Source organism: Helicovermis profundi (assembly GCF_033097505.1).
GTDB classification, from domain to species: domain Bacteria; phylum Bacillota; class Clostridia; order Peptostreptococcales; family Acidaminobacteraceae; genus Helicovermis; species Helicovermis profundi.
In genome coordinates, this window is the sequence record NZ_AP028654.1 from 2,133,842 (window position 1) to 2,191,512 (window position 57,671).

A 57,671-nucleotide genomic window follows, 5' to 3' on the forward strand; every position below is an offset into this window, starting at 1 on the left:
TCTAATATAAACGCTTCTAAAAAATTTAACATTAGGCAATTGATTGAAGAAACAACTTATCTTTTTTCAGAAGAAATTAGTAAATATTCTCACAAAGTAAACATCGAATGTAATAAAAATTTAATTGTTATAGGAGAAAGAAACCATTATAAAAAAATTTTTGAAAACTTAATATCTAACTCTTTGCAACACGGCTTTAAAAACTCTACTAATGGTATAATTAATATTTCTGTTTTCTTTGAAAATAATGAACTATCAATAAAATATAGTGATAATGGATGTGGTTTTGAATCTAAAGAAAATGCATTCGAACCTTTTTATACTACGAACAGAGGCTCAAATGTTGGCTTAGGACTATATAGTGTGTATAATATTGTTAATTTATTAAATGGAATTATAACATTAGATAATAATAGCATCGGAACTAAATTTAATATCACCATTCCTTTAACACATAACAATTAAAAATATATTAATAATATTATTAACAAAAGCTCTTTACTAGAATAACGAGAATTTTAAGTCCATTCCTCACCACTGCAAAGAGCTTTATAATTTTTCTTACATTTATTCTAAATCCGTCTTTCTAATCATATATATCACTACTAGTAGAACTAAACTTGAAATTATAGCTATCATTTTAAATGCAAATGACAATCCAAACAAATCTCCTATTTTCCCGCTCAAAGGAAAAATCACTATCATAAACGCACTAAATACCATGCTTTGTAGAGATAATATCGTCGCTCTTTGTTCACTTGGAATCAATTTATTTATATAATCACCCATAGAAACAAAAAGTAAGCTATCAACCAAGGAAAGAATAATAAAAGAATATATTTCAATTCCATTTATACTCATTCCCCAAAATGCCACAATTGCCACTAGAGACATCATAGTTAACATATTTTTTAGATTGAATCGTCTCTCAAGTCTATAAGTCTGACTTGCACTTAAGGCTGCAATAACTGCACCTATACCTAGCACAATTCCAATTTCAAACTCTGTTTTTCCTATACCCTTTAATTTGTTTTGCAAATAGAAAAATTCTGTAGCATAGAAGGTAGAAAAAAGTTCAAGTAAGATAATTATCTTTAGTAATTTTTTATCATTTTTAACTACTAGAAAACTCTTCTTTATTTGAAGGACAAATGTGTCAACAACTCTTTTGCTTCTATCTGGTTTTCCAATACTTGGTTCAACAAAACTAAAACTACTTACTACACTTAACAAAGCAAGAATAAATGTGATTTTATAAACAAATCCATATGATAAAGTTGCGATATAACCTCCTAAAAGTAATGCAACCATACTTGTAACTTGAAAAACAAATTCATTATTTCCTCTTATTTTCATATATATATTTTCTTTACATAATTCCTTTAAACTATCATAAATTAACGCTTCACCCGCTCCAGATTCCAAATTATTTCCTAGAGCAGTAAAGAAGAAACTAAAAGCAAAAGAGAGTACATTTTCGCCTAATATCATAAGCAAAATTGCAAACGAAAAACATACTCTTCCAAGTATTCTGCTTGTTTTTCTACCATAAATATCCGCTACCATTCCAGTAGGAATTTCCATTGAAAATGATGAAATATGGTATATTGTTTCCATCAAACCTATTTCAAAAAGTGAAAGTCCTTTAGACGCTAAATATAGCATCCAAAATCCACGTGTTAAATCGAAATTACTAACAAAAGTAAAAATATAATCCTTATAAATATTACTTAGTAACCTATTATTATTTTTCATTTTTTATCTCCTAATAGTATATTTTTGCAAAAATAAAAATCCTCTATAATTTTATAGAGAATTTATCTAAAGTTACGAAAATACATTTTTAACATATTTTAACTATCTTTAGATAATTCCTCCCTATTGATAGCTAATTCATGCACTATAGCAGATAATGAAGCTGGTAATCTATTTATAATAATATTTGTAAAAATTAAATTCTTCATAATCAATTGTATAAGATTAATTACTTATACTTCCCCTTTATAATAAGATAACAAAAACTAAGGGACTTTTCAACACTAAATAAGGAATTACATAATTATATCTTCTGTTTTTATTAAAAATAAAATATTTAATTATAATTTCTCTTAGCAAAAGGGATATACGTTTATCGTATATCCCTTTTGCTTAACTCTTATTTTTTTCTCATATTTTTAAATTCTTGAACCGAATAGACAAATATTTTTTTTATGAACTTAATTGAAATTTTTATATAAGTTATAATTATTTGTCGATTAATATATATAAAGAAAATAATCAATGTATTAACAAGGATTTCAAAACTTACAATCCATATTTTATATTCTTTGTAAAGAGCTTTAGAAAAAAGATTGATAACAGCTATATATCTATCAATAATATTATTAGGAGGCGATGGAAGTTCAATCATCTCAATAAATTTATCTTGAGTATTTATTTTTATTTTTAAAAAATGATAGTAACTATTTTTTGTTAAAAGTTCAGCTCCTGCTCCACCACTTATAATATACCTTACGTCTCCCTTTACATAATTAAAATAACTATGAATATGTGATAAAAACACTGTATCAACTTTGTATTTGCTCATAAGATTTTCAAATTTCAGCGCCTCTTTTTTATCATGAAATCCATGCGCAAAATTTTTAGCACTACTATAATCATTAATTATATTTTTAATAAAATTTTTATCTTTTAATTCATTATCACCAATATCTTCAACATTACTCCTAGGATCAATAGGTGGTATATGAGATACAACAAATATTCTCTTTCCAAACGCTTTTTTTAAGTCATATTCAAGCCACTTATACTGATCTTTTGGAATCGCTTCTTTATTTTCCCAACCTCTTGAACTATCTAAAAACACAAAATGAATATCACCATAATCAAAAGAATAATATGGTGGTCCAAATAATTTTGTATAAATCTTTCTTCCATTTTCTCTTATATCATGGTTTCCTAAAGTAGTATACAAGGGCACTTTAAAATTTAATATAGTTTCATAAAAAAGTCTGTATTTATTTGGTTCTCCACCATAAACTAAATCACCATTATCTATAACAAAAAGAGGATTTATTGCATTTATTTGATCAATCATTTTTAAAAATGTATCATATCCATTTCTATTATCTCCAAGTATAACTATTTCTGAATTTTCATCCGTTTTTTTAGGAACAATCTTTATTATTTGAGAAGTATATTTATTTAAATCAATAACAAATTGAACATTATTGGTATCTATTATACTTTTTAGAAAATTTCTTTCACTCAAAATATCAACTTTCAAAGAGTTAATATTTTCAATTATAAGATAGGTTTTATTTGTATATTTTTCGCTTTTACTTACACTTACCACCGGATTTGGAGAAAGTGCTCGAAGTATGATATTTGTATTTCCTTTTTTGTCTTTAATAGTACCTTTAACGAATCCACCATGTATTTTTACAGTGATTCCATTAAAATTATACTCCGAATTTAAATTATATGGATTGAAGTTTAATGGAATTTCTTTAAAGCTCTCATCAATTTTAAAGTTATTGTAACCAAAATATATAAAACTTAAAAATACAAAAAAAATCAAACTTAAAAATACAATTATCTTCTTTTTCAATTCATCACCTCTAGTAAACTAATAAAACTAATCTAATTTTTTCATATATAGTTTATCAGTACCCAGAATATGCTTAATTAACCATTCTACAAGGGTATTATAAATCTTAAAGGCTATTTCTCTAACTTCTTTACCCGAATCAAAAGTACCAACAAGATCTTTCACATTTTCTACGAATTCTTGATGAGCTTTTCTATGAGTTTCATTGTTTTCATAGTTTTTTTCATCAAAAACTTTTTCTTCGCTTTCAAAATGATAAACAGTATAATCTAAAATTTCTGCAAAAATTTGATTTACTTCATCAAACAAAGTATCTTCATCAAGATCTTTATCCTTTATCAAGGCTTCAACTTTGTTTATAAGCCTAATTAGTTCCATATGTTGTTCATCAAAATCTTTGTAACCCACCGAGTACGAATCTTTCCATTTAATCATTTTTCATTCCTCCATCAATTATTATTTATTACTTATTTGTAATTATACCATAATTTTTTTTCTTAAAACTAAATACTATTTTAACAATTTCAAATTAAAGGTAAGTATTTACTCCAAACTTTTCATATAAAAACTTTACTACGCAAAAAAAAATTATTATTTAATTTACTATTGACATTATTATCAAATACCTTTATTATCTATAACAATACAATATTTAACGCGATGATAAGGAATGTTTAATTGTTTTAGTTTTAGAGAGTCAACGTACGGTGCAAGTTGATACTAAATATATTTTTCTCTAGCCTTTGAGCAGTACTTATGAACAATAATTTTTATTATTTATTAGTTTGTACCGATTAGCTTCGATAAAAGCATAGTTTTCTAACTATTAAGTGGGTATATTATTATACAATTAAAGTGGTACCGCGGGTTATCTCGTCTTTAAACATTATGTTTAAGGGCGTTTTTTTATTCTTACTTTGCAAATTTTAAGAATATTCTGTATTTCTTTATTGCTTTTATTCATTTACATAAACAAAACATTTTTATACAAATATATTATTTTGGGAGGCAATATGAAAAATCATATTAAAATTTTTGATACTACATTAAGAGACGGAGAACAATCTCCTGGCTGTTCAATGAACACTAAAGAAAAATTAGAACTTGCAAAACAACTTGAAAAACTTGGCGTTGATGTTATTGAAGCTGGTTTTCCTGCAGCTTCAAACGGAGATTTTGAAGCTGTAAAACTTATTGCAAACACTCTAAATACTTCAACCGTAGCAGGCCTTTCAAGGGCACTCAAAAGCGATATAGATAGAACATGGGAAGCTATCAAAGATGCTAAGAAACCCAGAATTCATACCTTTATAGCTACATCTGATCTTCATATGGAATATAAATTAAAAAAATCAAAAGAAGAAGTTCTTAAAATTGCAGTAGATATGGTGTCACACGCTAAAAATTACTGTGAAGATATTGAGTTTTCTGCTGAAGATGCTTCAAGAAGTGATTGGGATTTTCTGTGCCAAGTATTTGAAAGCGTTATTAAAGCAGGTGCTACGGTTCTTAATATCCCAGATACAGTTGGTTATACTGTACCTAGCGAGTACTATGATTTAATCTCTTATGTAAAAAATAATGTTAAAGGAATTGAAAATGTAGATATATCTGTTCATTGTCATAATGATCTTGGAATGGGAACTGCTAATAGTTTATCTGCAATTAAAGCAGGTGCTAATCAAATAGAATGCACAATTAACGGAATTGGCGAAAGAGCTGGAAATACTGCTCTTGAAGAAGTTGTTATGGCTATTAATACACGAAAAGATTTTTTCAATAATTACACTAATGTTAATTCCACTTATTTAACTGCTACAAGCAAACTACTTACTTCTATAACCGGAATCCATGTACAACCAAATAAAGCTATAGTTGGAGAAAACGCTTTTTCACACGAAGCAGGAATCCACCAACATGGTGTTTTGAACAACAAGGAAACTTATGAAATAATGACACCAGAATCAGTTGGATTAAATAAAAATAAAATGGTACTTGGTAAACATTCAGGTAGACATATTTTTGAAGATTATTTGATAAAATCCGGATATTCACTTTCTAAAAATGAACTAAATGCTGCATTTGTAAAATTTAAAGATTTAGCAGACAAAAAGAAAAAAGTTTATGCTAGAGATATTGACGCAATCGTCAGGGAAGAATCTATTAAAATTATTGATACTTTTTATTTAGAAGATTTTAGCATAAGTACCGGAAAAACATCTACATCTTCTGCAATAATAACCCTAAAAAGAGGAGATGACGTAGTTAAAGAAGTTGCTATGGGAGATGGTCCAATTGATGCTGCATATAATGCAATTCTTAAAATAGTCAATTTAAAATTAAATTTAGAAGACTACACAATCAATTCAATTACCGAAGGAAGAGATGCCCAAGGAGAAGCAGTGGTTAAACTTAAACACAATGAAAAAATATATACAGGTCGTGCGATTAATACTGATATAATAGCATCTAGTATTGAAGCATATCTTAATTCTATAAATAAAATATATAACGATATAGAAAATTTACAGTAAACTTGTTTAGCTAAGCCAAATTCTGGAATTAGTTAAAGAATTTACTCTGCATAATCTAAAATACAAATTATAATTCAAAAAAAATCTAGGTTTATTTTTATACTAATATATTCTTAAAAGTATAAATTAAACCTAGAAAATTATTTAATTATTATAGTATTAGATCTCAAAATTTGAAACTAATGTATAAAGCTCATCAGCCATCTTACTTGTCTCTTCTGCAGAAGTTGCCATTGTTTCCATCGCAGCTGCTTGCTCCTGGGCTCCGGCTGAAATTTCTTGTGTATTATTTGAAGTCGCCTCAGCCATACTTGAAACTTTATTAACTAATCCTTTCATCTCAAAAGCAAGTTCATCTTCATCTTTCATGCTTTCACCAATAATTTTAACTTGATTGAATATATCCTCAATAGAATTTATTATTTTTGTAAACATACCATCTACTTCTTTAACAGAAGAAACCCCATTATCAACAGATGATTTTGTTAAATCAATTGACTCAATAGCATCACTAACTTGTTGAAGTATTTTACTTATAAGACTTTGTATATCAAGAGATTCATTACTAGTTTGCTCCGCTAGTTTCTTAATTTCCTCAGCTACAACTGCAAAACCTTTTCCATGTTCACCAGCCCTTGCTGCTTCTATCGATGCATTAAGTGCAAGTAAATTGATATTTGAGGCAATTTCACTAATCGTTACACTTATTCCACTAACCTCTTTAGTAGCTTCATCAAGTACACTTAACACTTCAACAGTATTATCTGTTTGAGTGCTTATTTCAGCAATAGAATTAACAGTATCTTTAACTAGGACTTTCCCTTTTTCTGCTAGCTCTAAAGATTCTTCAGAATTCTTAGCTGAATTAATAGAAACTTTAGTATTTTCATCAATATTTGTAAATAATACATCAAAAGAATTATTAATATTAGAAATTTCTTTAGTTTGATTTATTGAATCTTCAGAAATATTTTCAATTTTAACAGTTATTTCTTCAGTTGCCGAGCTTGTTTCTTCTGCTGAAGTTGAAAGTTCCTCTGCCGTATTAAGTAGCGTATCAGCCGAACTTCTTATTTTTTCAATAATTCCACTTTGCATTTCCATCATCTTATTAAATGTATCAGACAATCTTTTAATTTCATCTTTACTTTTTACATTAGATCTAACAGTTAAATCACCATCACCCGCTGCAATCATTTTTTTAGAAAGCTCATCTATAGGTTTTATTAAACCAAATTTAGTAAAAACAAATGAGAATAATAGTGAAATTAAAAATGTAATAACGGCAATAACAATAGTTGTATTTTTAATTTTTATAGCAGATGACATATAATCATTATAGTTTGCAGTTGTTGCAAGCGACCATTTTCCAACGCCTGAATAAGATACATATTTTTTAACTCCATTAAAAGTATACATACCTTGACCATTTTCACCTTTAATCATTTTATTTCCAATTATTGTGAGTTCATTGCTTGTAGTTTTAAGAATATTTAATTTGTTTTCTTTTGAAGCGTCAGGATAACTTATAACAAATCCTTCTTTATTAATCAAGTAGCCGTAGCCTTCTTTACCCATTTTAATTCCTGAAACAATTTCTTTAACATTTTCAAAGGGAACTGTTCCAACCAAATAACCTAACACTTTGCCATTTTTCTTAACTGGAGTAGCTGCAGCAAAAATAACTTTTCCTGTTTCTTTATTTACAATAACATCACTAAAACTCGTTTTACTAGTAGTTTTAGATTCTTTAAAATACTCTCTATCACTAATATTTACTTTAATATTTGTAGAAGTATTTGATACAATCGCATTACCCTTTGTATCAACCAGTACAAACATTTCAATTAAATCTTTATTTCCGCTTTGAACAACTTCTAAGTAATTTTTGACTCTATTTTTATTTATAGACGTATTATCTGATAAAAGCTCTGCAATTTGTGTGTCTAATGCAACAACTTCCATAGTATTACCCAAAAAATCCATTTTATTTTCTATCATTTCTTTATGCATTTCTGTCATTTCTTTGGCAACTGATTTTGCAGCAGATTCCATATTAGTAGAAACTAAAAAATATGAGCCTCCTCCTATAAGCAAAACAGGTATAAGTATCATAACCACTGCCATTATCATCATCTTTTTCATTAACTTCATTAAAGACCCTCCCTTTAATACTACTTAGTTATTCATATAACATATATACCAACCGCTTTTATAACTAAACAAGTTTTAAAGCAATTTTGTGTTTTGTTTTAAATAAAAATAGTATTTTCGACATTTTTCGACATTTTTCGACATTTTTTTCACTTTGGCTTTATTTTTTAAAGAACACACAAGTTAGATTTTACTATAATAAAATCGCTTTGTAAACACATTTTACAAGTAATTTTATAATATTACTTCATTTATAATAATTAATAAATTTTATTGAATTGGTGTTATTATTACTTTATAATGGATATATATATTACATACATACAACAAAGGAGGTATTATGTTAAATTCAATCAATAAAAAAATCGCATTACTATTATTACTCGTTTTCTCTATATTCTTACTAACTATGGGACAATTACTTTATACATTTGGCTCACTAAGTGATGATGGTGTTTCTATCAACTTAGCAGGCTCACAGAGAATGAGAACAATGCTTCTTAGTAATTATTCTTTAATGTATAGAGACGCAATTAACGGGTCACTTAAATTTAACAAAGATGATATTAAGAAAACTTTACTTAAAGAACTTGACACCTATAAGAAAGTAAACAATGCACTAATTAATGGCGATAGTTCATTAAATATTTCAAAAAATACTAATAGAGATATTATAAAGTCAATTAATGACATAAAAAAAGATATTGACAGTTATTCTACTTGTGTAAGTAACGTAGCAAATGGTACTGATATCGATAAAAACGCCGAATTTATTGCTTCACATTCACTTGAAATTAAAACAAAATTCAATTCAATCGTTACTATGTATCAGAACCAATATGATTCTAAAATTGATAATTTTAAAATTATGCTCTATATTTATTTAGTTATTGGCATTATTATTCTTTTAATTAGCTTAAGAATAGCTAAAAAAATAATAGCTAACCCTATTAAAGAAATTGCTGATAAGCTTGGCCAAATAGCGTCTGGCGGCGGTGATTTAACTAAGGAAATTGAAAATAAAAATAATGATGAAATTGGAATACTTGCAAATAATTTTAATTCTTTCCTTAGCAACATTAGAAATATGGTCGCAACAATCGATTCAACATCAAAAGACATCTTTGAGTCTATTGATGTCCTTGCATCTTCTACTGATGAAGTTGCAAATACTTCAGAAAAACTTTCAACTGTAACAACTGAAATTGCAATAGGTGCAACTGAACAAGCTCAAGAAGTTTCAGTAACTGCTGAAAATGTTGGAGACTTAGGAAATGAAATTAATGGAATTAGAGACTTATCTTTAAATATGAAAGAATACTCTGAAGAAATTACAAACCTAAATGACAACAATAAAAAGAATATGAATATGCTTTATACTCATAATCAAGAAAATTTATCTGCCGCTACTGATATTTATACATCTATCGAAAAATTATATGAAAATGCTATTAATATAAGCACAATAACAGAAGTTATAACAAATATTGCAAGTCAAACCAACTTGCTTGCATTAAATGCTTCTATAGAAGCTGCAAGAGCTGGTGAACATGGGAAGGGGTTTGCAGTTGTTGCAAATGAAGTAAGTAATTTAGCTGATCAATCTGAAGAGTCTACAAATCAAATTACAGATTTAATTTCAGCGATTCAAACAGATGTAAATAATACAAAATCACTTATGGAAAAAATAATGAAATTAACTAAAGAGCAATCTGAAGCAGTAGACATTACAAAAAAAGATTTCGAGGTTATTACAAGTTCTTTAGAAGGAATTGTTATTAAAATTGACAATGTAACAGATAAAGTTGAAATTGTTGATGAAAATAAAAATAAAATAATCGAAGCTATTGAAAACATATCAGCAGTTTCAGAAGAAACTGCAGCATCAACAGAAGAAGTTGCAGCCTTTTCAGATGAATTTAATGTTTCTGTTAGTGAAATTAACGATATTACAAGTACCCTTAAAAACGCAAGCAGTGACCTTTCTAAATTAATCGGACAATTTAAATATTAAACACATGCTAAAAAACCCAATAAAACAAGGACGCTATTATGTTAAAGGCGTCCTCGTTTATTGGGTTTTTTTTAAAATAACAATGTTCTTAATACTACATACATCTATGAATTTCTAATATATCATGTTATAGTATCTTTCTATTTGATTTTCTAGCTCCAATATACTAATAGTTCTCGATTTTTTTATTGTCTCTTTTCCTTCAATAAACAGAATAACTGTTGGAATTACATAAAAATTATACTTACTCACTAAAGACGGCAAGGTATCTGTTTCCGCTCTAAAACTTTTTATTTCTTTAAATTTTCCAATCATCTTTTCTATTTTAGGGTAAAGATCTTTACACATATTACAATCTTTTGATGTAAAATAACCAAGTACAATAGTTTCATTTTTAATAAGATCTTCAATTTCATTAATATTTTCTAATTGCTTCATAATTTTTTTCTCCTACAATAATGTTTTTCCCTTTTTTAGATACATTAGTTCTACTAGCATATTTCTATTTTCATTAAAATTCCAATTCAAATATATTTCATCTACTAGAATTAATTCGTCTTTTAATAATTGTACTCCAAATATTGATGGACTTAATCCGTACCTTTTTGTATATTCTAAAATAATTTTTTCTGCATTTAATAAATCATACATAAACTTATCTTCAAGTAAATCTTGCCAAATAAAGTAATTTGAATTTTCTTTACCAATATACTTAATAACTTTAACTAAATGTGCTAAAGCTTCACTTGTTTTTTTCATAAGAGCACTTTGAATTTCAATTGTAATAGGCACATTTTGTTTAACTAAGAAATCTAAGTATGAATAATAAAATATTTGAGAAAAAATTGGCGCTACTAAAATAATATCAAATTTAGTAAATTCTAATTCGTGTGGAATATCAAATTCAATTCCTTCTATGATTTTTACAATCTCTCTCTGACTTAAATTAGACAAATCTATATTTATAAAATCTAGTGACAAATAATCCATTTGAACAAATCTTATATTTGTGTTTTCATCATATTTTTTATTAGACATGCTTTTAATATCAATATCTGTTGCCAATATATTATTATTAAATTTGCTTATACATTCAAGTGGTATATCATTTCCATTACCAAATCCTAAAACAACGACTTCAGATTTTTTCTTTGGGATATTAGCACATACAAATGTTTCGATTGATTTTAAATAAGCATTCCATCTATCTCCATATTCAGAAGTAGATTGATTATATTTTTCAAAAAATTTCTTCATAAAATCCTCACAAATAGTTAAAACGTTACTAAATTATAGCATAAAAACAGTTTTTATAATATAAATTTCAAAAATAAAAGAGCGGCTTCCCGCTCTTAATAAATACTATAATATATTTTCTTATTTTCTTATTTTCTTAATTTTTTAAGACAAACTTCAGCTGCTTTAATAAGTGGATATGCAACTGGTGAAGCAGTTAACACAGGTTGAGTACCTATTTGTGAAGTTAATAAATCAATTACTGTCATTTTATTTTGAATTACAAATCCAATAGCATTTATAAGTTCTCCTGTACTTTTACCTCCCGAAATAGCTCCCCCTAAAATAATTCCACTTTCTCTTGATACAACCAATTTAACCATTTGCTTATGTGCGTCTGAAATATTTCCAGGATGTCTATCCATACCTGTAAAACTTCCAGCTATATAATCTATACCTTCCATTTTAGCTAAAGATTCAGTAATACCAGCTACAGCAAAAGCATTATCACCTAAAGCAGTTGAGTAAATACCAATTGTACCAGCAAATGATTTTAGTACAGCTAAATTATAAAGGTTAATTCCAGCAATTCTTCCCTCAGCCGATGCTGTTGAAGCTAGCATAATACCACTTAATTTTCCTGTTATAAAATCTCTTTTTTCTGAGCAATCACCCGCAGCAAATATACTTGGATCGCTAGTTCTTCTATATTGATCAGTTTCAATGAATCCCATTTGATTTATTCTTAAACCAGTTTCTTCCGCTAATTTTGCGTTTGGTCTATAGCCCATTGAAACAATTACTGCATCTGCTTCAAGTTTTTCTCCATTATCAAGTAAAACACCATTAACAACACCATTTTCACCAAGGATTTCAGCAACGCCAAGCCCTGTAAAAAGTTTAATACCTCTCTCCGTTAACTGGTCTTCAACTTCTAGTACTACTTCTTCGTCAAAAGTGGCACCAAGAACATGAGGTAATTTTTCAACTAAAGAAATTTCTAAACCAGATTTATTTAATTCATCTGACATTTCAACACCAATAAAACCTGCACCTATTACAACCATCTTCTTAAATTCTTTTAATTTACTTTGAAACGAATCTAAATACAATTTATTTTTAGGAACAGTAAATACGTTTTCTAAATCTCTACCTTTAAGCCACATAGGTAGTGCCGGATTTGATCCAGTAGCAAAAACTAATTTATCATACTTATATTTCTCACCAGAGGCTGTACTAACAATTTTATCTTCTTTATTCACTACAGTTACTTCATCAATCACAATATTTACGCCAAGTCCTAATAATCCTTTATCCGGAATAGCATTTTTGCTTGTACTTCCTGTAGTTCCAAAAACATATGGAATACCACAAGGAATCATAACAATTTCTTCTTTTCTAATTAATGTAACATCTTTACTAGGATTTGTTGATTTTGCAGTTAATGCTGCCACAATACCTGCAGCTGAACCACCAATAACAATTATATCTGTCTTCTTCATATCTACACTTCCCTTTCAATTAATAGTTTTCCTATGTTTAAAGTTTATCAAAAAAACATTACAAAGTAAATAAAATATTAACAAATTTTTAAAAATATTATCATTTACATCCTTGTGTACCCTTTGAAAACACATAAAACTTTATGTTGATTATCATTATCAATAGTTATTTTTTTAACGTTAGTAATTTCTTTTACAAGAACAAAAAAACAAAGAAGTAGAATAAACATAAAATTATCTTTATATTCATTCTACTTTTCATCATTTTTTTATCAATTACCAATCTAGTACTTTGATATATATACTAGTCTTCGTCATCATCTTCTGTAGAGTTAGGCATCGTTATTTCTATTGCATTACCAGGAACTTTTTCATCTTCATAATAAGCAGTTACACTAACAAAATATTTTGATCCAGCTTCAAATTTTCCTCCAAAGTCTCCTCCATTATAATATTTTGTTATATCAAATTCAGCTTCTCTTTCATCTAAATCTGTAATCCAATAAAGATATCCATCATTTGGGTATTTAGGAGCTGAATTGTATTTCGAAACAACTACTTTATATCCTTTTAAATTAATTTTAGAAACCTTACTCCACTTAACTTTTACTTTCTTTTCGTCAACTTTTACTGTAACTGTAGGAACTTTACTTATAATACTATCTTCATCTTCGTTTGACGATATGTTTTCATCTATTGAAATAGCCGATGACGTTGTAGAAGAAGTTCCAGAAGTATCATCTAAAATTATTTTTTCTTCATCAAAAGTTATTTTTTCCTCATCGATTACTTTTAGTAGCAAAGCTGCTGCTTCAGCTCTTGTAAGCGATTTCTGCGGTCTAAACTCTAAAGTACCATCTGAAAGAAGCAATCCATTCATAAGTTTTTTTTCTACTGCAACAGCTACATAGGGTTTAAGATTTTTAGAAATCTTATTCTTGTCTGTAAACTGATCAAGAACTGTATAATCAGGATTATCAATATTATATTTTAAGCCTTTTACAAGAGCTACTGCCATATCCTCTCTAACCGCACTTTCAAGTGGTTTAAATAATATTTTTTCACCTAATTTATAACCGGTTAAATACGGTTTTGCAGCTTCAATATATACATTACCCCAATAATTTGACTTTACGTCATCAAACGATGACCATTTTGATTTTACAATTGGTATTTTTAAAGTTCTTACCATCATTGTAGAAAATTCAACCCTATTAACTTGATTTTGTGGTCTAAAAGTATTATCATCATATCCATTTATAATACCTTTTCTAATCATCGATTCTACAGCTCCATAATACCAATCACTTTCCTTTATATCTTTTGGTTTTTTTCTATCCGCGAATGATAATGAACCAAACAATAAAATAAAAACCAGTGTAAAAACTGCTATAGATATTCCCGTTTTTTTAGTAAACATATTTCCTCCTCTAATTAATAATATTTTTTACTATAGAAATATTATAGCCAAAAAAAACTTTTATTAATCAAAATCAGCATTATTATATTAAAACTGTAATTATGTCGTAATAGTTTTTAATATTTCATTTCTATTACAAACGCCATCACTCTACGAGTGATGGCGTTTTTTTTATTCTTTAATATCTATTTTTTCAATTCCAGTACTTCTTTAAGAGCAGATAAAAACTGATTTGTTTGTTCCATAGTTCCTGAACTTATTCTAATGAAATTATCTTCTCCCCATAAAAATCCAGGTCTAATAATCATTCCTCTTTTCATAAGCTCTTCAAATACAAACCTAGAATCTATTCCCATATCAGCAAAAATAAAATTAGTATTTGTTTTTACATAATAAAGATTTCTCTCTTCAAAGAATTTTTGCATTTTTCCCAAAGATTCATAATTTAAATCAACAGTATTTTTTATATGATCTGCATCATCTAATGAAGCAATTGCTGCTTTTTGTGCAACCTTATTTGAATTAAATACGCCTTTTATCTTCATTATCTCTGTAATAATTTCTGGTGATGATATCAAATATCCAACTCTAAGTCCCGCAAGTCCTGCAACTTTTGAAAAAGTTCTAAGAATAATTGTATTCGGTCTTTTCTTTAAAATATCAAGCCCATCATTATACTCGGCATTTCTAATAGCATATTCATAATAAGCTTCATCTAGCACAAGTACTACATGTTCTGGTATATTTGAAACTAAATATTCCACTTCATCTTTCGTCATTATATTTCCTGTTGGATTATTAGGATTACAAACATATACAATTTTTGTTTTATCTGTAATAGCATTAATAAATCCTTTAAAGTCATGCTTAAATTCTTTATCTAGTGGAAGTGAGACTACTTTTCCACCCATCATACTAACTGAAATATCATAAAGCGCAAAAGAAGGATTAGCCATAATAGCTTCATCACCTTCACTAATTAAAGCCTGAGCTATTAAAAATAATAATTGCTCGCCTCCATTACCAATAACTAAATTTTCTTTATTAATTCCATAATAATCTGCTAATTTAATTCTTAAATCATCAGCAATCCCATCCGGATAAATATTAACACTAAGTGCTTCTTTTTTTATTGCTTCAATAGCAAGAGGTGAAGGTCCTAGAGGATTTTCATTTGAAGCAAGTTTTACTATTTTAGTTAATCCGTATTCTTTCATAACTTCTTCAATTGGCTTTCCCGGGACATAAACTTTTAATTTTTCAAGTTCTTTTCTAAATTTCAAATATTTTTCCATATTTCCCCCATTGATTATATTTATTTTAAAAATACAAAAGTGCTTAGTTTTTCGAATAAGGCTTTCGTAAATTTACGACTAATACATATATTACTATCTTACTTAGTATGAATTATACATAATTTATTATTTAATTACAATGCAACGAGCTATATAAATTTAATTATAAGCTTAATAATACTACCAATAATATTATTCAGTATACTCTCGATCTTCTTCTTCGCCTAAAAGTACTCTTAACGCTCCATAGGCTAAAGATTCTAATTCATTTTCACCAGGCACAATAACAACAGGAGCTATAAATTTAACTCTTTCTTTTATAAGTGATGTAAATTTTTTTGAATGTGCAATCCCGCCTGTAATAACTATCCTATCAATATCACCATAATTTACTACAGATAACTCGCCAATAGCTTTCGAAATCTGATATGCCATTGCTTCATAAACTACAAGTGCTTCCTTATCGCCATTAGAAATTTTAGCTTCAACATCTCTTAAATCAACAGTATTCAAGTAGGAAACTAAACCACCTTTACCTCTTATTTTTTTCTTAACAAGAGATTTTTCTTCTTTATAACACAGTTCCATAAAACTCTTTAATGGAATTCGTCCACTTCTTTCAGGCGAAAACGGTCCTTCATCATCTGAAACTATATCCGCCAACTTTCCTTTTTTATGAATTCCAACTGTTATTCCACCGCCAAGATGAGCTGTAATAATATTACATTCTTTATAGGGCTTATTTAATTCTTTAGATACCTTAATAGCAACCGCCCTCATATTAAGAGCATGAGATAAACTTTTTCTTTCAATTCCTTTTATACCTGAAATTCTAGCAACATCTTCTAATTCGTCCACTGCAACTGAATCATAAATATATGATGGGATATTTAAATTCTCAGCTATATCAAAAGCAATAATTCCTCCCAAATTTGATGCATGTTCTACAACAGGGTTATTTTTTAATCTATCCACCATTTTTTTATTTACTTTATATGCTCCAGACTTAACTGGTGGCAGAAGACCACCACGACCAACAACAGCCGTTAAATTATTTATATCAAATTTTGCTTCATCTAAAAATTTAATAATCTCTTTCTTTCTCATATCATATTGATCAGCAATTTTATTGTACTTGCTTATTTGACTCGCACTATGATCAATGGTTGTTTTTACAATTTCAGTTTTATTTTCATATAAAGCAACCTTTGTTGAAGTAGATCCTGGATTTATTGCTAAAATATAGTTTTTCATTTATTTTCCTCCCTTTAGTTTATTATCATATAATTCAAAACCTCTATTAAATGCTTTAATATTAATATCAATAAATTTTTCTTTTACATTATTTTTTATAATCTCATCCCAATCAATTCCATCAAGATTCATTCCTTTAATTAATGAACCTAACATAATTGTATTTAAAACTTTAAAATTACCTAACTTTACAGCTTCATCTAATGCATCATAAAAAACAAATTTTTCTAGTCGCTTTGATAATTCTTCAATAATACCATCAGGATATTTTTTATTACCACTTAAAATTGGAGCAGATGGTATTTCATAAGTATTCATTACAACTATACCATCTTCTTTTAAAAATTTTATCCATCTATAAGTTTCCATTTTTTCAAATGAAATTATAACATCTACCTTTCCTTCTTCAAGTACCGGCGAATGTATTTTTTTCCCAAATCTAACCTGTGTAGAAACGCTTCCTCCTCTTTGACTCATTCCATGTATTTCAGCCATTTTAACGTCATATCCAAATTCAAGCAAACCACTTGAAAGAATCTTACTTGCTAAAATTGTACCTTGACCTCCAACACCTACTAAAAGTATATTAGTTGTTTTCATATTATTTTACCACCTTTCTAATTGCACTAACTGGACACGTTTGCATACATACTTCACAACCAACACAAGTATTAGGATCAATTTTTACTTTCTTAATCTCACTATTAAATTCAAGCGAAGGACAGCCCGTTCCAATACATTTTCTGCATCCGATGCATTTTTCTTCATCTACTTGACAACTATCCTTAATAAGACCAAATTCTTTGATATCTTCAGTTGAATATTTTTTTAGAGCACAAGGCCATCTAGTAATAATAACTGCAGCTTCATTATAATCAAGCGCTCTATTTACAGCCTCTTCAGTGGCAGTAAGGTCTAAGGGATTAACAACTTCTATATGTTTTACACCTATTGCCTTACAAACGTCTTCAATTGATATAATATTTGTACTTGAACCATCTAGAGTATATCCAGTTCCAGGATTCTCTTGATGACCTGTCATTCCTGTTATTCTATTATCTAATATACATGTAACTACTTTACTTTTATTATAAACAACATCAATTAAACTATTAATACCAGTGTGGAAAAACGTTGAATCGCCAAGAACTGCAACGGTTCTTTTGGATATTCCAAATTTAGTGAACACCTTCTGAGCGCCGTGACCCATACTTACGCTTGCACCCATGCAAAGAATGGTATCAACAGCATTAAGCGGTGCAATAGCACCCAAACCATAGCAACCTATATCACCAGTTACCATAATATCACTACGCTTTTTAAGAGCATAGAAAAATCCTCTGTGTGGGCAACCAGAACAAAGGGTCGGCGGCCTCATAGGAATTTCTATATCATTAAAAGTATTACTATTATCTATTTTTTCAAAAAAAACTTTTCTGAGTATCGTAGGTGATAATTCACCAAGTCTTGGAACAATTTCCTTACCTATGCATTTTATACCATCTGCTTTTATTTGCTCTTCCATAAATGGTTCAAGTTCTTCAATTACATAAAGCTGATCAACTTCATCTGCAAATTTTCTAATTTTTTCTATTGGAAGCGGATTAGTAAATCCTATTTTTAAATAGGACGCATTTTCTTCAAAAACTTCTTTTGCATATTCATATGCAGCACCTGCGCTAATAATTCCAATTTTTTTATTATAATATTCACAATAGTTTAAACTTGAATCATTTGATATTTTTTCAAGTTCTTTAAGAGCATTATCCACTTTAACATGCATAAGTCTTGCATACGAAGGAATCGAAATATTTTTTCTTTCATTTTTAACATATTCTTTAATTTTAACACTTTTTCTTTCTCCAAAATTAACAATACTTTTTGAATGACAAACTCTTGTGGTCATTCTTATCATAACTGGCGTGTCATACTCTTCACTGATATCAAGTGCATAACCAATCATGTCTTTACATTCAGCGCTATCACTTGGCTCCAACATTGGTAGTTTACCAAATTTAGCATAGTACCTATTATCTTGTTCATTCTGCGATGAATGCATTCCCGGTTCATCAGCAGAAATTATTACAGCACCTCCGTTAACCCCAGTAAAAGAGAATGTCATTAACGGATCTGCTGCAACATTTAATCCAACATGCTTCATTGATGCAATAACTCTAGCGCCCGCATACGAAGCACCAATAACTGCCTCAAGTGCAACTTTCTCGTTTGGAGCCCATTCTGCAATTATATCCTCACTATAATTAGCAATATTTTCTAAAATTTCCGTACTTGGTGTTCCTGGATATGCACTTGCATAAGAAATACCATATTCATATGCGCCTCTTGCAATAGCTTCATTTCCAGTAAGCAATTTTTTCATAATTTCACAACCTTTCATATTATTGTTCAATAAAAATAATTATACATTTTATATATTTTCTAATCAAAATAAAAAAATGAACATTCTATGTACAACATAAATATAAAGCAAAATTTATGCCACATTAATATTGAATATACTATCCTAAAATAGATCAAATACAATTAATTTATACCGTAAAAACAAAACAACTGTATTAATTGAGAACAATTAATACAGTTGTAAACTGTTATACAATCATTTTTTTTGATTTAACTTCTAAAATATGTTTAATTCCTTTTTCAGTTATCACGGTTCCAGCTCTTCCAGACTTAATTTCAACAATTTCATTATGCCTTAATTCTAGAAGAATATCTCTCACTCTTGATTCTCCAACAAAAATATTGTTTTCCTTTAATTTATCACTTATATATTTTCGTCCGATACCTCTGTGCGCTTTATATGCTTCATAAAGTAGACTTAAAATGTACTCTTCAATAGATAATTCGTCAAAATACCCATATTCTTTAAACGGTGCTTTAATTTCAGCTTCATCTTCACATTCAAAAGGAATATCACTTTTTTCAACTTTTTTAATACTCATATTTTTAAAATATTCGATAAAATTTCTTAACTCCCTAACATTTCCCAAATAATTGTAATCATATAAAGCTTTTTTAGCTTCTTCAGAAAAATCTATAATTATTTTAAACTCTTTTTTAAAATAATCAATAAGCGGAAAAATATCCTCTTTTCTATTTCTTAAAGGAGATATTTTAAGAGGAAGAACATTTAATCTATAATACAAATCTTTTCTAAACAAATTTTCTTTCATCATTTTAAATAAATCTTTGTTGGTAGCTGAAATTATTCTAATGTTTACATTTATTAATGTGTCTCCACCTATTTTCATAATTTCTTTTTCTTGGAGAACTCTTAGTAATCTTATTTGTAAATTATAAGGCATTTCTTCAATTTCATCTAAAAAAAGAGTACCGCCATCAGCAAGTTCAATTAGACCTACTTTGCCACCACGTCTCGCGCCCGTAAAAGCGCCTTCTTCATAGCCAAACAACTCACTTTCAAGAAGTGTTTCAGGAAACGCACCACAATTAATAGCAACAAATTGCTTGTTTTTCCTATCAGAATAATCATGTATCGAGTGAGCAAAGAGTTCTTTACCAGTTCCGCTCTCACCGAAAATCAAAACAGAAGAAACAGATTTAGACATACGTTTTGCGATTTCAATTGAATTTACTATATCTATACTACCACCAATAATATCTCTAAATTTGTATTTAGCAACATGTCCTTTACCAATCATTTGTTTTCTAAGCAAGTACTGCTGCTTTTCAAGTTCACTATATTTTCTAAGAATGATAATAGCACCATAAAATTTTGATAAATGAAATAATAGTTTCATAGATAAGACAATATCAATATCATTAATTCTAATAAGTTTATCAGAAATATCATTTTGAAGCTCCATATGTTTTAGAATATCAATTTCAGGAATAACACTTTTTATATTATAACCGATAATATCATCATCATTTAAATCGATAAGTTTTGATACGTCATCATTTACATATGATATTTTACCTTCACAATTTATATTAATAATACCTAACTTTATTATATTTAATATCGTTTTAAGTTGACTTTCATAATCGTTTACAACCGAAATTATATTTGAAAGGCCAAACTCTTTCGTAACAAATTCAACGTATTCTCTTTGTAAACTCATTTGTTTGAGTTTATTATCAAGACCTAATTTATAGCCTACATCTAAAATCGTATCAATATCAAGTAAAGTTGAATCGCATTTTACATTAACTGCATTACTTGCCTTTATTTTTTCATCTCCAAATATCAAAATATATCCATTAAAATAATTATTATTTTTTAATAACAAATATGGTTTTAATATAAGATGCCTAATTCCTACTCGCTCTAAAATACTAATAAGTTCATCGTCCTTATCGTTATCATCTAATACATATACTTCTTTGTTCGTATTTAAATTATTGATTATATCAAAAGTGTTTTTAGTAATAGTTCTATTAATAATTAAAATATCTGAATCAATATCCACCTTATTTCTTATAGCATTATATATATCTAAAGAAGATACCAAAATAACGTCTGCATCAAAGTAATTCAAATTTTCAATTTCTGAAACTAATTCACTTTCAAAAAAATAATTATCTCCAAAATAATTATCAAGTTGTTTCTTATAATTTTTTGCTATATTCATATTTTTAGCTAAAACAAGTAATTTCTTCATCTATTCACCTAATTTTTATCGCATTTGATTTACAAACTAAAACACACATTCTACACCCTATACATCTAGTTTCATCAATTATTATATTTGTCCGTCTCTCAATAGCAAATACCGGACAAGAATCTATACAAAGATCACAATTCGCACATTTAGTATTATCAATCACAAACTTCATTTTTTCACCTACAATATTATATTTTTAATTGCTTCACCCTCAATAAAAACACCATTTAAAAAACGATTATAATAAACAATTTCAAAATCTGCTTCCTTAAATGTTTTTAAAGTATCTCTATTAAGGTGACACCCATTTGCAACTTTTTTCCACAAAGGTGTCATAAAATTCAGAATAGGTTTTAAGCTATCTTTATCACTTTGAACATGCTCAATAAAATATATTTTTCCATTTTCTTTTAAGACTCTTCTTATCTCACTTAGTCCTTTTAGTGGATTTTCCACTGAACAAAACACCAATGTAATTATTATTGTATCAAATGAATTTGATTCAAAAGGTAAGTCTTCAACCGAATTGTTAAATATAAACATTTTGCTATTTTCTTTTATTTTATTAATAAAATCTACATTAAATTTAAGATCCACAAAAGACAGTTTAGATATGCTGTTCATATCATAGTATTTAATGTTTACTCCTGTTCCAGGTCCAACTTCTAAAACATTGCCATAAGCTCTTGCGCAATGTTTTTTCCTTGTTTCTCTTATGCCTTTTCTCTCAAAAGGCTCCATAAATGTATCATATATTTTCGTAGAAAAATTACTCATAATACCTCTTTCCAAAGTTTATTCTTTTAAACTTTCAATAATTTCTATCAATTTTTCTTCCACTTTATTATTTGAAACTTGACATGTACCAGCATTAAAATGTCCTCCACCTTCATATTTAAGCATAAGCTCTCCAATATTAGCATCTGACGTTTTATTAAAAATTGATTTACCAACAGTAAATACAGTGTTTTGTTTTTTTAACCCCCAAATAACTTGAATAGAAATATTCACTTGAGGAAAAAGTGCATACTTTAAAAATCTATTACCAGGATAAATCAATTCTTGTTCTCTTAAATCCACAACCAAAACATTGTTATAAACTTTAGAATTATTTTTCATTTGAATTTTAAACTTTCCGTCATATCCAAAATACAATTCTATTCTTTCTTTGACATCAGGAATTTCAAGTATTTCTTCTATTGAGTGGTCTTTACAATAATCAATAAGTTCCATCATTAAATCATAATTTGAAATCCTAAAATTTCTAAACCTTCCAAGACCTGTACGGGCATCCATCAGAAAATTAAGAAGTTCCCAACCTTTTGGAAAAAGTACATCTTCTTTCGTAAATTTTGCTGAATCTGCTTTATCTACAGCTAGCATCATTTCATCCCATTTTCTTGGAAAAACTTCTTTTCCCCCATAATATTCATAGACAACTCTAGCAGCAGAAGGCGCATCAGGGTCAATTATATAATTATCTTTTTTTCCTTTATTTCTAATTGTTTCACTTAAATGATGATCAAATGCTAGCCCAACTCCGTCTACATATGGTAAATTAGTTGTAATATCATTTTCATCCACTTTTATTATTCCATCTTGCATATCTTTAGGATGAACAAATTTAACCTCTTTTATCAAATCCATTTTTTTTAGAAGTACTGCACATACCAAACCATCAAAATCACTTCTAGTTATAAGTCTATACTTTTTATTCATCTAATCCCTCCATACAATTCTATTTTTGCCTTCATTTTTTGCTTTATATAAATTTTCATCAGCGTCTGAAATCAAATTATTATTATTTTCTACTTTATATTCTGCTATACCGCCACTTATAGTTACTTTATGATTAATTCCATCAAAATTAAAGGCTTCAATAGCTTTTCTTAGTTTATCAGCAACAATAAATGCCGATTCCTTATCCGTTTCAGGCAAAACTACTATGAATTCTTCTCCTCCATATCTCCCAACTAAATCAATTTTTCTAATATGCTCTTTTATAATTTGCGCGATATTATATAATACATCATCACCTGTTAAATGGCCATACATATCATTCACTTTCTTAAAATTATCAATATCCATCATTATAATTGATAATTTAGAATTATACCTTATAGTTCTTTCTTTTTCTTTAATTAAAAAATCTACTGCATATTTATGATTATATATATCAGTTAAACCATCTGTATTAGCCATTTTTGCTAGTATTTCATTTTTTTCCTCTAAATCTTCTATTAGAAAATATGATTTGATTTGATTTAATAACCTAGCTATAAAAACATTAGTATCAAACGGTTTCAATATATAATCATCTGCTCCTAAAAATAATATATTAGAAATTGTTTTATAATTACTAATATTAGAAATCAAAATTATTATAGCTTTAGGATTATTCTTTTTAAACTCTAACATCAAATCCTCACCTGATATATTTGGAAGTATTAAATCAACCAAGTAAATAGAATATTCTTTGTTACATTCTAAGATATCAAGTGGGTCTGAATAATAGTCAACATCTTTAAATCCATATGGCTCTAATATATTTTTTATTATCTTCAAGCTTAAATAACTATCATCTACAACTGCAATTGGAAGTTCTTTTGCTCTATTATCTATTTTACTCTCTCTATTTAATGTACCAATATAGTTTCTGATTTTATCAATAGAAATATCATTTTTTATTATATAATCCACAACACCTAAATTAAAAAGTTTCTCACGAACTGCAATATCATCTGTTGAAGTAAATACCAAAATAGGTATATCTGAAAACTCCGAATTGTTTAACTCAGTTATTATTTCCTCTCCGTCTTTACCATCAATTTCCAGTGCAGTAACAATAAGGTCTATTTTATTTACTTGTAATATTTTATATGCATCGCTGAGATTTATCGCTCCAAAAATTACGAACTCCGAATTAAGTTCTTTTACAATATCTCTAAAGGTTTCTTTAAAAAAATTACTACTCTCTATATGCAAAATATTCATTATTTTCACCTCTCGTAAATATCTTTATTTATCTACTTAAATGCTAGCATTATTAGAAATAATACTATTAATATTATATACACAAACCGCCACTTTTAAACATTTTTCTAGGACTTCGAAATCTTTATAAAAAAAATAAGCTAATATAAGCTTATTTTTTGTAAATATCAACTAATGTTTTAGTTTTGGGATCATAAACAAGGTAACATGATTTATTTGCAAATTTCGCAACATCTAGTCCATATAATGGAGTTAAAGATATTTTTTTAGATATCAATTTTATTTTAGGAAGACGAGCAAAATTATTGATATTTTTTAAATCAATTAACTCTTTTACAATAACTAAATCTTTTTTTTCAACATTTTTTGATATTCTATAATCTTTATAAATAGAATTTAGAAAGATTAAGAAAGATACAGAAATAAGTATAATGTAAAATACTTTTAAATTTTCTGGACTTTCATTTAATTTTGCATATCCAAAATATAAAATAGCAAGTAACATTGCCAATTGAATAAAATAAGAACTCTTCTTAAATTTAAGATGAACTCTCATATTTTGATTAATTATTTTTTCTCTCACTTTAAACCGCCTTATAAAAATATATTAGTAACAAAAAACTATTACTAATATATTTTATCAAAACTATGCCAGTATTACTATATATTTTTTAAGATGATTTATCCGATGACTTAGAGTTCTTTATTCCCCACTTCTTTAAAAAGCGGGGAATAAAGAACTCTAAAAAGGCCCTTGATTATGTTTTCTAAGATTCAGTGGAGTAAAAACTCCCTCTGAACCCAAGAAATTCATTTATTCATATAGTCTTCGTTAATTTCGATAGCTTTTACAGGACATTTATTGGCAGTTTTCTCTAACTTATCAAAATCATTCGTAATTCCTATAACTTCAGCTTTACCATTTTTCATTGAAAAAACTTCAGGCATATTTTTAACACAAACTTTGCATCCTACACACGCGTCTTTATTTATAAGAGCAATATTATCTCCAAATTCTTTGTATTCTGATGTTAAAAAAACTTCTTCTTTAGTCACAATTTTATTCATTAAATAGCCCATAATAAGAATAGCAATTACCGTAAATATCCACCTTAATGCCATAAATTTTAAACTTAAAAACTTTGCTTCATTTACAAGCATAGGAACTTTAATAACTGCCCATGCACTAAGTATTATAACAGCATTTGATATACTGGCACCTTTTTTTAACAATAATTTTACTAGTGGAAAAGCTGCATATATTGGTCCAGCAGATATACTACCTAAAATAACAGAAAATATTCCTCCAATAAATCCCGATTTTTCTCCTAGTCTATCATAAATAATTTTTTTAGGTACCCATGCATCAACAACCATTGTAAGTACAAAAATTAAGGGAATAATCTCAAATAATTCTTTTAAATAATAAAAAGTATTTTTAACAGCTGCATTTGCCTTCTCAGGATAAAAAATAAACAACACTAAATACACTAACAAAACAAAAATTGCAGTTTTGTTCTTCTTAAGCTTTTTTAAATTAATTTTATTCATTATATCAATCCTCCAACAACAATAGCTATTAATATTGCAAAAATAAAACTAAGTAAATTTCTATATAATGTAAACTTAAATCCAAATTCTTTTTTTTCTAAAGAAAAGGTTACAACACCTACCATAGTAAGAGTAGTAAGAAATGCAACAATTGGAACAATACTAGCCCCAGAATTCACTAGTGACCCTGCTAATGGAAATGCTACAAAGGCCGGAATTAAAGTTATACTACCAAGTAATGCTGCACTAACTACAGAAAACATTAAATTGTCTCCACCAAGTAAATTTTGTATGGTAGTTGGTGGAATTAAAGTAAGAATTAGACCAATCAAAAATAGAATTGCAATTATTTCCCCCATCATATTTTTCATCATATTTCTTGAAAGCTTCATAGATTTTACTGTTCTAGTTTTATCTTTTAAAATCGAGATTACTAGAATAATCACACCAATAATCCAATAATTAAAACTCATATAATACCTCCTTAGTAATATATATTTTTCTTTTCTTTTATTTATATTAATTATATACTATATAAAGAATACTAAGTGTTACTTCAGTAACTAGATAGGAGAAAAAATGAAATATATTAAAAAAATAAGTAAACTGAATTTTTTTAAGACAATAAAAAAAGATGATCTGGAAATTATGATATCTAACAATTCAATTTTTATAAAAAAATACGATAAAAACGAAATAATACATCTTCAAAGTGAATTATGCTCCTCAATGGACATTGTCATTGAAGGTAAAGTTATAGTACAAAATATAGATGAGAATGGAAATATTATTACAATAAGTAACTTTGAGAAAAACGAACTTTTCGGTGCACACCTTCTTTTTTCTTCACAAAATTTCTATCCAATGACAATCATCGCTCAAGAAGAAACTACTATACTTAAAATAGAAAAATCTAAAATACTTGATTTATGTCAAAATAACAAAATTTTTTTAATTGAATATTTAAATCAAATTTCTGATAGATCAAACACCTTAGCTAGTGTAATCAATAGAGTTACAAGAAAATCAATTAGAGCTTGTATAATTGATTTTTTAAAATTCGAAAAAAACTTACAAGACTCAAACAAAATAATACTTAATATATCAAAAAAAGAGCTATCTGAAAAATTTGGTATACAAAGAACTTCGCTTTCTAGAGAGCTTAGTAAAATGAAAAAAGATGGATTAATTGATTTTGATAAAAATTCAATAACAATAATAAATCTAGAAAATATCTAAATATCACTTTTAACTAGAAATTTTCAAAGGAGTCTTTATGAAAAAAAAATTAGTATTAATTACAATAATTATTACAATTGCTACATCAATTTTTGGACTTAATTATTACAGATCAAAAACAAAAATAGTAAATTCGTTTTCCACCTTACAGATTAATACATACGAAAACTCGAAAAATATCTTTACAATAAACAATACTGACCTTCTCTACAAAGTATTATGTGATTCAATAAATAAATCAGTTACTTATACTAAACCAATCAAATATAATAAAGAAATTATATTTGAATTTATAGATAAAAATAAAACTAAGAAAAATTTAAACTTTTATTCTGATATAGATAAAAAAGAATTATATTTTTTATATAATAATAAACAATATATAATTCCAAGAGAATACTCAAAACTACTTCTAAACTATGATGAATTTAGTGATTTATACCCTAATAATATCAATCCTAGCATAATAATTCACAGCGCTAAAAGTTCAATAGTACCGCATTCAGCTAAAAGTAATTTGTTCTATAAAAAAATTAATAGTAAATGGTACAAAATCAGTAATATCAATACTTCAACAAACTTAGATAGCAATATTATTATGGATCCTGTATTAAACTTAATAGAATCCGAAAATTTGAAAATAAATATTTCGCCGAAACCTAGTCATTTTGAAGTATATACTAATAATGAACAACAAAAATTAAATGAAAATATTTACATACCTTTAAAAATTGAAAGCACCATAAATTATACAATTAAAGCTATATGGGAAAAAAACACAGATAGTGATTTTTACGGGGAGAAAGATTGGACTTTTAAAGTGAATGTTGATTTAAAACCAAAACTTGAAGTGATAAATTCAACAGAAAAACAAGGTGATTTTTTTATAATTAAAATGCTAAATTTGAATTATAACGAAACACCTATACTAGAGCAGAATATTATTGATAATATTAAATACTGGAAAATTGATGATGCGTGGTATTCAATTATTCCATTAAATTATTGGGTAAAAAAAGGAACATATAAAGTAAAATTTTCTATAAAAAAAAATAATAATGTAATTCCTATTTCGAACAAAACCCTTGATATTCTTAATAAGAAATTTGATAAGCAATACTTAACAATTGATAAAACTGTTGCTTCGTCAACAAAAAATCCCGAAGCCTATAGCCAGTACGCAAAAATTTTCTCACCTTCAAGAGAGAAGAGCATAAATAAAAAACTTTGGCAAGGAAAATTCATTTGGCCATGCGTTGGTAGAATTTCAACCGAATTTGGAATGATGCGCTATGTAAATGGAACATTAACTTCATATAGACATTCAGGGATAGATATTGCAGTTCCAAGAGGTACTCCAGTTCTTGCGACTAATTCTGGTAAAATTGTATTAAGTCAAAAGCTTATAATGACTGGAAATACCGTTGTAATAGACCACGGACTTGGTATTTTTAGTGTTTATTTTCATATGGATTCACTAAATTATAATAAAAATGAAATGGTGAAAAAAGGGGAAATAATCGGCACAGTTGGTACAACAGGTTTTTCAACAGGACCTCATCTCCATTTTACTACATCCTACTATAAGACTAACTTAGATCCAAATACTTTTTTAAATTGGGATGGAAAATTATAGTAAAACAAATAAAGAGTTATCTAGTATTAATTCATTTGATTTAAAATCAAATTCTAAAAATACTAAATAACTCTTTAACAGTTTTTAATATGCTGTGGCTAATCTATTAATTTATTTTTCCACACAAATTTTTCCGTCCTTAAAAACTACTTTTATTAAATTTCCCTTTATAACTTCTTTTTTTATAAACAATTCTGCAATTTCATCTTCAATATATTTTTGAATTGTTCGTCTAAGAGGTCTTGCTCCATATTTTTCATCATAACCTTCTTTAATAAGGAATTCTTTCGAAGCACTATCCACACTTAAACTCATACCTTTTTCTTTAACTTCTTCTTCAACTTCTTCAATGAGTAAATCAGCGATTAGTTCTAGCTCTTTCCTACTTAAATGATTAAATACGACTACATCATCTACGCGATTCAAAAATTCTGGTCTAAAATACTGATTTAAAGCTGATAATACTTTTTTTTCAAGCTTTTCGTAATTATTACTTTCAAATCCAATTCCATTCGCTTTTATATCCGTTCCTGCATTAGATGTCATAATTATAACCGCATTTTCAAAGAATACAGTCCTTCCTTGACCATCAGTCAGTCTTCCATCTTCAAGTATTTGTAGTAATACATTAAATACATCAGAATGAGCTTTTTCAATTTCATCTAAAAGAATTACCGAATAAGGTCTTCTTCTTATTTTTTCAGTTAATTGTCCACCATTTTCGTAACCAACATATCCTGGAGGTGATCCAATTAATTTTGATATAGTATGTTTTTCTGAGTACTCACTCATATCCATCCTAATAAGAGCGTCTTCTGATCCAAAAAGTTCATTTGCTAAAGTTCTGGCAAGTTCAGTTTTTCCTACTCCAGTAGGACCAACAAAGATAAAAGAAGACGGTTTCTTTTTCTTTCTAAAACCAGACCTATTTCTTCTAATTGCTTTTGATAAAGCACTAACTGCTTTATTTTGTCCAATAACTCTTTTATGAAGCCTATTTTCTAAATCAATGAGTTTTATGGATTCTTCTTCTGTAAGTTTTCCAACAGGAATTTTAGTCCATGCCTCAATAACGTAAGCAACATCTTCTGTTGTAAGTTCAAGATGTTCATTAATCATTTTACATTCATTTAATTTTTCCTGAAGATGAATTTCGTGTACTTTTAACTCAGCAGCTCTCTCAAACTCTTCGTGTAAAGAAGCAATTTCTTTTTCTTCAGCAATTTTTTTTATTTCATTTTTCAAATTCTCATATTCTACTAATGAAGTGTTTTTCAAATTCAATCTTGAACCAGCTTCATCTATAACGTCAATAGCCTTATCTGGCAAAAATCTATCTGTTATATATTTTTCTGACATTCTAACAGCTTCTTCAATTACAATGTCACTTATTTTAACTTTATGAAAATCTTCATAATATGATTTTATTCCTTTTAATATCTCAATAGACTCTTCAATTGTTGGTTCATCAACCATAACAGGCTGAAATCTTCTTTCTAAAGCTGCATCTTTTTCTATATGTTTTCTATATTCATCAATAGTTGTAGCTCCAATTATTTGTACTTCACCTTTTGCAAGAGCTGGTTTTAATATATTTGCAGCATTCATAACACCACCATGTACTTCTCCAGCACCCATAATATTATGAACTTCGTCTATTACTAAAATTACATTCCCATGAATCTTTGCCTCTTTAATAATCGCATTCATTCTACCTTCAAATTGACCTCTAAACTGTGTTCCAGCTACAATTGAAGTCATATCAAGCAAATAAACTTCAGTATTTAGTAGTTTAATAGGTACTTTTTTTTCTACTATCCTTAGAGCTAATCCTTCCGCAATTGCTGTTTTACCAACCCCTGGTTCACCAATTAAAACAGGATTATTTTTACTTCTCCTATTTAGTATTTGAATAACTCTATCAATTTCTTTTTTTCTTCCAATAACTTTATCGATTTTATTTTCCCTAGCTTTATCAATTAAATTTGAACCAAACTTCTCTAAATTTTTAAGTTTCTTCTTTTTAGCTTTTTTAATTTTTTCATCTCTTGTATCTTCTTTTACATCTTCAATTTTTTCTTTTGTTTCTTTTTGCATTTCTTTTTTATCTAATATTTCAAAATCATCTCCACCCATTGCTAAATTCATCATTTGAGAAAGTGGATCCTCATCTGAATCCGACAAATTCATATCTTCAAATATCTTACTCATTTGACTAGAAATATTTTCAAGATCGTCAGGATCTACTTTCATCTGTTTCATCATTTCATCCATAATAGGTATCCCCATTTTTTTTGCACAATCAAAACATAATGGTTTACTTATTTTTTTACCATCTTCAATTACAGTAGTATAAACTACCGCTATATTTTTCTTACATACAGAACATTTTTCCATAAAATCACCTCAGTTTGATACTTAATTTTTATTAAGGCAAATACAAACACGCATAACCTTTTCCATATAATACAATATATCATATATTTATTAACTAAATATGAATATATAACAAACTCCTATCAAATACAGTATATACTTTCTCAAAAACCAAAAGAATCAGCATAAGCTGATTCTTCTGTTAAAAGATTTCTACATATAATACCATTAAACACAAAAGAGATGTTCCCCCAAACAAAACCTTCGTTTTATTAGCTTTTTTTCATTTAGAAAAAACAACATTTTATTAAAACAATTTATTTGCGTTGAAATATTTTGTTTTAATTTAAAAATGTTTTCTTTTCTTAATATATTGTACAACTAAAATACAAAATAATCAAGAGAAAAAAATACTATATATAAAATGCTTCAGCGTCAAGATCAGCCGCGAGGCGCATTTTATATATAGTATTTTTTTTACCTTTTAACTGCAATGTGCTTCAGCGTCAGGAGTACCCACTAGATGCGTTTTATTTATAGTATTTTTTACCTTTTAACTGCAATGTATTTCAGCGTCAGGATCGGTCGCGAGGCGCATTTTATATATAGTATTTTTTTTACCTTTTAATGCAATGTACTTCAGCGTCAGGATCAGCCACGAGGCGCATTTTATATATAGTATTTTTTTTACCTTTTATCTGCAATGTGCTTCAGCGTCAGAATTAGCCACTAGGCGCATTTTATTTTTAGTATTTTTTTACCTTTTAAATGCAATATACTTCAGCGTCAGGATCGGCCGCTAGGCGCATTTTATTTATTAGTATCCTAATGTTTTATTTACGATTATTACTTTTATTCTATCTTTATTTGCTTGTTTTTTTATTACTACGTAATCGTTGCATATTCTGTCTTTACTTGAGCAATCGACGCAGTATCCAGTTTTAGCACATGGTGTATTTCTACTTAACCTTTTTGCATTAGCTGGAGCTGATATTTCTTTATTTCTTTTTATTGCGTCGTCTAGGTTTTTAACTAATTTATTTATTCCGACTACAACAATTACTTTTTTGGGGCCATATATCATAGCTGCAACTCTATTTCCATTTCCATCAACATTATAAAGCTCACCATTTTCAGTAATGGCATTACTACTTGAAAAATACACATCAGTGTCAAAACTTTCAAAGTATATTTTTTTAATATCTTCCCCAGTTAATCCTTCTTTATATCTATCTAAAAAATTAATATTTTTATGTCTTAAATAGTCAATCACTCCTGTTTCAAATAAAGTCATTGAACCACCAAGTGATACCTTCATATTATCTTTAATAAAACTATCTATTTTATTAATTAATTCAGTTTCATCTCGAACAAAAAAAGCATCCATATTATTTTTTCTAAAATTATCAATCGTTTTTTCAATTTTCTTAGAATTTAACCATTCAATATTTTTACTCATATACAGCTCCTTTTTTTCGATTCCTTAGTTTTCTAGCTTCATAACTAGTAAAACTCACTATGAAACCAATGAATTCACTTTCCTGAAAGCATTTCTATTATTTCTTCATTTGTAGGTTTCAACTCTTCTGGAATTTCCTTTCTACAAGATAAAAGACCAAAATTATATTCATCAACTTTTTCTAATTGTTCAACTGAATAGTCTACATCTTTATATCCTAAGGATTCAACTAATTTCATTATAAATTCAGAATGAGCTATTAAATCATCATTACAAATATGAAAAATACCAGTATATTTATTATCAACAACATATCTTATTTGTTTTGCTAAAGAAATATCCAATGTATTATTTATAAATAAATTATTATATACAATAATTTTTTTCCCATTTTCAAGTGAATCTTTTAAATCTTTCATTCTAGGAGAAGTTTCTCCCCAAACAATTGGTAATCTAAAAATAGTTAATTTATCACCTAAAATATTTTTCAATTCTCTTTCGCAGTCAATTTTAAATTTACCATATTTTGTTTCAGATTTTGGAATATCAATTTCATAATGTGGTCTATCTTTTAAATTATCAAAAACATTTGCAGTTGAAATAAAATAATATTTTCCACCATTCTCTTGAATATAATTTGCAGATATTGAATGAAATTCTATTTGTTCTCTATAATTACCCCTAATTGAGGAAATTATTATATCTGGTTTAATTTCATTTAATAATTCTTTTAATCCCTCTGAATCTTTTAAATCAACTTTATACTTGTTATCATCATTAATTTTACCACTTTTATATGTTCCATATACGTAATAGTCGTTTTTAAACTCATTACATAGTGCATTTCCTACTAAACCAGTTGACCCTAAAATCAACATCCTTTTCATAAGAACCTCCCAAAATTATATGCTATAACTTACATACTTATTCAAACATTTTTTTGTTAAAATATCAACACTTATTTTAATAATAATAAAAATATAAATTAATAATTATACTATTAAATTTTCAGAAAATACTGTCTAATTAATTTCATTTATACTATAATATTTTTATAAGAAAATATATCAAAAGCGAGTGATTACTTTGAATGTTAAACGATACTCTAGAAAAGAAATGAAAATTTTTATAACCAATATAATTGGCGAAAAGTGTGAAGTTATGCCTATTGGCAATCACGAACTAAATCGTCACTTAGTTTATAGAATAAATACAACAAATAATTCATTCGTTTTTAAATTTTATTATAAAAAAGAAGTCGCTGAAAATGAAATTCTTGCCTTAAGAGAAACTAAATTTATTGACATTCCTACACCTTCTATAATCGAAACTGGATTTATCGAAGATGATAGAGAATGGCTTTTAATGAATCGTATAGAAGGATTCCCCTTAGCTAAATTTGCAAAATTTATCAATCATAATAATTTAAAAGATATTTACTATGATATGGGCAAATTTTTAGCTAGGCTCCATAAACATTCTTCTTCTAAAGACTGTAGGTATTTTAAAGATACCACTAATTTAACAACTCAAACTTCTTGCAAAGCTTATTTTGAAAAACAAAATAATGATTTTATTGAAAATATCATAACTAATAATCTTAATTCTAATATTATTAGTAGTGCCATTAATTATTATTATGCAAATTTGGATATACTCGATATTAAATCTAATTATAGTTTCTGCCATAATGATTATGATGGTCGAAATGTATTAATCGCTAAAACAAATGGCACATGGAAGATTTCAGCTATTCTTGATTTTGAAAGAAGTATGTATATGGATCGTACAATCGATTTTTGCTTTATGTACATAAATCAATTTCATTTTGACAAAACATACGAAAATTCATTTTTTCAAGGCTACAAATCAGTTTATTCCCTGCCTACTAATTTTAAAAAACATTTTGAATTTTTTCTTCTAATTCAGTGTCTAAGACTTTTTTCATGGTCTAAAGATATAGTTCCTATGCTACATAAAACAAGCTATGATATCATTAAGGATATTCTTAACAATAACGTAAAAATAGATAATAATTAAATACCTCCAATAAAAAAGCAATAAAACAATTTATCTTAATTTAATATTGTTTTACTGCCTTTTTTCTATTTTATATTCTTTATTGAATATTTTATTAATTCACTTAATGAATTAACATAATTTCCAAATTCATTATCATACCAACCAAATATTTTAGCATGAGTAACAGGAAGTTCAATTTTTCCTGCAACCCCACTTTCAAAAAGCATAGAATTTGGTAGTGATAAAAATCCAGTTTTTGTATGTGTTTCATATCCTTCAATTACTACTGAAGCTCTTTTCCCTTTAAAATCAGACGAAACATTTTGAATACTCGAAAATTCAAGCAACTTGTGATTAGAATTTTCGCTAGCAGATTTATAGATATCATTTAAATATTCATTGTTAATAACAGGATTTCCACTTGTATCTAGAGAAGTCTTAAATGTTAAATTTAGTGTAACTAATGAAACTGTATTGCTTGGAATACGTACAGAATCCGCCATAAATCCGATTTTTTTAATTTCTGGAAGTACATACTCAAGTGCTTTTGCCGCACCAGTAGACGTAATAATAATGTTATTAAACACAGATCTATTTCTTCTTAAATCAACACTTCCGCTCTTAGGAAGAGAATCTAAAATTGTTTGATTATTAGTAGCTGCATGAATCGTACTCATTGAAGCTGTAATGATTTTAGAAGTTTCAATATTATCTAAAAGCGGTTTCATCATATGTGAAAGCGCAGTAGTAGTACAGCTTGCAGATGAAATGATTTTATGTTTATCAAAGTCTATGTCCGTATGATTAATTCCAAAAACAGTCATCGTAGTATCTATTGGAAACTTCTCTTTTGTTTTAAATGGTGCGCTACAAATTACTAATTCAGCTCCTGAATCAAGATGTCCCCTTATAGATCCTTTTGGTTCACTAGAATTTTTACTTGGATCAAGAAAAACGCCCGTACAATCTACAACAAGCTTAACTTTGTATTTTTTCCAGTTTATATCTTTAGGATTTCTATCAGTCACTAAAATTCGTATGAGCTTATCGTTAATTTTAAATGAAAATTCATCAATTTTTTCTAAATTTACAGTTTTGCCTGAATATCCATATAGAAATCTATCTAAAAAACCATACGTCGAATCTGTCATAATAAAATTAATAAAGGCATCAATTGAATTGCCAGTTTTCCTTCCAATATTAACGACAAATTCTTCAAATTCTTCATTCATTAAATTGTTCCAAAGTACTAATTTACCTATTCTACCCATTCCATTAATACCAAGTTTATTCACAATGCACCTCCGCTTTTACTGGGACTTCTTTAGTCCCTAGACGATATTGTACACTATATTTAATTAATATGCTACACTATTTTACTAAATAATTATTTTTGTATATAACTAATAAAGAGTAGCCGTAGCTACTCTTTATTAGTTATATTAATTTGTTATTTAATTTTTGATTTAATCACATTAATTAATTCTTCGAGCTTATCAATATCACCTTTTGATTGATTTAAAGCTTGCTCGACTTGTATTAATAGTTCATTCAATGAGGCATCACTAATTACACTAGTAGTCGTATCTGTATTGGTATAATCTGTCTGTGAACTTGAGCTATCAAACTTGTTAATACTAAACATACTATCTATTGCTTTTTCTAAAGTATCTTCCATAACTATTTTTTCTTTATATGCAATAATAACTCTTTTAAGTTCAGGTAAATTATTTGAGTTATCTGCTTGTAAATATATCGGTTCAATATATAACAAAGAATTGTTTATTGGTATAACCAAAATATTGCCTCTTAGTACAGATGAACCTTGTTGACCCCATAAAGTTAATTGTGGTGAAATCTCTGAATTTTGATCAATTCTAGATTCAATCATCATAGGTCCTTGAACATTCTTATCTTTTGGAAATCTATACATTACAATCTTTCCATAATTATCGCCGTCATTCCTTGCTATCAAAAGTGAATTCATATTAGCTTTTTCTTTTGGCGTAAACGGGATCGATAAAAGAAATTCAAGTTTTTTACTATCAGGAAGTTTAAACATCAAATAATTTGATTCAACATCTTGAACTTCGCTCATATATTTTTCTGTTGCAATATCCCATACATCTTCACCATTATAAAAAACAGTTGGGTTATTTACATGATAAGATTTATAAACTCTAGCTTGAAGTTCAAATAAATCTTGTGGATATTTTACATGAGCAAACAAATACTTATCCATTTCAGATTTGTCTTTAAATGAATTCTTAAATATTTTTGAATACGTCTTAATAAGCGGATCATTTTTATCAAATACATATAGATTAACTTCACCAGAATACGCATCAACTACCGCCTTAACTGAATTCCTAATGTAATTTGCTCTTCCAAATTTAGTAACATAAGGTTGGGAATAAGGATGCATTGTACTTGTAGTATAACCATCAGCTATCCAGTACAATTTTCCATCTTCTTTATTTATAACTAAATATGGATTTTCATCATATTGAATAAAAGGTGTTAATGTTTTAAGTCTATCTACTATATTTCTATGAATAATAATCTTTGAGTCTTTTGTAATATTATTAGATAAAAGCATTTTCAAACTATTCTCTTCGATTGAAAATAACAACTTGTTTATTCCAGCAAGTGGTATTCCTCTATCACTATTAAATATGGTTCTTTTATTATCAGAACCACTTGGATAATCAAATTCTTCTTCTCCAGTCTTAACTACAATATAATCATTATTGAGTTCTCCAAAATAAAGTTCTGGTCTTTCAATTTTTAAATCTGTATTGGTAGTTGGAGGTAAATTTTTAACCAATAGTTCGGGCTGACCGTTTTGAGTAATCTTATTTACTGGAGATACAACCGCACCATATCCATGCGTATAGATAAGATGTTTATTGAGCCAAGTTTGAGCTTTTTCGTCTAAACTATTTTGCTCCATCTCTCTTGCAGATATAAATACTTCAGTATATTTTCCATCAATCTGATACCTATCAATATCAATATCATTAAATTTGTAATAAAGTCTAATTCCTTGAATTTGATTGTAAGTTTGTTTAAGTGGTCTATAATCATTAATTCTAATATTATCAACGATTTCACTATTTTCTTCGATATCTTTTTTTGTCAAATCTTGATCAACAGGAAATTCTTTTTCCACAACTTTATCTAAATTATATGCTCTTTGAGTATTTTCAATATTATACTCTAAAAATTTTGTTTCTTTTGAAATTTCATCAGGTTCTACAACAAATTTTTGTATAAACATAGCACTACCACCAGTTATTAAGGTTACTGCTAAGAATAATACTGGACCAACTAAAGAAAGTTTTAAGCTCCTTCTTTTAAATCCTATATAAATTCCTACTGATGATACTAGGGCAATCACCATTTGAATTCTATAACTAACAAGTGTAACATTTATATCAGTATAACTTGCACCATATGCGACTCCTCTTGATGAAAACAAAAGTTCATAAGTCTTTAAATAATAGCTAAGTGCAAATAACACAAATATCATAGAACCAATAACAGTAACTTTAGTAATCATATAAGAATATACTTTTTTATTAGCAATTGAAGAAAAACTAACATTATTTCTAGGATTTAAGTACACTATATTATCCTTCGAAGGCGGGTAAAATCTTATAAGTATTAAATATGCCATAACTGTAGTTACAAGAAGCCAAAATGCTAACATAAAAACTGCATCAAGTACACTTCTCATAAGTGGATATGTGTAGATATAAAATGAAACATCATTGTGGAAAATTGGATCTTGGTAACCAAAGTTAAATTTATTTAGTTGCATCAAAATTTTCATCCACAGTAAACTTGTAAAGTTTAAAGAATACATAAATCCAAAAACAATTGAAAATACTAATGAAATAAGTTTATTTCTCTTAAATTCATTCTCTAAAGGTTTTTCAACAAAATGAAAATAATTCTTTACTAATGATTTTAGATAAATAAAAACAACTAAAGATATAAGAAAAAATACTGGTATGAAAATCTTAACTTTTGTAAAGAGTTGTACTGTAAATAACTCTTTGTAATTAACTGAAGAAAACCACAAATAATTCGTAATCAATCCAATTATCGGCTTAGTAAATGACACAAAAATAAATAATACTAAAAATATTAGTGTAAATATAACTTTAACTCTTTTCGAACTCTCCATAAATTCACCTCTTTTTATAATAGACTGTAAATAACTTAAATTCATTATCTTACTTTATTAATACCCTTTTATATTATTCTATTCATTTTTTTTTAAACCTTTATATTTTACATCATATTATTAATAAATTTATCAATTAATTGTACATTGGAGATTATTATCAAGATTTTAGGGAATATACTATATATAGAGTAAAAGGCGGTGAAAATATGAGTAATATTCTTTTAATTGACAAGACACCTTCATCATATAGGATTAAAGAAATAGCACATAAATTAAATATTGGCATATATGAAGCTTCTAATTATATGCAAGCACTTAATAAAGCAAATTCATTAATAGAAACGCTAGATTTAGTTATTATTGACGTTTTACTAGAAAAAGATAATGGTTTTGAATTAATAGAAACCTTAAAAAAAGAACATCCATTTCTTCCAATTATCATTCTAACTTCTCTAAATACAAAAAAAAGTTTTGTTCGTGGAATTAAACTCGGCGTGAGTGATTACATCTTAAAACCATTTGATGATGAAACTCTTATAAACAGACTGAAAAAAAATATGTCACATAAAAACCATATAAAAACACCAGAAAGAAAAATTGATTTTAATTCTTATTTAGAAACCGAATTATTAAAGTCCTCAAAGGGAAATTATCCTCTAAGCATTGGACTATTTACTTTTTACAACAATATTAGTGGTTTAGAAGAAAATTTAGAAGAATACTACAAAGCACAAAATATTATTTATAAAAAATTTGAAAAATTGTTTTTTGAAACAGATTTTTTTACACCCTATGGATCAAAATATTTTCTTGTAGTTTTACCATTTTGTAAATTTGAAAATGTAAAAATTGTAAAGCAAAAAATTATTGAATATGGAAGCTCTTTATTAAAAGAACTTGGAATGAATTCATACGCAATTTCAACGTCATTTGTAACTACTCCAAATGATGGAACTAAAAAAAATCATCTAATCGATAAATTAACCAATCAACTCAATAGTAATACAACAAATAAAACAAATAATTAAATTGTACTCAAAACTTTATTTTTTATGTTATAATATTCTCACTAACTTATTTTAGTCTTTATATCTCTGAGATATAAAGCTTTTTTTTAGGCAATTTTATATTAGGAGTAACTATGAATAGATTAATAAACATAAAAATAATAAAAACAATAATCATTATTGCACTTCCAGCAATAATTGAAATGGCTCTAAATACACTTCTTGGTATCGCTGATACTTTAATGATAAGTAGACTTATTAATAAAGATGCACTCGTAGCAGCAGGATATTCTAACCAAGTTTTCTTTGCATTAATTTTTATTTTCACATCATTTAATACTGGTGCAATAGCAATGATTTCTAGAAATTATGGTGAGAAAAATTTCAAAAGGCTTCGAAAAGTAGCTTCTGAAACTCTTACATTGAATTTAATTATTGGATTAATTATTACAATAATTTCTTTGTTTTTCGCAAAGAACATTTTTTCAATATATGATTTAACTTCTACTGTTAAAGATAGTTTATTAGTATATTTTAAAATTGTTTCATTTAGCCTTGTTCCTATGTTTCTATCATTTTCATTTTCTGCAACTCTAAGAGGATCAGGTGATACTAAAACACCTATGAAAATAACTGCCATTGCAAATATAATAAATATTTTTGGAAATTATTTTTTAATAACTGGTTTTGGAATTTTTCCCGAACTCGGAATAGCAGGTGCTGCAATTTCAACTACTGTTTCCCGTTTTATAGGATTATTCATATATATATTTATATTATTCAATAATAAAAAAACAGTACATATTAACATAAAAAACATGCTTTTGACAAATGATGTTTTAAGACCACTACTAAATCTAAGCATTCCTGGTGCTCTAGAACAATTCTTTATGCAAACTGCATTTATTGTTGTAGGAATAATTACTGCGAAACTTAATACATCTTCAGAAGCTTTATTTAGAATCCTTATTAATATTGAATCTATTAGTTTTATGCCTGCAGTCGGCATATCAATTGCTGCATCAACTTTAGTTGGAAAATCTATTGGAGAAAAAAATAAAACTATGGCTAAAGAAATAGCAAAAGCTTCTTCAGTACTTGCTGTAATTTGGGGAATTGCGATTGGAATTGTATTTATCCTAATCCCAGAACTTATTGTTTCTATATTTACAGAAGACAATAATATACTTATAATAGCATCACTTCCGATGTTTGTGGCAGGATTTAATCAACCGTTTCTTAATTATATGATATCAATGTCAGGAGCTATTAGAGGTGCTGGTGATACAAAAGCTTTAATGTATATAACTACTTTAAGACTTTGGACTATGTTTATACCTCTTAGCTATTTATTTATACTGATTTTTCATACCGGTGTTGAAGGTATTTGGTACGCTGAACTTATATCGTTTTTCTTTTTCTCACTAATTTTAACTAGACGTTATCTTAGTGAAAAATGGTTAAATATTAAAATTGACTAAACTTTAATTATACAAAGGAGGCTACTATGATTCATATTTTTGGTCATAAAAATCCCGATTCTGATTCTGTATGTTCTGCAATTGCATTAAATTTTCTTAAAAACTCTAAAAACATAAAATCTAATCCTTTCGTTTTAGGTTCAATAAATAAAGAAACTACTTTTATATTAAATCATTTTAATATAAATGCTCCAAGCATTTTAAAAAATGTAAATATCGAAGTTAAAGATTTAAATTATGATACTATAAAACCTGTAAGTTCTGAAATTTCAATATTTGAAGCTTATAATAAAATGAAGACAATGAAAATTCGTACTCTTCCAGTAACTAATGATACTAATAAACTTGTTGGTATACTTACTATGAAGGATATAACTATTGACTTTATAAGTGGAAATAAAAGAAAACTTGACACTACTTATAGTAACGTAACAAAGTCTTTAGGTGGTAAACTCATTACTGAAACTAACAGAAAACTTGTTGGTAATATTCTCGTTATAGCTCTCTACCATAAGACCTTAAAAAAAGATAATTTGGTTAATAATAACACTATTGCAATAGTTGGTGATAATTACGAAGCAATTGATTTTCTTATTTCAGAAAATATAAATTCAATAATTGTCACTGGTGGAAGAATTCCACCAAAAGAGTATATTGAAAAAGCTAACAGAAAAAACATTAATATCATTTCTGTTCCTATTGATACTTACGAAACTTCTAGACAACTTACTCTCTGTAATAAAGTATCTTCAATAATGAAATCAAAAAATATAATACGATTTAAACCATATTATTCTATTGATGAGGTAAAAGAAGATATGAGCCTTTACAAGTATACCAATTATCCAGTGCTTGACAAGGGAAAACAATATCTTGGTATGGTAAACAGAAATCATATAATTAGTCCCAATAAAAAGAAAGTCATTTTAGTCGATCATAACGAATACTCTCAAAGTGTTCCAGGATTAAAAACCGCAAATATATTAGAAATAATTGATCATCATAAAATCGGTGATATTAATACTAACTCACCAATATCATTTCGAAATATGCCCGTAGGATCAACTTGTACTATAGTGTACTCTATGTTTAGAGAAGAGAATATTAAAATCCCCAAAAATATAGCTGGCTGCTTGATTTCTGGAATAATTTCAGACACTTTATTCTTCCGTTCACCTACGACTACTAGTTTTGATAAAATTGCAGTAGAAAAACTTAATGAAACTTTAAATATGGATCTTGACCAATATGCACACAATATGTTTAAATATGGTTCTTCCCTAGAAGGTGAAGAAACAAATGAAATATTAAACAAAGACTACAAAGAATTTGATATTGAAGGGTTAAAGATAGGAATTTCACAAATATTTACTTTAAATATTGATGAAATACTTGAAAGAAAAGATGAATTTCTTCATTGTCTTGAAAAAAATCATATTCAAAAAAATAATGACATTAGTCTCATAGTAATTACAGATATATTAAAAGAAGGTTCACACTTCCTATATAAATCGGATAACACAAATATTATTAAATACTTACTTAATGATAATTTAGAGCAAGGTTATTTTTCAAAAGGAATTATTTCAAGAAAAAAACAAATCGTACCATTAATAAGTGAGGCAATTATAGCTCAAAAAAATATGTAATAAAACAATGTATGTGGAATTTTTATAGGATTATTCAACATACATTGTTTTTATTTTATAATATATCTACTTCTTCACCTTTCATTATCTTATTCATATTTCTCATAGAACACATCTTTCCACACATTGTACATGTATCTTCAATTTCAGGTTTTGATTCTTTTCTATATCGTCTTGCTTTTTCTTCATATATAGAAAGTGAAAACATTGTTTCCCAATCCAAATTTTGTCTCGCCACACTCATTTTATAATCCCACTCTTTTGCATTTTTTATTTTCTTTCCTATATCTCCAGCATGAGCTGCAATTTTCACAGCAATTATTCCTTCTATCATATCCTCTTCATTTGGTAATCTAAGATGTTCTGCTGGTGTAACATAACAAAGAAAATCGGCACCTTTTGAAGCTGCAATTGCACCACCAATCGCACTGGTTATATGGTCATATCCTGGAGCTACATCTGTGACAATTGGTCCAAGGACATAAAAGGGAGCACCATGGCACAACTTCTTTTCAAGTAACATATTTGATTCTATTTCATCAATTGCCATATGCCCTGGTCCCTCTACTATTACTTGTACATCTTTTTCCCATGCCCTTAATGTAAGTTCTCCGAGTACCATCAATTCTTTTATTTGACTTGCATCCGTTGCATCATTTACCGAGCCTGGTCTACAAGCATCACCAAGACTTAAAGTAATATCATACTTAACACAAATATCAAGCAATTCATCAAAATATTCATAATATGGATTTTCTTTATTATTAATTTGCATCCATAAATACGTTAAGGATCCTCCTCTAGAAACAATATTATTTAACCTTTTATTTCTTTTAAATACTTTAATTGTTTCCTTATTTAGACCAGCATGTATAGTAATAAAGTCAACACCATTTTTACCATGCTCTTCTACTACATTTAAAAATTCCTTTGCGGTAATATCTTTCAAATCTTTATCATAATAACCTACTAAGTCATAAATTGGTACAGTTCCTATCATAGCACTTGAAATATCAACTAATTCTTTTCTAAATTCTCTTGTTTTTCCAAATGAACTTAAATCCATAATAGCTTCAGCTTCCATTTCTATTGCTTTTTTAACTTTTCTAATTTCTTTTTCAAAATCACTACTATCCTTAGAAATTCCTAAATTAACATTTATTTTTGTTCTAAGTCCACTTCCTATTCCTTCTGGACTAATACTAGCATGATTTTTATTGCAAGGAATAACAATTACTCCTCGTTTCATTTTTTCGATTAATTCATCTATGTTAATATTTTCTTTCCTTGCAACTTCTAGCATTTCATTAGTAATAATACCTTTTTTAGCTGCATTCATTTGCGTAGTGTATTTTTTATTCAATTTTTTTTCTCCCTTCAAATAAATCCACAATTTCATATAAATTTTTCTCATCATCAATTTCAGTTACCATAGCACAAATCTTACAGCCATTTGATTTTAGCTCTTTATATTTATTTTTCTTTATTCCACCTATGGAAACGTAAGGAATTTCAATATTGTTATTAACCCACTTTAGATAATCTATGCCTTCGCATTTTTCCACATGAATCCTTGTGGACGTTTGGTAAAGCGGACCAACTCCTATATAATCTGCTCCAATTTTTTTTGCATGTAATGCTTGTACGCTACCATGAGTTGAAACGCCTAATATAAATTTTTTGTTTTTTTCATGCATTTCCTTTTTTATTTGATTAACTTTATCAATATTTCCAGGAATTAAAATATCTTCTTGTCCCAAATGTACGCCATTTGCACCAATATCAAATGCTAAATCTACATTATCATTTACTATTAAAATAGCTCCATATTTAGTGCACATATTCTTTAATTCTAAACATATTTCAAGCTCTTTATTAATAGTTATTTCATTTTTTTTGTTTCTATATTGAATAACTTTAATCCCATTTTCCAGCATTTTTTTTACTTGCATTACATATGACAATTTACTATTATCATATGTAATACCATATATTCCATCTTCAAATTTTAGCTGCCAAATTTGATTTAAAAAATCTTTTTCAACCTTATAAATTTTAAATCTAATGTTTTCAAACAATCTTGAAATACCAATTTCTAATTCAAGTTTTGATAACTCTTCAAGCGTTCGAAGTGATTCTTCGCTCCTTTTAAAATTTGACAATACTATATCTTTTATGTTAGCACGATTGCTTATATCACTTTCAAAAGATATTTTTTTCCCAACATCATTTGATGAACTTCTAAATGCAATAATTTTTATACTATCAAATGTATCTCTAATTTCATGTCTTAAGTTTCTTAATTCATTGGATAAGTATTTATTATTATATTTAAATCTTGCTATATCTTCTACAACTCTAATACCTTCAGCAGCCCTATTAATTGAAGCATCAATTATTCTATAATAATTAATCATATAAGTTCACCCAATCTCTTAAAATTGGCTGATATCCAGCATCATATATTAGTTTTTCTACATCTTTTACTGCCGAATGGTCCGATATTTCAAATTGACTTATAGAATTTTTGTAAACAACATGTCCCCCAACCTCAGTAGAAACTTCAGCAGACATTTTATTCACACCAAGCGGGATAATATTTCTTCTAAATTCTTTGCTTTCTCTAGTTGATATATTAACTGATACATATGGTAAAAACAGTCTTATAGATGTAATAATTTGCACAAATTCTTTATCACTAACTTCCATATAATTATAATTTTCATCTTCTGTTGTGCTAATTTTTTTTATTCTTGGAAATGAAAGTCCTATTTCTAGCTCTGGAAATTTTTTAGCTAAGTATTTTGCATGAAGCCCTAAGATAAAAACATCCATTTTCCAATCACTTAATCCAAGTAGTACACCTATGTTTAAGGACTTGATATTTGCATTTGCAATATTTTCTGGCGTATTCAATCTAAATAGATAATCTCTCTTTTTTCCCGAAATATGAACTTTGCTATAAATTTCTTGGTCGTAAGTTTCTTGATATACCGTTACTCCGTAAACTCCTAATTTTTCAAGAATTTTATACTCAATTTCATTAAGAGGATATATTTCTATTGAAATAGAAACAAAATATTTTTTTAATACTCTAATTGAACTCACAATATATTCAAAAGGTGATTTTGCTCTTGATTCACCCGTTAAAAGCAGTATATGATTAATTCCTTTTGAGTGTAAATAATCTGCTTCCATTTCAATTTCATCATTACTTAACTTCACTCTGCTAATTTGATTATTTTTATTAAAACTACAATATAAACATCTATTATCGCAAAAATTTGATATATAAAGGGGGGAATAAATAGTAATTGCTTTTCCAAAATTATTTAAAGATAATATTTTGCTTTTTTTCGCCATTTTTTCAAGTTCAAATAATCCATTTTCTGATAAAAGTTTTGCGAAATCATATTCATCAATAGTTTCTTTTTCTAGTATTCTTATAACTTCATTTCTACTAGTAGTGGTAAATAATTTTTTAACAAATTCCTTATCCATTATCTCTAACTCATCATAAAAGTTCATATCATTCACCTAAAAATCCTGTAAGTGGCGATGAAGCTTCAGCTCTCTCTAAAGTTCTACCAAGTTTCGAAACATATGCAATTCTACCTGCTTCAACCGCCATTGAAAATGCTTCCGCCATATTAATAGGATTATTTGATGTTGCAATAGCAGTATTAACTAGAACAGCATCTGCTCCCATTTCCATCGCATATGCTGCATCTGAGGGCTTTCCAATTCCTGCATCAACAATAAGAGGAATATCAATTTCTTCAATTAAAATTCTAATCATTTCTTCTGTTCTTATTCCTCTATTTGATCCAATTGGAGATCCTAGCGGCATAATTGTTGAAGCACCAGCATTCACAAGACTCCTCGCACTAGATAAATCAGGCGACATATATGGAAGTACTACAAATCCTAATTTTGAAAGAGTTTCTGTAGCTTTAATTGTTTGGTAGTTATTGGGAAGTAGATGCTTATTGTCATCAATTATTTCTAATTTTATCCAATTACCACAACCCATTTCTTTTGCTATTTTAGCAATTCTTATTGCTTCTTCAGCATTTCTAGCACCAGATGTATTCGGAAGTAACTGAATATTTTTAGGAATATAATCTAATATATTCCGTTCTTTTTTACTTGTGTCAATTCTTCTTAAAGCCATTGTAACCACTTCTGTATGGCTTTTTTCTATAACCTTAGAAATCATCGATTTCGATGGATATTTACCGGTTCCAATTAATAATCTACTATTTAATTTTCTTGTACCTATAACTAAATCTTTATCTTTTATAAAATTATCCATTTTTTTATATACTAAATATTGTTTATTTAGTACAGCCTCCTTTCGGTAATATATTTTTTCTAGCTTTAAATACTTTTTAGCACTTAACAAATAATCATTTAAAGCTATATATTATTTTTAATAATATTCATAACATTATTTGCTTCATGTGATGCAGTCATCATTACCCTTGCTGATAATAATTCTGGAAAAATATTAGAATCAGATACAAAATCACCTGAAATATAGAATCTTTCTGATTTTTTTTTAGTTAAAATGTCATTCGAATCTCCAAAGCCAGCCATACCCGATGCTGATATAAGTATTTTATCCGTTTCGCCTAAAACCCAATTTGCAAGTTCAGCTTTACATATAGGACTATCAAAAGCCTCAACAATAATATCCGCTTTACTTAAATATCTTTCAAAATTAGATAATGACAATTTTAATTTTTCACCAATAATTTTTATATTTGGATTTATATTTTTCAGTATTAAACTCGTCGCCTTAACCTTAGAATTACCAACATCATTGATATAATAGTTTTGTCTATTTAAATTTGATAATTCAACATTATCAAAATCATAAATAATTAGCCTATCAATACCCGAACGAACAAGCATCATAGCAATATTTGATCCCAACCCTCCAAGACCAAGAACTGCAACACTAACTTTTTTATATTTTCTTATAAGTTCATCTGAATTTTTTAAATTTATCACTAACCGCCTCCTATAAATCCAATAATTTCAATACTATCTTTGTCAAATATTTTTTTCTTGTCATACTGAGACTTACTTATAATTTCTTTATTTACTTCTACAACAACTTTTTCAAAATCTAAATTCATTTTTTCTAATAATTCTTTAACATTTGAATAATCACAACCTATTTGCTTTCCGTTAACATACATTTTTTAAAATATTTACCTCCTTTGCGAATAAAAAAATTGCGCCATAGGCACATTAGTTATATTATGTAAATAAAAAAACCTGCCAAGAGGCAGGTTAATTACAATATAACAGGCTTCCCTACGTTAGTACTAGCTAAATCAGGTTAAAGGGTTAAAATATATCTATTTCTCTCAGCCAACAGGCACCCCTAGCAAAATATTAAGTTCGAAATTATTGTACATCATTAAAATCAAAAAGTAAACCTAAAAATCATCTATTCTTTAATTATACTTAAAATTCTATTTAAAGTATTTTCATTATTCTTTTTCTTTCCAAGAACCATTATTGAAAAATCATCTGCTAGTATCTCTTTTGGTCCAGAACTTACAGACGAATTATTGCTAACTACTGAGTAATATTTGTCAATTTGATTCAAATTAATCTCTAAGAGCTTTCCACCCTCCATTTCATTATTTTCATCGTCAACATATAAGGGTTTGATAACACCTCCGTCTATTTTTACGGCTATATACTTATTGATTATGCTCTTTTCAATATCAGACTTATCTCCATCAAATTTTTCATTAAAGTATGAAATTGGCATGAATTTAAATTCTGACTCTGAATATGAACCTTGAATATAATACTCGATTTTATAGTCATTATCATTAGTAAATTTATTATCTACATATTCTTTGGGATAAATTAATTCAGAAGACTTAACAAAGCCAATTGAATTACATAATTTTTCATATTTTTTTTCATCTTTATTTACAATCATATAAAACAAACTTTTTACAATTGCTTCATTTAAATTTTCTTTGTAACCATTAATTAAACTTTCAGGTAAAAATATTGCATTATCTCTAATAAAAAATTTACCATATTCTAAAGAATCTTTTGTTTTAAATAAATATATTTTACTTGGTAAATTAATATTATTATCTGAAAAGTATTTCTCAAAAGTCATAATATTTTTTATGATTCTATTTTTTTCTTCTTCATTCCAATTTAAAATTTTATCCTTATATATGTCATGTCTTTTATTCACATCAACATCTTTATATTCACCATATCGTATGTAAAAATCATTATTTGAAAATCTATTAACTAAATCTTGATCATTATATAAAAAATCAATTCCTTTTGCTTGATTAGAAAATTCAATACTATCACTCAAATTAAGTAGTTCAAAAATAGTTTTACTTTCAGATGCTTTACTATTATCTAAATTAATTATATTTTTTTTTGTTTCATTTTTATTAGTACAAGCGCTTAGGCTAATAATAAATACTACAAGCATTATAAACAAGCATATTTTTTTCGATTTTTCAATTAATAAATTAATCATTCAATTCCTTACCTTCCACTAATTTTGATAAATAATACATTATTTGTATAACATCATTATAATCTATTATTATATTCAATACCATCAAAACATCAAAAAAAATATAAATATTTCAGTTGATGTTTTGTGTTTTAATGTTTTAGTTTTTCAGTTTGTAGAAAATCTAATTTTTTTAAATTCTTCTAAATTTTCTAAAAATATTTGTACTAATTTTGGATCAAATTTATAACCACTTTGAAGCTTAATAAATTCTATTACATCACTAAAAGATAGTGCATTTCTATAAAACGTATCACTTGTCATAGTGTCAAATACATCAACTAGTGAAATTATTCTAGCATACAAGTGTATCTCCTCTTCTTTTTTTGCTAGTGGATAACCTGTACCATCCCAATTTTCATGATGCCCATATGCAATTTTAGATGCAATTTCCATGAGTTCTAAATTACTATCTTTTAATATATCAAAGCCTAATAAGGAATGTTCTTTAACAATATCAAATTCTTCGTGGGAAAGTTTTGATGGTTTTTTTAATATATTTTCAGGAATTCCAATTTTACCTATATCATGCATCGGTGCAGCCATTTTAAGTAATTCTGATTCTTCTTCAGATAATCCATATTTTATAGCCATTAAATATGAGTATTTGGATACTCTTTTTACATGATCATTTGATTCATCTGACCTTGTTTCTACTACTTCACCCAATTTATATATAATTTCCTTTTGAGTGTCTAATATCTTTTCATTTAGAAAAACATTATCAAAAGCAAACGCTATATTTGTTGAAAATAGATCAAGCATTTCTTTATCCAAATCATCTAGTTCTCTTATATCTTTAAAAACGACAAAGTTATCAATTTCACCTAAACTTTGATAGTAACCAATAAAATATTTATTTGTAATTATATTATTCTTTTTTAACTTAGATTCATCTATTAAATCAAGTAATTCTTTGGATACACAATCTTCTACCCTTTTATCTATAAAATTCTCGAATTCTCCCGTTGCTGATAAAATATATCTTTCTCCTTTTTCATTTTTATTTGTTGCGGCAAAGCTTGAGGTTCTTAAAAATAAAGCGTCATCTGTAAATCCATACATTGATGTTAATTGAGTTATTAGACCTGAAACAAATTTTTTAAGTGAACCTATTTCAAACAATTTACTTGAAGCTAAAACAATTTCTTTTAATCCCTTTCTATTTTTTTCAATTTTCATCAAATCACTATACGCTCTAAGGGCTGATATTACTGATGTAAACAGTTTTTGAACAGTAAGTTCTGTCTTCGTTTTGTAATCATTAATATCATATTCTACAATTATTTTTTCTTCAGGTGCTTGTCCAGGTTGACCAGTTCTTAAAATTATTCTTACAAAAGAGTTATCCTTGTCTTCCCTTATAAATTTTATTAGTCTTAATCCAGAATCTTCAGTTTCCATAACAACATCAAGAAGTATTAATGCTATATCATCTACTTCATTAAGAATTTTTTTTGCATCATTTGAATTATACGCGCTATAAAACTCTATTTTTTTTCTATCAAAAATAAAATCACTTAAAACAAGTTTTGTTGTACTATGCACTGCTTCTTCATCATCTACAATAAGAATTTTCCATTTCTCAGTTTCTTCTATTTCATCTATATCTTCATCTTCTTCAAAAAACATTAATTCATCATAATCGTTTTTCATACTACACCTCCTATCATTTTGAGTATACCCAAAAAAAAAACAAAAGAAACAAAATTACTTTTGTTTCTTTTGTTTTTTTATTCATCTAAATTTTCATAAGATTTTACATCTTCAGCATCACTATATTCTGATCTATCAAAATCACTATTAGAATTCGATGAACTGTTATATGATTGCTCAAATTCACTATCTTTATTATTATCATTTAAAATCTTTTTTTTAATAACAAATTTATAAATTAAGTATGCAAGAAAAACAAATCCTAGAGGTGTTGCAAATATTAATTTCATAAAAGAAGAAAAAATAATCAATAATAAAACTGTGAAAATAAGTCCAAGCAAGCACCCTGAACTATTAAAAATTCTCATCTAAATATCCTCCTTATAATTTTATACGATTATATTAATATAGTAACCCTAAAGCATAATAATTTCAATTAATAAAACATTAAGAATTTATTAATTTTAACAAATAAATACTTTTAATTTCTTTGATATTCTATGTAAATTAATAAAAAACTATACATAGATTTCTATCTATGTATAGTTTAAAATTTTATTTAGTAATCAGAGTCACTTTTTCCTCCAGTAACAATTGCAATTGATGAACTGGCACCTATTCTTGTAGCACCTGCATTAATCATTTTAAGAGCTGTTTCATTATCACGTACACCACCTGAAGCCTTAACCCCAAGATTAGGTCCAACAGTCTTTCTCATCAATTTAATATCGGCTTCAGTAGCTCCACCAGTAGAAAAACCTGTTGACGTCTTAACAAAATCTGCTTCTGCTTCAACTGAAAGCTCGCAAGCTTTTATTTTTTCTTCATCAGTTAAAAGACATGTTTCAAGAATTACTTTTAATAGTGCTTTTCCTTTGCACACATTTTTAACTGCTTTAATATCATTTAATACATATGAATAATCTTTGTTCTTTAATGCAGTAACATTTAAAACCATATCTATTTCATCAGCACCATCTTCAATTGCTTTTTTAGCTTCTAATGCTTTGATTTCGCTAACATTTGCTCCTAAAGGAAATCCAATAACCGAGCATACATTCACATCTGAATTTTCCAATTCTTTAGAAACTAACTTTACATTATAAGGATTAATACAAACAGAATAAAATCCATATTCTTTTGCTTCATCGCAAACTTTAACAACATCCTCTTTTGTAACACTAGGCTTTAATATAGTATGATCAATATATTTTGCCAAATTCATAACATCACCTTTTCCTTCCCCATATACTTGTCTGACAACTTGTACGTTGTAAAACAATTTTTCTATTTATATTAGACATATTTCTTACAAAACAAGCTTAAAAGCCAATTTGTAGTTTGATAAACTTGTTTTTAAAGTTGTTCGAACAAGATGATTATAACATAATATAAATAAAAAATCTACCTTGAACACAAGATAGATTTTTGTATTTTTTTACACTATAAATTAGCAAATATAAGTAATTTACTAAATTATTTCAACTTCAACTCCATTTTTAAGTCCAGATGCATTGCCTTCGTCAATATCTAAGTGAAATTCTAATGCATAACTTGGACTAACTCTACATAAAACATTTTCAAAGACAAGACCTCTTTCACCAGTTACTCTAACACTTACATATTCTTTATCTTTAACATTATATTTTTCTGCATCAGCTGTATGCATATGAATGTGTCTAGCAGCAGCAATTATACCTTCAGTTATCTCAACTTCACCTTTTGGCCCAACTAATTTACCACCTGGGCTATCAGCTAGATTACCAGAGTCTCTAACAGGTGGGTTTACACCCAAAGCAAAACCATCAGTAACACTAATTTCAATTTGAGAATTACCTCTTGCAGGTCCTAAAACTCTCATAGTTAGTTTTCCTTTTCTACCAACTACATCAATTTTTTCATTACATGCAAATTGACCTGGTTGAGAAAGGTCTTTAAATTTTGTTAATTCATATCCCTTACCAAATAATACATCAATATGAGCTTGACTTAAATGAACATGCCTATTTGACAAACCTACCGGTACCAATTTTTTAATCACTAAAATAATCCTCCGTTTTTTAATAAACTTTAATAATCTTGTATACATTATACTTTAATTATATATTCGAGAAAAAAAATGTCAAGACTCGCGAATAAAAAAAGCAGTGCGATAAATAAATTAAAAAAAGATATTAAAAACACGAATTTTGTTTTTAATATCTTTTTTAATTTATTTATCATAGTGCTAAAAGCACGTGGCCTATAAACGAAGTTTGTAGGCTGGCGGCTTACACTCTTTAAATTTAAACACTTTTAATAATAAAAAAATTTACCTTTAATTCTTTTTTCCACATATTTATCATAGTGCTAAAAGCACGTGGCCTATAAACGAAGTTTGTAGGCTGACGGCTTATACTCTTTAAATTTAAACACTTTTAATAATAAAAAAATTTACCTTTAATTCTTTTTCCACATATTTAGCATAGTGCTAAAAGCACGTGGCCTATAAACGAAGTTTCTAGGCTGACGGCTTACACTCTTTAAATTTAAACACTTTTAATAATAAAAAAATTTACTTTTAATAAATACTTTTTGCAGAACTAATTACATGCTTAATTACATCTGTTCTTTCTTCAAATGGTTTATTATCAGTATTATCTATCAAAATTGTTTCAGTAAACTTAGCGTCAATTGATTTAAAAAATAAATCAACTACTAAAGATACACCTGGTATAGTTTTGTCCTTTTGCTTAGCTCCAGTTGTAATAAGAAGTATCCCTTTTTTCCCTTTTTTAAGGGTTTGCTTTTTTAAAAGAAATTTTTTGGACCAATACATTTGGCATCTATCAATCATCACTTTTGTAAGACTTGAAACTGAATTAAAAAACATTGGAGTTGCAAGAATAACAATATCTGCCTCATCAAGTTTTTTATAAATCAAATTCATATCATCATTAAATTTACATTTTGCATTTTTTGCACAATAATAACAAGCATCACACATAGAAATAGTAAGATCTTTTAAATCTACTCTTTCTATAGTATTTTTATTTATATCTATATTCTCTAAATATCTTTTCAACATTTGATCCGTATTTCTATTTAATCTCGGTCCACCGTAAATAGCTATTATTTTCAATTTATTTACTCCTAAATATATACTTCTTTCTTAAGAGTCGCAATGTATGGTAAATTTCTATACTTCTCAGCAAAATCAATTCCATAACCAACAATAAACTCATCAGGTATTTTGAATCCAACGTATTTAACATTCAAATCAACTTTTCTTCTATCTGGTTTATCTAAAAGAGTTACAATTTCAAGACTCTTAGGGCCTCTAGAATTAAAATTCTCTGAAAGATACTTTAAAGTAAGCCCAGTGTCAATTATATCTTCGACAATAAGTATATGTTTTCCTTCAATGCTGTAATCTAAATCTTTAATAATTTTCACAATACCAGAACTCTCAGTAGAATGACCATAACTTGATGCAGCAATAAAATCAATTTGAAGTGGTAAATCAATTTTTCTAATTAAATCACTCATAAAAACGTTCGCACCCTTAAGTACACCAATTACGAGCAATTCTTTTCCCTTGTAATCATTTGCTATTCTTTCTCCTAATTCTATTACTTTTCTAAGTATTATTTCCTCAGAATAAAGCACTTCTTTAATATCATTTTTCATAATTTTCACCCCACATAAAATAGTTTAATCTATTTACATTATACTATAAGAAAAATAATATTCCAGAACCTTTTTTGAAAAATTAATAAAATGATTCGTATAATTACTAACTACCACATAAAGATTAATTATTTATTGCAAATTTTATTTTAGCAAATGCAACTACATCACCATTTTTTATTTCTACATTAATTCCAGAATCAATTCTATGTCCATTTAAAAACGTTCCATTTAAACTATTCATATCTTTAATAAAGAATTTTCCATTGAGCTTTAATACTTTTGCATGTATTCTTCCAATAGTTTGATCTTGAATCCAAATATTATTAATATTTTCTCTTCCAATAGTAATAAACATATCCTCCTTAAATTCAATTTGATGTTTTTCTCCGCTTCTTAAATCGCAAAAACTAAGTAATTTGCATTCATCTGTAAGAAGGATAGTCTTACCATAATCACTAATTATATTATTTTTATTAATTTCTTCTTCGTCAATAATATCGTTCGTAATATTTAATGCTATATCATTGTTTTTATTCTCAAATGACTTTTTCTCAAAATCAAATTTTTCAATATTTTTTTTCACATTGCTGTCAGTGTTTTTATTAATTATTTTTTCCCGTACAAAATATACTATAAAAAATATAATCACAATAAATATGTTTATTATAAATATATTTATAAGTTTTAATTTATCTAATATATATAAACTCATTGAGGAAATTAAAAGCAATAAAACATAAATTGCTAAACCTATCATTAATTTATGTTTGTTTTCTTTTGATATTTCTTTTTCTAACTGTTTTTTTGAAATGATTTTTTTGTTACTTGGTTTTTTTATTTGATTTTCATTATACTCAATTTTTCCATTATTAATATTGTTTTTTTCTTTAAAATCATCGTTTTCAAAATTACCTATTTGTTTTTTCATAATATATTCTTTTATTTCTTTTTTAATCACTATAGTTGAGTCATATTTATTAATAATATTCATAATAAATATTGTATCTGGATTCTTTATTTCAAGTAAAACATTATTTCTAACAAAGTTTTTTATAAAGTCAATCAAATTCACTTTAGAATAATAACTTTTAATAGGTAAATATATTAGTTTTAGTTGATTACTTTTTTTATCAAAATACATATAATCTATATCCAATATAAACTTATTAGCATCTAAATAATAATTATTTGCTCCTTCAATTATATCGATTAGCGATATTAATAAATCCTTTAAATCATAATTATTACTTCTAACTACATAATTTAGTGGTACAAGTTGTGTTAAATCATAATTCAAGTTTGTTATATTATCAATTGTTTCTGACTTAATTTGAATAATATTATTAATATTATTTTCATAGATCATATTTATTTGAAACCACTCTAAATCGTCATATGAATACTCAATACTCATATTGTTAGTTTCATTATTTCTTTTAAAATTCAGTTTTGGAATATTAGTATTTGTTAAATTTCTAATTGTCATTATATTCAACCTTTTCAATTTGTAAATTTGTTTCATTGATTTTATCAACTTGATTCTTCGTATATTTCATAACAAAACTTCCAAAGAAAAGAGCTAATCCAATCAGTATTGCGATTATAAAAACAATTTCAATTGTACCCATCCCATCATTATTATTTATTTTCATTTTTTCCTCCTTGTATAATTGGGTCATAAATATTTCTTAAGTATCTTTCGAATATTCTTACCTAATTCATTTATATTATTTGTGATTAAAAATTTAAAGATACAATATTATTGTAAAGACATTATAGTTGGAACTGTCAACATTAAGACTGTTCCAAGAAAAAATAATATAAGAGGAAATACCATTTTAACTTTTAAGCTTTCTCCTTTAATTTTTACTCTTTGTTTTCTTTCAATCATAATATCGTTTTCAAGATTTTTAATATTTTCAAGAGATTCAATATTCCCTACTCTAATAAAAGTTATTAAAGAGCTTTTTAACCTTTTAATCGATGTAATATTAATCATAGTCAACAAATTATCTATTTCATTTATTATTGATTCACCATTATTCAAGTTTTCTACCAAATATAAAAGTTCATAATTAAAATAATTTTTTTCCGATTCTACAGAAATATATATTGCTTTTTTTAAAGTCATTCCACTTAAAAGATAGGTATACAGTCTTCCAACAAAATATGGCAAAATATCAATAATTTCATTAACATTTTTTTTAATTCTCATATTAATTTCGAAATAAGAGATAGATGAAATCACGATTGCTATTAAAATTGAATATAAAAATATAAGAAAAGACAAACCAAATTTAACTTCAAGAACTAAATTTGTAGTAGTAAAACTAACTAGTAAACAACTTATAATAAAACTAAGTAATTGCTTATTCTCATTTTCTCCATAATTACTTCCAAATATAAGTACTGTTTTTCTATTAAAATTATCTTTTATAAATTTATATTTATATAAGTATTCTGAAATATAAAATGCTATTGGAAATGCA

The 57,671-nt window shown here is 27.2% G+C and carries 50 protein-coding genes and 1 riboswitch (2 of these 51 running past the window's edge); of the genes, 9 read left to right on the top strand and 41 right to left on the bottom strand.

Going from position 1 to position 57,671, the window contains the following annotated elements:
* Nucleotides 1-465: the 3' portion of a sensor histidine kinase gene (locus AACH12_RS09595; RefSeq protein WP_338535196.1), read on the top strand. Its footprint begins 1,413 nt before the window's first position; only the last 465 of its 1,878 coding nucleotides appear in the window; its start codon lies beyond the left edge, outside the window; the stop codon is at nt 463-465.
* Nucleotides 466-567: 102 nt separating this feature from the next.
* Here AACH12_RS09595 and AACH12_RS09600 read toward each other — a convergent pair whose 3' ends face one another.
* The 3 genes from AACH12_RS09600 to AACH12_RS09610 all read right to left on the bottom strand — a co-directional run bounded on the left by AACH12_RS09600 (nt 568) and on the right by AACH12_RS09610 (nt 4,045).
* Nucleotides 568-1,755: an MFS transporter gene (locus AACH12_RS09600; protein WP_338535197.1), complete on the bottom strand. Its 1,188-nt coding sequence runs from the start codon at nt 1,753-1,755 to the stop codon at nt 568-570.
* 400 nt (nt 1,756-2,155) lie between these two features.
* Complete coding sequence (locus AACH12_RS09605) at nt 2,156-3,610, bottom strand: metallophosphoesterase family protein (protein WP_338535198.1); 1,455 nt, start codon at nt 3,608-3,610, stop codon at nt 2,156-2,158.
* 27 nt (nt 3,611-3,637) lie between these two features.
* On the bottom strand, nt 3,638-4,045 hold the full coding sequence (locus AACH12_RS09610; protein ID WP_338535199.1) for a bacteriohemerythrin: 408 nt from the start codon (nt 4,043-4,045) through the stop codon (nt 3,638-3,640).
* Between the two features lie 578 nt (nt 4,046-4,623).
* Here AACH12_RS09610 and AACH12_RS09615 point away from each other — a divergent pair.
* A complete protein-coding gene (locus AACH12_RS09615) occupies nt 4,624-6,144 on the top strand; it encodes a 2-isopropylmalate synthase (RefSeq protein WP_338535200.1) in 1,521 nt (506 codons plus the stop codon).
* A 159-nt stretch (nt 6,145-6,303) separates the two neighbouring features.
* Here AACH12_RS09615 and AACH12_RS09620 read toward each other — a convergent pair whose 3' ends face one another.
* Complete coding sequence (locus AACH12_RS09620; protein ID WP_338535201.1) at nt 6,304-8,298, bottom strand: methyl-accepting chemotaxis protein; 1,995 nt, start codon at nt 8,296-8,298, stop codon at nt 6,304-6,306.
* Nucleotides 8,299-8,638: 340 nt separating this feature from the next.
* Here AACH12_RS09620 and AACH12_RS09625 point away from each other — a divergent pair, with 340 nt between their 5' ends.
* Nucleotides 8,639-10,312: a methyl-accepting chemotaxis protein gene (locus AACH12_RS09625; RefSeq protein WP_338535202.1), complete on the top strand. Its 1,674-nt coding sequence runs from the start codon at nt 8,639-8,641 to the stop codon at nt 10,310-10,312.
* Nucleotides 10,313-10,426: 114 nt separating this feature from the next.
* On the opposite strand, the gene AACH12_RS09630 is transcribed toward AACH12_RS09625, so the two are convergent.
* The 16 genes from AACH12_RS09630 to AACH12_RS09705 all read right to left on the bottom strand — a co-directional run bounded on the left by AACH12_RS09630 (nt 10,427) and on the right by AACH12_RS09705 (nt 26,686).
* Nucleotides 10,427-10,750, bottom strand: a complete 324-nt coding sequence (locus tag AACH12_RS09630) for a thioredoxin family protein (RefSeq protein WP_338535203.1) — start codon at nt 10,748-10,750, stop codon at nt 10,427-10,429.
* 12 nt (nt 10,751-10,762) lie between these two features.
* Complete coding sequence (locus AACH12_RS09635; protein WP_338535204.1) at nt 10,763-11,569, bottom strand: hypothetical protein; 807 nt, start codon at nt 11,567-11,569, stop codon at nt 10,763-10,765.
* A 128-nt stretch (nt 11,570-11,697) separates the two neighbouring features.
* Entirely contained in the window at nt 11,698-13,050 is a 1,353-nt protein-coding gene (locus AACH12_RS09640) for an FAD-dependent oxidoreductase (protein ID WP_338535205.1), read from the bottom strand.
* A 304-nt stretch (nt 13,051-13,354) separates the two neighbouring features.
* Nucleotides 13,355-14,470: an S-layer homology domain-containing protein gene (locus AACH12_RS09645; RefSeq protein WP_338535206.1), complete on the bottom strand. Its 1,116-nt coding sequence runs from the start codon at nt 14,468-14,470 to the stop codon at nt 13,355-13,357.
* A 185-nt stretch (nt 14,471-14,655) separates the two neighbouring features.
* On the bottom strand, nt 14,656-15,765 hold the full coding sequence (gene hisC / locus AACH12_RS09650; protein WP_338535207.1) for a histidinol-phosphate transaminase: 1,110 nt from the start codon (nt 15,763-15,765) through the stop codon (nt 14,656-14,658).
* A 192-nt stretch (nt 15,766-15,957) separates the two neighbouring features.
* Nucleotides 15,958-17,019: a butyrate kinase gene (buk, locus tag AACH12_RS09655; protein ID WP_338535208.1), complete on the bottom strand. Its 1,062-nt coding sequence runs from the start codon at nt 17,017-17,019 to the stop codon at nt 15,958-15,960.
* Nucleotides 17,020-17,619 carry an indolepyruvate oxidoreductase subunit beta gene (locus AACH12_RS09660; protein WP_338535209.1) on the bottom strand — a complete coding sequence of 200 codons (600 nt, stop codon included), beginning with the start codon at nt 17,617-17,619 and terminating at the stop codon, nt 17,020-17,022.
* 1 nt (nt 17,620) lies between these two features.
* A complete protein-coding gene (iorA, locus tag AACH12_RS09665; RefSeq protein ID WP_338535210.1) occupies nt 17,621-19,399 on the bottom strand; it encodes an indolepyruvate ferredoxin oxidoreductase subunit alpha in 1,779 nt (592 codons plus the stop codon).
* A gap of 229 nt (nt 19,400-19,628) precedes the next feature.
* Nucleotides 19,629-21,665: a sigma 54-interacting transcriptional regulator gene (locus tag AACH12_RS09670; protein WP_338535211.1), complete on the bottom strand. Its 2,037-nt coding sequence runs from the start codon at nt 21,663-21,665 to the stop codon at nt 19,629-19,631.
* A 4-nt stretch (nt 21,666-21,669) separates the two neighbouring features.
* Nucleotides 21,670-21,840, bottom strand: coding sequence for a 4Fe-4S binding protein (locus tag AACH12_RS09675; RefSeq protein ID WP_338535212.1), 171 nt, complete (start codon nt 21,838-21,840; stop codon nt 21,670-21,672).
* Nucleotides 21,841-21,848: 8 nt separating this feature from the next.
* Nucleotides 21,849-22,445 carry a class I SAM-dependent methyltransferase gene (locus tag AACH12_RS09680; RefSeq protein WP_338535213.1) on the bottom strand — a complete coding sequence of 199 codons (597 nt, stop codon included), beginning with the start codon at nt 22,443-22,445 and terminating at the stop codon, nt 21,849-21,851.
* A gap of 18 nt (nt 22,446-22,463) precedes the next feature.
* Complete coding sequence (locus tag AACH12_RS09685) at nt 22,464-23,387, bottom strand: DHH family phosphoesterase (protein WP_338535214.1); 924 nt, start codon at nt 23,385-23,387, stop codon at nt 22,464-22,466.
* Nucleotides 23,388-24,662, bottom strand: coding sequence for a response regulator (locus tag AACH12_RS09690; protein ID WP_338535215.1), 1,275 nt, complete (start codon nt 24,660-24,662; stop codon nt 23,388-23,390). It abuts the gene before it with no gap.
* A gap of 151 nt (nt 24,663-24,813) precedes the next feature.
* On the bottom strand, nt 24,814-25,245 hold the full coding sequence (locus tag AACH12_RS09695; protein ID WP_338535216.1) for a hypothetical protein: 432 nt from the start codon (nt 25,243-25,245) through the stop codon (nt 24,814-24,816).
* A gap of 227 nt (nt 25,246-25,472) precedes the next feature.
* Complete coding sequence (locus AACH12_RS09700) at nt 25,473-26,213, bottom strand: permease (RefSeq protein ID WP_338535217.1); 741 nt, start codon at nt 26,211-26,213, stop codon at nt 25,473-25,475.
* A complete protein-coding gene (locus AACH12_RS09705; protein WP_338535218.1) occupies nt 26,213-26,686 on the bottom strand; it encodes a permease in 474 nt (157 codons plus the stop codon). Before AACH12_RS09705 ends, AACH12_RS09700 begins: the two co-directional genes overlap by 1 nt.
* Before the next feature lie 106 nt (nt 26,687-26,792).
* Between AACH12_RS09705 and AACH12_RS09710 the strand changes: the two genes are divergently transcribed.
* Entirely contained in the window at nt 26,793-27,452 is a 660-nt protein-coding gene (locus AACH12_RS09710) for a Crp/Fnr family transcriptional regulator (RefSeq protein WP_338535219.1), read from the top strand.
* Nucleotides 27,453-27,489: 37 nt separating this feature from the next.
* The gene (locus tag AACH12_RS09715; protein ID WP_338535220.1) at nt 27,490-29,088 is read left to right on the top strand and encodes a M23 family metallopeptidase; all 1,599 of its coding nucleotides are present in this window, start codon (nt 27,490-27,492) and stop codon (nt 29,086-29,088) included.
* 111 nt (nt 29,089-29,199) lie between these two features.
* On the opposite strand, the gene AACH12_RS09720 is transcribed toward AACH12_RS09715, so the two are convergent.
* The 3 genes from AACH12_RS09720 to AACH12_RS09730 all read right to left on the bottom strand — a co-directional run bounded on the left by AACH12_RS09720 (nt 29,200) and on the right by AACH12_RS09730 (nt 33,810).
* Entirely contained in the window at nt 29,200-31,485 is a 2,286-nt protein-coding gene (locus tag AACH12_RS09720; protein ID WP_338535221.1) for an ATP-dependent Clp protease ATP-binding subunit, read from the bottom strand.
* Between the two features lie 796 nt (nt 31,486-32,281).
* The gene (locus AACH12_RS09725; protein ID WP_338535222.1) at nt 32,282-32,923 is read right to left on the bottom strand and encodes a lactate utilization protein; all 642 of its coding nucleotides are present in this window, start codon (nt 32,921-32,923) and stop codon (nt 32,282-32,284) included.
* 74 nt (nt 32,924-32,997) lie between these two features.
* The gene (locus tag AACH12_RS09730; protein ID WP_338535223.1) at nt 32,998-33,810 is read right to left on the bottom strand and encodes a sugar nucleotide-binding protein; all 813 of its coding nucleotides are present in this window, start codon (nt 33,808-33,810) and stop codon (nt 32,998-33,000) included.
* A 229-nt stretch (nt 33,811-34,039) separates the two neighbouring features.
* On the opposite strand from AACH12_RS09730, the gene AACH12_RS09735 reads away from it, so the two are divergent.
* Complete coding sequence (locus tag AACH12_RS09735; protein ID WP_338535224.1) at nt 34,040-34,963, top strand: aminoglycoside phosphotransferase family protein; 924 nt, start codon at nt 34,040-34,042, stop codon at nt 34,961-34,963.
* Between the two features lie 65 nt (nt 34,964-35,028).
* On the opposite strand, the gene AACH12_RS09740 is transcribed toward AACH12_RS09735, so the two are convergent.
* Both AACH12_RS09740 and AACH12_RS09745 read right to left on the bottom strand, forming a co-directional pair.
* Nucleotides 35,029-36,240 (bottom strand): glyceraldehyde 3-phosphate dehydrogenase NAD-binding domain-containing protein, encoded by a 1,212-nt coding sequence (locus AACH12_RS09740; protein ID WP_338535225.1) that lies wholly within the window; start codon nt 36,238-36,240, stop codon nt 35,029-35,031.
* A gap of 155 nt (nt 36,241-36,395) precedes the next feature.
* Nucleotides 36,396-39,182, bottom strand: coding sequence for a UPF0182 family membrane protein (locus AACH12_RS09745; protein ID WP_338535226.1), 2,787 nt, complete (start codon nt 39,180-39,182; stop codon nt 36,396-36,398).
* A 164-nt stretch (nt 39,183-39,346) separates the two neighbouring features.
* On the opposite strand from AACH12_RS09745, the gene AACH12_RS09750 reads away from it, so the two are divergent.
* From AACH12_RS09750 to AACH12_RS09760, 3 genes are all read left to right on the top strand, one after another.
* Entirely contained in the window at nt 39,347-40,168 is an 822-nt protein-coding gene (locus AACH12_RS09750) for a response regulator transcription factor (RefSeq protein WP_338535227.1), read from the top strand.
* A 113-nt stretch (nt 40,169-40,281) separates the two neighbouring features.
* Nucleotides 40,282-41,628, top strand: coding sequence for an MATE family efflux transporter (locus AACH12_RS09755; protein WP_338535228.1), 1,347 nt, complete (start codon nt 40,282-40,284; stop codon nt 41,626-41,628).
* 26 nt (nt 41,629-41,654) lie between these two features.
* Nucleotides 41,655-43,277 carry a putative manganese-dependent inorganic diphosphatase gene (locus tag AACH12_RS09760; protein WP_338535229.1) on the top strand — a complete coding sequence of 541 codons (1,623 nt, stop codon included), beginning with the start codon at nt 41,655-41,657 and terminating at the stop codon, nt 43,275-43,277.
* Nucleotides 43,278-43,332: 55 nt separating this feature from the next.
* On the opposite strand, the gene thiC is transcribed toward AACH12_RS09760, so the two are convergent.
* The 16 genes from thiC to AACH12_RS09840 all read right to left on the bottom strand — a co-directional run.
* Nucleotides 43,333-44,616, bottom strand: a complete 1,284-nt coding sequence (gene thiC, locus AACH12_RS09765; RefSeq protein ID WP_338537371.1) for a phosphomethylpyrimidine synthase ThiC — start codon at nt 44,614-44,616, stop codon at nt 43,333-43,335.
* A gap of 16 nt (nt 44,617-44,632) precedes the next feature.
* Complete coding sequence (gene thiE / locus AACH12_RS09770; protein WP_338535230.1) at nt 44,633-45,694, bottom strand: thiamine phosphate synthase; 1,062 nt, start codon at nt 45,692-45,694, stop codon at nt 44,633-44,635.
* Nucleotides 45,687-46,805, bottom strand: a complete 1,119-nt coding sequence (gene thiH / locus AACH12_RS09775; protein ID WP_338535231.1) for a 2-iminoacetate synthase ThiH — start codon at nt 46,803-46,805, stop codon at nt 45,687-45,689. Before thiH ends, thiE begins: the two co-directional genes overlap by 8 nt.
* A 1-nt stretch (nt 46,806) precedes the next feature.
* Nucleotides 46,807-47,592, bottom strand: coding sequence for a thiazole synthase (locus tag AACH12_RS09780; protein WP_338535232.1), 786 nt, complete (start codon nt 47,590-47,592; stop codon nt 46,807-46,809).
* A gap of 104 nt (nt 47,593-47,696) precedes the next feature.
* Entirely contained in the window at nt 47,697-48,293 is a 597-nt protein-coding gene (thiF, locus tag AACH12_RS09785; protein WP_338535233.1) for a sulfur carrier protein ThiS adenylyltransferase ThiF, read from the bottom strand.
* Nucleotides 48,293-48,484 carry a sulfur carrier protein ThiS gene (thiS, locus tag AACH12_RS09790; RefSeq protein WP_338535234.1) on the bottom strand — a complete coding sequence of 64 codons (192 nt, stop codon included), beginning with the start codon at nt 48,482-48,484 and terminating at the stop codon, nt 48,293-48,295. Before thiS ends, thiF begins: the two co-directional genes overlap by 1 nt.
* A 98-nt stretch (nt 48,485-48,582) precedes the next feature.
* Nucleotides 48,583-48,684, bottom strand: a riboswitch (TPP riboswitch).
* A gap of 54 nt (nt 48,685-48,738) precedes the next feature.
* On the bottom strand, nt 48,739-49,815 hold the full coding sequence (locus AACH12_RS09795; protein WP_338535235.1) for a hypothetical protein: 1,077 nt from the start codon (nt 49,813-49,815) through the stop codon (nt 48,739-48,741).
* Nucleotides 49,816-49,962: 147 nt separating this feature from the next.
* Complete coding sequence (locus AACH12_RS09800; protein ID WP_338535236.1) at nt 49,963-51,510, bottom strand: DUF3369 domain-containing protein; 1,548 nt, start codon at nt 51,508-51,510, stop codon at nt 49,963-49,965.
* A gap of 77 nt (nt 51,511-51,587) precedes the next feature.
* Entirely contained in the window at nt 51,588-51,878 is a 291-nt protein-coding gene (locus tag AACH12_RS09805; RefSeq protein ID WP_338535237.1) for a hypothetical protein, read from the bottom strand.
* 191 nt (nt 51,879-52,069) lie between these two features.
* Nucleotides 52,070-52,735: a deoxyribose-phosphate aldolase gene (gene deoC, locus AACH12_RS09810; protein WP_338535238.1), complete on the bottom strand. Its 666-nt coding sequence runs from the start codon at nt 52,733-52,735 to the stop codon at nt 52,070-52,072.
* Nucleotides 52,736-52,981: 246 nt separating this feature from the next.
* Nucleotides 52,982-53,599, bottom strand: a complete 618-nt coding sequence (pduL, locus tag AACH12_RS09815) for a phosphate propanoyltransferase (RefSeq protein ID WP_338535239.1) — start codon at nt 53,597-53,599, stop codon at nt 52,982-52,984.
* 471 nt (nt 53,600-54,070) lie between these two features.
* Nucleotides 54,071-54,631, bottom strand: a complete 561-nt coding sequence (locus AACH12_RS09820; RefSeq protein ID WP_338535240.1) for a flavodoxin family protein — start codon at nt 54,629-54,631, stop codon at nt 54,071-54,073.
* Nucleotides 54,632-54,642: 11 nt separating this feature from the next.
* Complete coding sequence (hpt, locus tag AACH12_RS09825; RefSeq protein WP_338535241.1) at nt 54,643-55,179, bottom strand: hypoxanthine phosphoribosyltransferase; 537 nt, start codon at nt 55,177-55,179, stop codon at nt 54,643-54,645.
* Nucleotides 55,180-55,303: 124 nt separating this feature from the next.
* On the bottom strand, nt 55,304-56,668 hold the full coding sequence (locus tag AACH12_RS09830; RefSeq protein WP_338535242.1) for an FHA domain-containing protein: 1,365 nt from the start codon (nt 56,666-56,668) through the stop codon (nt 55,304-55,306).
* A complete protein-coding gene (locus AACH12_RS09835; protein WP_338535243.1) occupies nt 56,658-56,834 on the bottom strand; it encodes a Flp1 family type IVb pilin in 177 nt (58 codons plus the stop codon). The genes AACH12_RS09830 and AACH12_RS09835 overlap by 11 nt, the downstream gene beginning before the upstream one ends.
* 107 nt (nt 56,835-56,941) lie before the next feature.
* Nucleotides 56,942-57,671, bottom strand: the 3' portion of a protein-coding gene (locus AACH12_RS09840; RefSeq protein WP_338535244.1) for a type II secretion system F family protein. It continues 92 nt past the right edge of the window; the window shows 730 of its 822 coding nt (coding positions 93-822); its start codon lies beyond the right edge, outside the window; it ends in the stop codon at nt 56,942-56,944.

What these genes read in the sequence shown, in the direction of transcription:
- AACH12_RS09600 (WP_338535197.1), bottom strand. Translation starts at nt 1,755, where the DNA reads ATGAAAAATAATAATAGGTTACTAAGTAATATTTATAAGGATTATATT.
- AACH12_RS09610 (WP_338535199.1), bottom strand. Translation starts at nt 4,045, where the DNA reads ATGATTAAATGGAAAGATTCGTACTCGGTGGGTTACAAAGATTTTGAT.
- AACH12_RS09615 (WP_338535200.1), top strand. Translation starts at nt 4,624, where the DNA reads ATGAAAAATCATATTAAAATTTTTGATACTACATTAAGAGACGGAGAA.
- AACH12_RS09620 (WP_338535201.1), bottom strand. Translation starts at nt 8,298, where the DNA reads ATGAAGTTAATGAAAAAGATGATGATAATGGCAGTGGTTATGATACTT.
- AACH12_RS09625 (WP_338535202.1), top strand. Translation starts at nt 8,639, where the DNA reads ATGTTAAATTCAATCAATAAAAAAATCGCATTACTATTATTACTCGTT.
- AACH12_RS09630 (WP_338535203.1), bottom strand. Translation starts at nt 10,750, where the DNA reads ATGAAGCAATTAGAAAATATTAATGAAATTGAAGATCTTATTAAAAAT.
- AACH12_RS09635 (WP_338535204.1), bottom strand. Translation starts at nt 11,569, where the DNA reads ATGAAGAAATTTTTTGAAAAATATAATCAATCTACTTCTGAATATGGA.
- AACH12_RS09640 (WP_338535205.1), bottom strand. Translation starts at nt 13,050, where the DNA reads ATGAAGAAGACAGATATAATTGTTATTGGTGGTTCAGCTGCAGGTATT.
- AACH12_RS09645 (WP_338535206.1), bottom strand. Translation starts at nt 14,470, where the DNA reads ATGTTTACTAAAAAAACGGGAATATCTATAGCAGTTTTTACACTGGTT.
- hisC (WP_338535207.1), bottom strand. Translation starts at nt 15,765, where the DNA reads ATGGAAAAATATTTGAAATTTAGAAAAGAACTTGAAAAATTAAAAGTT.
- buk (WP_338535208.1), bottom strand. Translation starts at nt 17,019, where the DNA reads ATGAAAAACTATATTTTAGCAATAAATCCAGGATCTACTTCAACAAAG.
- AACH12_RS09660 (WP_338535209.1), bottom strand. Translation starts at nt 17,619, where the DNA reads ATGAAAACAACTAATATACTTTTAGTAGGTGTTGGAGGTCAAGGTACA.
- iorA (WP_338535210.1), bottom strand. Translation starts at nt 19,399, where the DNA reads ATGAAAAAATTGCTTACTGGAAATGAAGCTATTGCAAGAGGCGCATAT.
- AACH12_RS09670 (WP_338535211.1), bottom strand. Translation starts at nt 21,665, where the DNA reads ATGAAGAAATTACTTGTTTTAGCTAAAAATATGAATATAGCAAAAAAT.
- AACH12_RS09675 (WP_338535212.1), bottom strand. Translation starts at nt 21,840, where the DNA reads ATGAAGTTTGTGATTGATAATACTAAATGTGCGAATTGTGATCTTTGT.
- AACH12_RS09680 (WP_338535213.1), bottom strand. Translation starts at nt 22,445, where the DNA reads ATGAGTAATTTTTCTACGAAAATATATGATACATTTATGGAGCCTTTT.
- AACH12_RS09685 (WP_338535214.1), bottom strand. Translation starts at nt 23,387, where the DNA reads ATGAATAAAAAGTATAGACTTATAACTAGAAGTGATTTTGATGGTTTG.
- AACH12_RS09690 (WP_338535215.1), bottom strand. Translation starts at nt 24,662, where the DNA reads ATGAATATTTTGCATATAGAGAGTAGTAATTTTTTTAAAGAAACCTTT.
- AACH12_RS09700 (WP_338535217.1), bottom strand. Translation starts at nt 26,213, where the DNA reads ATGAATAAAATTAATTTAAAAAAGCTTAAGAAGAACAAAACTGCAATT.
- AACH12_RS09705 (WP_338535218.1), bottom strand. Translation starts at nt 26,686, where the DNA reads ATGAGTTTTAATTATTGGATTATTGGTGTGATTATTCTAGTAATCTCG.
- AACH12_RS09710 (WP_338535219.1), top strand. Translation starts at nt 26,793, where the DNA reads ATGAAATATATTAAAAAAATAAGTAAACTGAATTTTTTTAAGACAATA.
- AACH12_RS09715 (WP_338535220.1), top strand. Translation starts at nt 27,490, where the DNA reads ATGAAAAAAAAATTAGTATTAATTACAATAATTATTACAATTGCTACA.
- AACH12_RS09720 (WP_338535221.1), bottom strand. Translation starts at nt 31,485, where the DNA reads ATGGAAAAATGTTCTGTATGTAAGAAAAATATAGCGGTAGTTTATACT.
- AACH12_RS09725 (WP_338535222.1), bottom strand. Translation starts at nt 32,923, where the DNA reads ATGAGTAAAAATATTGAATGGTTAAATTCTAAGAAAATTGAAAAAACG.
- AACH12_RS09730 (WP_338535223.1), bottom strand. Translation starts at nt 33,810, where the DNA reads ATGAAAAGGATGTTGATTTTAGGGTCAACTGGTTTAGTAGGAAATGCA.
- AACH12_RS09735 (WP_338535224.1), top strand. Translation starts at nt 34,040, where the DNA reads ATGAAAATTTTTATAACCAATATAATTGGCGAAAAGTGTGAAGTTATG.
- AACH12_RS09745 (WP_338535226.1), bottom strand. Translation starts at nt 39,182, where the DNA reads ATGAATTTAAGTTATTTACAGTCTATTATAAAAAGAGGTGAATTTATG.
- AACH12_RS09750 (WP_338535227.1), top strand. Translation starts at nt 39,347, where the DNA reads ATGAGTAATATTCTTTTAATTGACAAGACACCTTCATCATATAGGATT.
- AACH12_RS09755 (WP_338535228.1), top strand. Translation starts at nt 40,282, where the DNA reads ATGAATAGATTAATAAACATAAAAATAATAAAAACAATAATCATTATT.
- AACH12_RS09760 (WP_338535229.1), top strand. Translation starts at nt 41,655, where the DNA reads ATGATTCATATTTTTGGTCATAAAAATCCCGATTCTGATTCTGTATGT.
- thiC (WP_338537371.1), bottom strand. Translation starts at nt 44,616, where the DNA reads ATGAATGCAGCTAAAAAAGGTATTATTACTAATGAAATGCTAGAAGTT.
- thiE (WP_338535230.1), bottom strand. Translation starts at nt 45,694, where the DNA reads ATGATTAATTATTATAGAATAATTGATGCTTCAATTAATAGGGCTGCT.
- thiH (WP_338535231.1), bottom strand. Translation starts at nt 46,805, where the DNA reads ATGAACTTTTATGATGAGTTAGAGATAATGGATAAGGAATTTGTTAAA.
- AACH12_RS09780 (WP_338535232.1), bottom strand. Translation starts at nt 47,592, where the DNA reads ATGGATAATTTTATAAAAGATAAAGATTTAGTTATAGGTACAAGAAAA.
- thiS (WP_338535234.1), bottom strand. Translation starts at nt 48,484, where the DNA reads ATGTATGTTAACGGAAAGCAAATAGGTTGTGATTATTCAAATGTTAAA.
- AACH12_RS09795 (WP_338535235.1), bottom strand. Translation starts at nt 49,815, where the DNA reads ATGATTAATTTATTAATTGAAAAATCGAAAAAAATATGCTTGTTTATA.
- AACH12_RS09800 (WP_338535236.1), bottom strand. Translation starts at nt 51,510, where the DNA reads ATGAAAAACGATTATGATGAATTAATGTTTTTTGAAGAAGATGAAGAT.
- AACH12_RS09805 (WP_338535237.1), bottom strand. Translation starts at nt 51,878, where the DNA reads ATGAGAATTTTTAATAGTTCAGGGTGCTTGCTTGGACTTATTTTCACA.
- deoC (WP_338535238.1), bottom strand. Translation starts at nt 52,735, where the DNA reads ATGAATTTGGCAAAATATATTGATCATACTATATTAAAGCCTAGTGTT.
- pduL (WP_338535239.1), bottom strand. Translation starts at nt 53,599, where the DNA reads ATGTATACAAGATTATTAAAGTTTATTAAAAAACGGAGGATTATTTTA.
- hpt (WP_338535241.1), bottom strand. Translation starts at nt 55,179, where the DNA reads ATGAAAAATGATATTAAAGAAGTGCTTTATTCTGAGGAAATAATACTT.
- AACH12_RS09830 (WP_338535242.1), bottom strand. Translation starts at nt 56,668, where the DNA reads ATGACAATTAGAAATTTAACAAATACTAATATTCCAAAACTGAATTTT.
- AACH12_RS09835 (WP_338535243.1), bottom strand. Translation starts at nt 56,834, where the DNA reads ATGAAAATAAATAATAATGATGGGATGGGTACAATTGAAATTGTTTTT.